We start from the raw sequence: 42512 nt of genomic DNA, 5'->3' as shown, positions 1-42512 counted from the left end.
TGGAGCTGAAGAACACCATCAACACGATGGTCGACCAGCTCTCGGCCTTCGCCGACGAGGTCACCCGGGTCGCCCGCGAGGTGGGCACCGAGGGACGCCTCGGCGGCCAGGCCGACGTCAAGGGCGTCAAGGGCACCTGGCGTGACCTCACCGACTCGGTGAACTTCATGGCGGGCAACCTGACCTCCCAGGTGCGCAACGTCGCCCAGGTGGCCACCGCGGTGGCCAAGGGCGACCTCTCGCAGAAGATCACCGTCGACGCGCGCGGGGAGATCCTGGAGCTGAAGAACACCATCAACACGATGGTCGACCAGCTCTCGGCCTTCGCCGACGAGGTCACCCGGGTCGCCCGCGAGGTGGGCACCGAGGGAAGCCTGGGCGGCCAGGCGCACGTGCGGGGCGTGTCGGGCACCTGGAAGGACCTCACCGACAACGTCAACGTGATGGCGTCGAAGCTGACGAGCCAGGTCCGCTCCATCGCCCAGGTCGCCACGGCGGTCGCGCGCGGCGACCTGTCACAGAAGATCACCGTGGAGGCCAAGGGCGAGGTCGCGGCCCTCGCGGACGTCATCAACACGATGGTGGACACGCTGTCCGCGTTCGCCGACGAGGTCACGCGCGTCGCCCGGGAGGTCGGCACCGAGGGACGCCTCGGCGGCCAGGCACAGGTGCCGAACGTGGCGGGAACCTGGAAGGACCTCACCGACAACGTCAACTCGATGGCCAACAACCTCACCGGCCAGGTCCGCAACATCGCCCTCGTCACGACGGCGGTGGCCAGGGGCGACCTGTCGAAGAAGATCGACGTCGACGCGCGCGGGGAGATCCTGGAGCTGAAGACGACCATCAACACGATGGTCGACCAGCTCTCCGCGTTCGCGGACGAGGTCACGCGCGTCGCCCGCGAGGTCGGCACCGAGGGACGTCTCGGCGGTCAGGCCGAGGTGGAGGGCGTCTCCGGCACCTGGAAGCGGCTGACCGAGAACGTCAACGAGCTGGCCGGCAACCTGACCCGGCAGGTCCGCGCGATCGCCGAGGTGGCCAGCGCGGTCGCCGAGGGCGACCTGACCCGGTCGATCACCGTGGAGGCCTCCGGCGAGGTCGCCGAGCTCAAGGACAACATCAACTCCATGGTGTTGTCCCTGCGCGAGACGACCATGGCCAATCAGGAGCAGGACTGGCTCAAGACCAACCTGGCGCGGATCGCCGGCCTGATGCAGGGCCACCGCGACCTGCCCGTCGTCGCGGAACTGATCATGGACGAGCTGGTGCCGCTGGTCTCCGCCCAGTACGGCGCCTTCTACCTCGCCGAGGACCGTGCACCGGGCCCCGAGCTGCGGCTCGTCGGCTCCTACGGCCGCCCCGAGGACGACACGCGGCCCGACCGCATCCCCTTCGGCCGCTCCCTGGTCGGCCAGGCCGCCCGCAGCCGCCGCACGATCTCGGTCGACCAGCTGCCGCCGGACTACGTGACCATTTCCTCCGGGCTCGGCCGGACGGTGCCGACCGCTCTGCTCCTGCTGCCGATCCTCTTCGAGGACCAGGTCCTCGGCGTCATCGAGCTGGCGTCCATCACGTCCTTCACCCCGATCCACCGGGATTTGCTGGAACAGCTCCGGGAAACCATCGGCGTCAACGTCAACACGATCGTGGCCAACGCCCGCACCGACGAGCTGCTCGGCGAGTCGCAGCGTCTGACGGCCGAACTCCAGGTGCGCTCGGCGGAGTTGCAGTCGCAGCAGGAGGAGCTGCAGCACTCCAACGCCGAACTGGAGGAGAAGGCCTCGCTGCTGGCGGCGCAGAACCGCGACATCGAGGCGAAGAACCTCCAGATCGAGCAGGCCCGGCAGGAACTGGAGGCGCGGGCGCAGCAGCTGGCGCTGGCCTCGAAGTACAAGTCGGAGTTCCTGGCGAACATGAGCCACGAACTGCGCACCCCGCTCAACAGCCTTCTCATCCTCGCCCAGTTGCTCGCCCAGAACCCCTCGCGCAACCTCACCCAGAAGCAGGTCGAGTACGCGGGCATCATCCACTCCGCTGGCTCCGACCTGCTCCAGCTGATCAACGACATCCTCGATCTGTCGAAGGTCGAGGCCGGGAAGATGGACGTGGCCCCGGAGCGGGTGTCGCTGCGCCAGCTCATCGAGTACGTCGAGGCCACCTTCCGGCCGATGACGACCCAGAAGGGCCTGGAGTTCACGGTGACCACCGCGCCGGGCGCGCCCGGCGACCTGCTGACCGACGACTCCCGCCTGCGTCAGGTGCTGCGCAACCTGCTGTCGAACGCGGTGAAGTTCACCGAGCAGGGCGGCGTCGAGCTGCTCATCCAGCCGGCCGCGGACGAGGAGGTGCCCGGGGGCGTCGTCAAGGGCGGCGCCGTCGTGGCGTTCCGCGTGAAGGACACCGGGATCGGGATCCAGGAGCAGCAACTGGAGTCCATCTTCGGCGCCTTCCAGCAGGCGGACGGCACCACCAGCCGCAAGTACGGCGGCACCGGCCTCGGCCTGTCCATCACTCGGGAGATCGCCCATCTGCTCGGCGGCGCGGTCACCGTGGACAGCACGCCCGGCCGGGGCAGCGTCTTCACGCTCTTCCTGCCGGTGGCCCGGCCTGACTTCGAGGCGCTGGCAGGCCGGTTCGCGGAGAAGCCGGCGGAGCTGCCCGCGGCGCGGAGCACCGTCGACGCCCCCGAGCTCGCCGCGCGTCCCGGCCCGGCCGGAAGGGGCCCGCGCCGGCGCCGGCTGCTCGTCGTGGAGGAGCGGCCCCGGGGTCTGCTGACCCTCGTCGCCGAGAGCGTCGTCGCCGACGTGGCCCGGCACGGCGCGGACGAAGCGGTGCCGCGGCCCGACGTGGACCTGATCACCGCCGTCAGCGCCCAGGAGGCGGCCGGAGCGCTGGCCGCCGAACCGTGCCACTGCGTCGTCCTCGACCTGGACATGCCCGCCGGCGCGGCCACCCGTTTCCTGGAGGCGCTCCAGGGCGACTCGGCCCTCGCCGACGTACCGGTGCTGGTGCACAGCAGCAACCGCCCCGACGTGGCACGGGCGCAGGCCCTGCGCTCGCGCGGCGACGACGGGACCCTGGAGTTCCTCTCCAGCCTGGACGAATTGCGCGAGCGCATCGCGCTGCACCTGTCCGCCGAGGAGCCCGGCGACGTCCTGACCCTGGTCAGGGCGGAGGAGCCGCAGAACCTCCCCTCGCACGTCGTCGACCGCTCCTTCGCCGGGCGCACCGTGCTCGTCGTCGACGACGACGCGCGCAACCTCTTCGCGCTCAGCGGCATCCTGGAGCTGCACGGCTTCCGGGTGCTGCACGCGGAGGACGGCCGCAAGGGCATCGAGACGCTCGTCGACAACCCGGACGTCGCCCTGGTGCTGATGGACGTCATGATGCCGGAGATGGACGGATACACCGCCACGGCCGAGATCCGCGGGATGCCCCGGTACGCGGACCTGCCCATCATCGCCGTCACCGCCAAGGCGATGCCCGGGGACCGGGAGAAGTCCCTGGCGTCGGGGGCGAGCGACTACGTCACCAAGCCCGTCGACACCCATGACCTGATCACCTGCGTACGACGCTGGCTGACCCCCTGAGCACGCCGCAGCCCGCCCCCCACCCCGCGCGGGCGGGCCCGGCCCGACCGTCCGCGCCCCAGGGGGCCTCCCGCCGAGGAGCATGCACATCGTGAGCACGCCCGACCAGCCTTCCGACCGGCCCGCCGCCCCGCCCCACGAAACGCCGGGCGCGAAGCCGCCGTCCCGCACGGCCGCCTCCGGCGCGGGAGACTGCTCGGCCTCCCCCGTCGGCAGGCTCGCCGCCACGGTCGAGCGGTTGCGGCGGGAGGTGCGGGCGGCGCAGGCCGAGGCCGAGGGGCGGGCCCTGGTAGAGCTCGCCAAGGGCATCCTGGTCGAGCGGCTCGGATGTGGCCCGGCGCAGGCCGCCCGGCAGCTCGCGGAGCTCACCGCGCAGGCCCGGGTCACCCCGCTGGAGTTCGCCGTCGAGGTCATCAACGAGGCCGCCAGCGACCGGATGTCGGAGGTCACGGACGCCTTCCTCGCGGCCGCGGGCGGCACCGGGCCGGTGGAGCGCGACGCGGCCGCCGTGCGACTGCGCGCCGCCGAGAGCGGGGCGCTCGCCGCGTCCGACGCGCAGGCCGTCGCCGACTCGCTGCTGGAGCACGCGCTGCGCCCGCTGGGCGCGGTGGCCGTGGCAGTGTGGACCGCGGGCTCCGACGGCTCCCTGACCCTGGCGGGCAGCGCCGGTTTCTCCCAGGGCGAGGCCTCCCGCTGGCGCTACGTACCGCCGGACGTCGCCACGGTGGCGCGTCGCGGGCTCGTCGAACGCAGCGGCCAGTGGTTCACGTCGCTGGCCGGGACGGGGCTGCCGACGATCGGACGGCATCCGTACCCCGACGGCGGCCGGGTGGCCGTGCCCGCCGGCACCGGAGGGCGCATCCACGGCGTCCTGGAGATCGCCTGGCCGGGGCCGCTGGAGCCGCAACCGCCGCAGGTCGTCCGCCAGGTCGAGGCCCTCGCGGAGCTGTGCGCCCACACCCTGGAGACGTACCCGCCACACCCCGACGCGGTCCAGGAGCCGCGGATCCTGCCGGACGCCGCGGAACTCAGCGACCTCGCCGACGGCCTGCACGACCCCGCCCTGGTCCTCGTGCCGCAGGTCGACGACTCCGGGCAGCTGGTCGACTTCCGCATCCAGCACGTCAACACCCGCTTCCTCGACCCGGCGGGCCGGCCCCGCGCGGTGGTGTGCGGCGCGCTGCTGCTGGAGGCGTACCCGATGACGGCCGGGGACAGCGAGCTGTTCCAGCGCATCGAGCGGGTCCACGCCACCGGTGAGCCGTTCCGGGCACGGCGGATGCAACTGACCGCGCTGGTCGACCAGGTGCCCCTGTCGGCCGTGGCGGACATCAGCATCAGCCGGCACGCGGGCAGCGTGCTGCTGATCTGGCGCATCGAGGACGAGACGGCACGGCTGGCGAGCCTGCTCCAGCACGCCCAGCGGCTCGGCCGTGTCGGCGGCTTCGAGGAGAACCTGCTGACCGGGCAGATCACCTGGAACAGCCAGATGTTCGACCTGTACGGCCGCTCCACCACGACCCCGCCGGTGCCGCTGGAGGACCTCCCCGCCCACGCCCACCCCGACGACGCGGTGGCCATCGGACGCTTCCTGCGCACGCTGCTGCACCACCGGCGGCCCGCCACCGCGGCCTTCCGCCTGCAGCGGCCCGACGGGGTCAACCGCCACATCCGGGTCGTCGCCGAGCCGGTCCTCGACACCGACGGCCGGCTGTTCGTCGTTCGCGGGGCCTGCCAGGACATCTCGGCCCAGCACTGGACGGAGGTGGCGCTCGCGGCCACCCGCGACCAGCTCGCCCACACCGAGCAGCAGGCCGCCGAACGCAACCGGCTCACGCTCCAGTTGCAGCACGCCATCATGCCCCCGGAGCAGGCCCCGCTGCAGATGCCCGGCCTGGAGGTCGCGGTGCGCTACCGCCCGGCGGAGACCGAGCAACTGGTGGGCGGCGACTGGTACGACGCCGTGGTGCTGCCCTCGCGGCGCGTGCTGCTGTGCGTGGGAGACGTCGCCGGTCACGGCATAGAGGCGGCGACGAGCATGGTCGTCCTGCGCAACGCGCTGCGCGGCCTGGCGGTCACCGGCGCCGGACCGGGACAGCTGCTGTCGTGGCTCAACATCGTCGCGCACCACCTCACCGGCTCGGTCACCGCGACCGCCGTGTGCGCCCTGTACGACCCCGAGCGGCGTACCCTGCGCTGGGCCAGGGCGGGTCATCTGCCGCCCGTGCTGGTGCGCGACACGGAGGCCACGCCGCTGCCGCTGGTCAAGGGCATCCTGCTGGGTGCCGTGCCGGAGGCGGCGTACGAGGAGGCCGAGGTGCAGCTCGCGGCCGAGGACACGCTGCTGATGTACACCGACGGCCTCGTCGAACGCCGGGACCGCTCCGTGGAGGAGTCGCTGACCCATCTGCTGACGGCGGCCCGTGCGGCGCCGCGGACCCTGGACCAGCAACTCGACCGGCTGCTGACGTACAGCAGGTCGGACACGGACGACGACACCTGCCTGGTGGGCGTCCGGGTCGACTAGCCGGGGGCGCGGGAGTTCAGAAGTCGCCGCGGCACTCCCGCAGGAGCTTCTTGGTGCGCTGCGCCGACGCGGCGTGCGCGCTCATGTGGTCCAGCACCTCCAGATGCGCGGAGACCTCGCCGCGGGAGTCGAGATACAGCGCGCCGCTCAAGTACTCGGTGAAGACCATGTCCGGCAGTTCCGGTTCGCCGAAGCGGAACAGCGAGAAGGGGGCGTACGTCCCCGGGTGCGGGCCACCGGCGAACTCGGCGATCTGGAGGGTGACCCGGTCGCTCTCGGCCGCCTCCAGCAGCCGGTCCAGCTGGTCGCCCATGACCTCAGGGCGGGTGCTCACCGGGCGGCGCAGCACCGTCTCGTCCATGACCACCCACAGGTGCGGGGGGTCGGGCCGGCGCAGCAGTGCCTGCCGGGCCATGCGCAGGGAGACATGCCGTTCGATCGTCTCCTCGCCGCCGGACTGGCCGATCGTCCCGGCCTCCAGCACGGCACGGGCGTAGTCCTCGGTCTGGAGCAGTCCGGGCACGAAGTGCGGTTCGTAGGAGCGGATCAGCCGGGCGGCGCCCTCCAGGCTGACGAACAGGCTGAACCAGTCGGGAAGCACATCGCTGAACCGCTGCCACCAGCCGGGCCGGTTCGCCTCCTCGGCCAGCGTGACGAACGCCGTCACCTCGTCCTCGGGGATGCCGTAGGCCGGCAGCAGGACCTGGAGGTACGGAATCCGGAGCGCGACCTCGGCCGTCTCCATCCGCCGTACCGTCGCCGGGGCCACCCGCAGGACGCGAGCGGCCTCCTCGCGTCTGAGCCCGGCTGCCTCGCGCAACTCCTGCAGCCGTCTGCCGAGCACCACCTGGCCCACGGTGGGCGCGGCCCGCCGCTCACTCACGCCACGCCTCCCCTACGCGCCGAAAGCATGTGCGCAGTCTGTCATGTTCCGCTTACGGCCACACGGGCGCGGCGGTGCGGCATGTGCCACTCCGCCGACCCCACGGCATGACGTCCGGGGTAATCGACCCGTTCGTCGGCGCGCGGCATCGTGGTCGTACCGGGGGCCGGACCGGCGCACTCCGGCCCGGCCCCCGGGTCCCGGCCCAACTCGACCTCGACGGAGGGTGATCCGCCATGTCCGCAACCCAGCTCGCCGCTCTCGCCCGCACCACCGAGCCGCAGACCGCCCTGAGCCGCTTCCTCGCCGTGGACGCGGTGGTGACCGGGGCGAACGGCGTCGCCTACCTCGTCGCCTCCGGGCCGCTCGGGCGGCTCCTCGGCGTGGACCCCGGGTTGCTGGTGGTCCTCGGCGCGGTGCTCGTGGCGTACGCGGGCGGCGTCGCGCTGCTCGCCTCCCGGCCGCGTCCGGCGGCGCTGCCCGTGCGGGCGGTGATCGAGACCAATCTCGCCTGGGCGGTGCTCAGTGTCCTCGCCCTGGCCCTGTGGCTCACGCCGAGCACGGCGGGCGCGGTGTGGGGCGTGTTCCAGGCCGTCGTGGTGGCCGGGTTCGCGGCGCTGCAGCATGCCGCGCTGAGGGTACGTCAGAGCAGGAGCGAGTGAAGGTACTTGACCGTCGCCGGGTCGGCCGGGAGCAGCGTCTCGATGGCCAGCTCGGCGACCGTCACGTCCATGGGCGTGTTGAACGTGGAGATGGACGAGACGAACGACAGGATCCGGCCCTGATGCTCGATCTGCATCGGCAGCGCGAAGTAGGGCACGGGATCGGCCGGTTCCGTGCCGGGCGCCGCCTCGGGGGCCGGGTACGCGCTCACCTCCTCGTACAGCTCGCGCAGCGCCGCCGAGCGGTGGAGCGCGATCTGCCGGTCCATCTGGGCGAGCAGATGCCCGCGCCACTCGGGGAAGTTGCGGATGCGCGGTGCCAGGCCCCGCGGGTGCAGCGTCAGCCGCATCGCGTTCGGCGGCAGGGCGAGCAGGGACTCCGGCAGGCCCTCCAGCAGCATGGTGACGCCCCGGTTGGCGGCCAGCACGTTGTACGTCGCGTCCACCACCAGCGCCGGGTAGGGCTCGTAGCCCTGGATCAGCCGTTCCACGCCCTCGCGCACGGCGTCCAGCGCCGGGTCGTCCAGGGGCGTCTCCGGATAGCGCGGGGCGTAACCGGCCGCCAGCAGCAGCGCGTTGCGCTCCCGCACGGGCACGTCCAGGTGTTCCGCCAGCTTCAGCACCATCTCCTCGCTGGGGCAGGAGCGGCCTGTCTCGACGAAGCTGATGTGCCGCGCCGAGGAGCCCGCGCGCAGCGCCAGCTCCAGCTGGCTGACCCGCCGCCGCTCCCGCCAGGCCCGCAGCAGCGGGCCGACGCCCTGGCCGGCGGGGACGGCTGCGGGCGTGCCGGGCGCGGACGGGAGAAGGGTCATACGTACGACGGTAGTCGAGGAGGCGCCGCGGCGCGCCCCTGGCCCCGTGCGTCCGCTCCCGCCCGTCGCCGCTCACGGGCACCGGGCTGACCAGGCCCGCAGCCGTCCGGCTGTGGCACGCTGAAGAGGTACGCGACGTCCACGGAGGGAGTCCGCTCATGCCCGTCGAAGCGCTGTCGCGGAAGGAGATCGAGGACCGGCTGGAGCACCTGCCCGGCTGGTCGCTCGACGGCGACCGGCTCACCCGCTCCTACCGGCTCGCCTCGCACTTCGCCGCGACGGCCCTGGTCGTGCACATCGCCCAGGTCCAGGACGCACTCGACCACCACTCCGATCTGACCCTCGGCTACCACTCCGTCGCCCTCACCGTGACCACGCACAGCGCCGGAGGCAAGGTCACCGCGCTGGACTTCGGGCTCGCCGAGCGGGTGGAGGCCCTCGCCCCGGCGCACGGCGCGGCCTGAGCGCACGGTGCTGGACTACACCGAGGAGGCGGAGTGCTACGACGTCTCCCGCGGCGGCGAGCCCAGGGCGGCCGCCGCCGCGGAGGGCGTACTGAGCCTCCTGCCGCGGGGGACGCGCAGCCTGCTGGACGTGGCATGCGGCACCGGCATCGTGACCCGGCGGCTCGCGACGGTCCGGGCCGGGCTGCGGGTGACGGGCGCCGACCTGACGTACGCCATGGCCCGGCACGCCGCCGACCGCCTGCCCGGCGCCGTCGTTCTCGCCGACTGCCGCCGACTGCCCTTTCGGGACGGGGAGTTCGACGCCGTCACCAGCGTGTGGCTGCTGCACCTGCTGCGGCGCCCCGAGCATGTCAGGACCGCCGTCGCCGAGTGCGCCCGGGTGCTGCGCCCCGGCGGCGTCTATGTCACGACGGTCGACAAGGCGGCGGCCCACAACGTGGGCAGTGACATCGACGCCGTCCTCGCCTCCCGCCCTCGCAGCCCCTTCCTCGACACGTCACGCGCCGTCGAGGCGTACGCCGCCGAGCACGGTCTGCTGCCCGCCGGGCTGACCCGCTTCCCGGGCCGCGGACAGGGCCGCAGTCCCCGCCGCACCATCGCCGACCTGCACCGTGGCTGGTTCGTCACGCTCCCGCCCGGCCACCCCCTCGCCGAGGATTTCGCCGCCCGCCTCGCCGCGCTGCCCGACCAGGACCGCCCCCGCCCGGACCCGTGGTTCACCCTCCGCGCGTTCCGGAAGGCCGGCTGAGCGGCCGGAGCTCAGCGCCGCGCGCCGGGATCTACACGCCGTGACTCTCCGGTTCGCCGATGCCCTCCGACCACTCGATGCCGAGGGACTCGGCGAGTGTGCGGACGGCCTCCTCGGTGCGGCCGTACGCGGTGAGTGCGAGGTCGTGCATGCCGGTGTCGTGGCGGACGATGACGTCCGGGCCGCCGAAGTACTCGCTTCGGGCGCCCAGTTCACGCCACGGCAGCAGGCCCAGCGGGCTCAGGTGCGCCCGCAGTCGCGTCACCGTCTCCGGGGCGATCTCGCTCTCCCCGGCGGTCCATCCGAAGTGCTCGGGCAGCCGGTTGACGGCGAGCTGGAGGAAGAACTCCGAGACCGAGTGGCTCTGCGGCATCCACCCCTCCTTGCCGTCGTCGTCCTCGGCGGCGACCAGCACCGGCGGGTCGGCGAGGGCGCTGCGGGCCGCCGGATAGCCCCACTCGTTGGCGTACTGGTACTCCGCCATGAACACACAGACCCGCAGGTCCTCCTCCGGCCCGACGAAGGGGTTGTCCGGCGGCAGCGCGCCGCGGACGCCGTGGCCGGCGGGATCGGGGCGGATCGTCGGCGGCCACTCCAGGTGGGTCCAGTACAGGCGCGGCTGGTCGGCGAAGGAATTGAAGGGCAGGTCCCACCACTCGGCCAGCGCGGCCGGTATCGCGAGCGTGGGGTCGACGGGCCCGGAGGCCTCGTCCGCGTCGTCCGTCCGCACCCGTTCCCGGTCGCCGCTGGGCTCGTACCCCCACTCCTCCTGGAAGGAGCGCAGCAACTCCCAGCGGGCGGCGGTGTCCGCACCGCGCGCGTGCGCCAGGCGCTCGGGGAAACGTGCGTAATCGATCTCTGTCACGCGGCGATCCTACGGAGGCCGAGCACCGCCGGCACAGGCCTTCGCCCGGTCCACCCACCCCGCGGTGTTCCGCGCACGCGGACGCCCTTCTTCCGCCCCTCTCGTTTGCCGCTTCGGCAACGCCTCTTGCCCTTTGTCCGGGCGCCGCCGCACGCTGGCGGCATCCGGAGGAGAGGCTGACCCCATGGCGCACGACCACCACACCGACCACCAGCACGAGCACCCGCGCGGTCACCACCGCGACCACGCCGAGGTCGACTGGACCGAGATGGCCCCGCTGCTGGAGGAGGGCGCGGAACTGTTCGCACCCTTGTACGAGCGGGCTCTCGCCTGGCTGGCGAAGCAGCAGACCGACCCCGGCCTGGTGGTCGACGTGGGCAGCGGTCCCGGAGTCGTCTCCTGCCAGCTCGCCGAGACCTTCCCGGGAGCCCGGATCGTCGCCGTCGACGGCTCCGAGCCGCTGCTCGCCCGGGCCCGCGACCGCGCCGCACGCCTCGGCGTCGCCGACCGGTTCGGGACCCTGGCCGGTGAGCTGCCGGGCGTACTCGACGAGCTCGACTACCCCGCCGACCTGCTGTGGGCCAGCCGCAGCCTGCACCACCTCGGCGACCAGCGGGCCGCCCTCGCCGCCTTCGCGGGGCGGCTGGCACCCGGCGGCACGCTGGCGATCGTGGAGGGCGGCCTGCCGACGCGGTTCCTGCCGCGCGACATCGGGATGGGCCGGCCGGGGCTCCAGGCCCGGCTGAACGCGATCGAGGAGGAGTGGTTCAACGAGATGCGCGCGTCGCTGACCGGCACGGTCGAGGAGACGGAGGACTGGCCGGCGCTGCTGACCGCCGCCGGCCTGACCCACGCCCGCAGCCGCAGCTTCCTGCTCGACCTGCCCGCACCGGCTCCCGAGCGGGCCCGCGCGTATGTCGCCGCAACCCTCGCCCGCACCCGGGAGGCGGTCGCCGAGCGCCTCGACGCCACCGACCTCGCCACCCTCGACCGCCTCGTCGACCCCGACGACAAGGCGAGCGTCCACCACCGTCCGGACTTCTTCCTGCTGACGGCGCAGACGGTGCATTCGGCGAGCAGGCCTCTGTAGCGCCTTCGGCCCCCGACCCGCCCGTGGTGCCCTCCCATGAGGTCCGCGGGCTTTGACCTGGAGCGTGCTCCAGGTGATCGCCGAGGAACTCGGACGGCTCGAAGGGCTGCTCACGATCCCCGGGGACGCCGCCCACCACGAGGACGTGCGGGCCGCGGTGGAGGCGACGCTGAAGGAGTTCGGGCGGCTCGAGGTTGCCGGGCGTCGCGGCAGCCCGAGGGGTCGACATCGACACCGTCGTCGGACGGCCCGTCGGACAGCCCAACTGACGCCACGCACGCGAAGCGCCCCGGGACCGCCGAGGTTCCCGGGGCGCTTCGCGTGCGGCCTTCGAAAGGTGGCCCGAGGGTCAGCCCACGTCGAACGTGGCCGGGTCCGGGCCCAGCCGGCGGTCCTCGTTCAGCGCGCTGATCGCCGCCAGGTCCTCGGTGTCCAGTCTGAAGTCGAAGACGTCGATGTTCTCCGCGATCCGGGAGGGCGTCACGGACTTCGGGATCACCACGTTGCCCAGCTGGAGGTGCCAGCGCAGCACGACCTGGGCGGGCGTGCGGTTGTGCTTCTGGGCGATGGCCACGATCGCCGGGACCTCCAGCAGGCCCCTGCCCGAGCCCAGCGGGGACCAGGCCTCGGTGGCGATGCCCTGCTCCGCGTGGAACTCCCGGGCGGCGTGCTGCTGGAGATGCGGGTGCAGCTCGATCTGGTTGACGGCCGGGACGACCGACGTCTCGCCGATCAGCCGCTCCAGGTGCTCCGGCAGGAAGTTGGAGACGCCGATGGCCTTGATCCGGCCGTCGGAGTGCAGCTTCTCGAACGCCTTGTACGTGTCGACGAACAGGCCCTTCGCCGGGAGGGGCCAGTGGATCAGGTACAGATCCACGTAGTCCAGGCCGAGCTTGTCGAGGGAGACGTCGAAGGCGCGCAGGGTGGAGTCGTACCCCTGGTCGCCGTTCCAGAGCTTGGTGGTGACGAAAAGCTCTTCGCGAGGGAGGCCGGAGGCGCCGATGGCCTTGCCGGTGCCCTCTTCGTTGCCGTAGATCGCCGCTGTGTCGATGCTGCGGTACCCGGCCTCCAGCGCCGTGGCGACCGCGCGCTCCGCCTCGTCGTCCGGCACCTGCCAGACGCCGAAGCCCAGCTGGGGCATCTCGACGCCGTTGTTGAGGATGATCGGGGGGACCTTGCTGCTCACGAGCTCTGATCCTTCGGTTGTCGTCAGGTGGTACTCATATCGTCAACGATCACAGGCCCGGATGCATTCCTGACGCGGAAATGACCGGAAGCCGCCTCACGTGCCGTACAGGGCCTCGACCTCCTTGGCGTACGCCTTCTCGATCGCCCTCCGCTTCAGCTTCAGCGACGGTGTGAGCAGCCCGTGCTCCTCGGTGAAGGGCTGCGCCAGGATCCGGAAGGTGCGGATCGACTCCGCCTGCGAGACGAGCGTGTTCGCGGCGACCACGGCCCGGCGCACCTCCATCTCCAGATCCGGGTCGCGCACCAGCTCGGCCGGGGTGAGCCGGGGCTTGTTGCGCATCTGGAGCCAGTGCTCGACGGCCTCCTGGTCCAGCGTGACCAGGGCGGCGACGAAGGGGCGGTCGTTGCCCACGAGGATGCACTGGGCGACCAGGGGGTGGTCCCGGACACGTTCCTCCAACAGGCCCGGCGCCACGCTCTTGCCGCCGGACGTCACGAGGATCTCCTTCTTGCGGCCGGTGATCGTGAGGAAGCCGTCCTCGTCGAGGGAGCCGAGATCGCCGGTGGCCAGCCAGCCGTCGTGCAGGGTCTCGTCGGTGGCCTTGGGATTGTTGAGGTAGCCCTGGAACAGCGTGGGGCCGCGCAGCCAGACCTCGCCGTCGTCCGCGATGTGCACGGTGACACCCGGGACGGGCTGCCCGACCGTGCCGTAGCGGGTGCGCTCGGGCGGGTTGGCGGTGGCGGCCGCCGTGGACTCGGTCAGGCCGTACCCCTCGTAGATCTGCACTCCCGCGCCCGCGAAGAACAGTCCGAGCCGCCGGTCCATCGCCGAGCCACCGGACATGGCGTGCCGCACCCGGCCGCCCATCGCCTCGCGCACCTTGGCGTAGACGAGCTTGTCGAACAGCTGGTGCTGCATGCGCAGTCCCGCGGACGGGCCGGGCCCGATGCCCCACGCCTTGGCCTCGACCGCGTCCGCGTAGCGCACGGCGACGTCCACGGCCTTCCCGAAGGGGCCCGCCTTGCCCTCCCGCTCGGCCTTGCGGCGGGCGGCGTTGAAGACCTTCTCGAAGATGTACGGCACGGCCAGGATGAACGTCGGGCGGAAGGCGGCCAGGTCGGGCAGCAGGGCGGCCGCGTTGAGCTGCGGCTGGTGGCCGAAACGGACCCTGCCGCGGATCGCCGCCACCTCCACCATTCGGCCGAACACGTGAGCGAGCGGCAGGAAGAGCAGGGTGGCCGCCTCGTCGCCGCGTCTGGAGTGGAACACCGGCTCCCAGCGCTCGATGACGGTGTCCGCCTCGTACATGAAGTTGCCGTGCGAGATGACACAGCCCTTCGGGCGGCCCGTGGTGCCGGAGGTGTAGATGATGGTGGCGACCGAGTCCGGGGTGACCGCCTTGCGGTGCCGGTGCACCACCTCGTCGTCCAGGTGGGCGCCCGCGTCGTACAGCTCGTGGACCGCGCCCGCGTCGAGCTGCCACAGCCGGCGCAGCCTCGGCAGCCGGTCGATGACGGTGGCGATGGTCATCGCGTGGTCCTCGTGCTCCACGATCGCGGCCGTCACCTCCGCGTCGTACAGCATCCAGTAGCACTGCTCGGCCGACGACGTCGGGTAGACCGGCACCACCTGGGCCCCGATCGTCCACAGTGCGAAGTCGAACAGCGTCCACTCGTAGCGGGTGCGGGACATGATGGCGACCCGGTCGCCGAACCGTATGCCGTCGGCGAGCAGGCCCTTGGCGAGGGCCAGCACCTCGTCGCGGAACTCGCCGGACGTCACGTCCCGCCAGCGCCCCGCGTCGTCCTTGCGGCCGAGCGCGATGTGGAGCGGGTCGTCCTGGGCGTGCTCGAAGACGACGTCGGCCAGGCCGCCCACCGGGGGCGCCAGCGCCAACGGAGGATTGGTGAACTCCCGCAAACCCGTTCCCCGCTCTCTGTGACGGCTCCCTGTGACGCCCGCACAGGCGGTGAAAGCTACCCCACGGCCCGTTCGGAAGGGAGGGGTGCGAAAGCGGAGAGGCGCTCGGATATGTGCTGGTCAGCAGGGAACAATCCGCGCAGATGGGGACAGGTCGGACGGATTCCTGACGGTGGAGTAAGTTTCGGCGGCGCAATCTCCACGGAATCTGTACGACCCACTCACCGTGCCGGGCGTCAGCGGCGGTGCAGCCGCTCGCCCGCCGCCAGGACCGCCGCCGCCAGGGCGTCCGCCGGGCCCTGGGAGGCGGCGCGGCGGCGGCCGTGGACCAGCACGAAGTCGACCTGGCCGAGTTCGGGCAGGCCGAAACGGTCGGGGACGCGGACCAGGCCCGGCGGGACGAATCCCCGGGAGTGGGCCATCACGCCGAGGCCCGCGCGGGCGGCGGCGATCAGCCCGTTGAGACTGCCGCTGGTGCAGGCGACGCGCCACGCGCGGCCCTGTCGCTGCAAGGACTCCAGGGCGAGGGCGCGGGTGATGCCCGGCGGGGGATAGACGATCAGCGGGACCGGGCGGTCCGGGTCGAGACGCAGGCGTTCCGCGCCGATCCACACCAGACGGTCGCGCCACACCAGCTCACCGCGCGGGTCCTCGGGGCGCCGCTTGGCCAGGACCAGGTCCAGCTTCCCGGCCTCGAGCTGCTCGTGCAGGGTGCCGGAGAGCTCCACCGTCAGCTCAAGGTCGACCTCGGGGTGATCGTGCCGGAAGCCCTCCAGGATCTCCGGGAGCCGGGTGAGCACGAAGTCCTCCGAGGCCCCGAAGCGCAGCCGGCCGCGCAGCCGGGTACCCGTGAAGAACGCCGTGGCCTGCTCGTGCACCTCCAGGATCCGGCGCGCGAAACCGAGCATGGCCTCACCGTCCTCCGTCAGCTCCACGGAGTGCGTGTCCCGGCTGAACAGCTGGCGTCCGGTGGCGTCCTCCAGCCGCCGGACGTGCTGGCTGACCGTGGACTGGCGCAGCCCGAGCCGCCGCCCGGCCTGGGTGAAGCTCAGTGCCTGGGCGACGGCCAGGAACGTGCGCAGGTGGGAGGGGTCGTACACGGGACCAGGATAGCGGGGTCATCGAGATTCGTGATGACAGTCAGAGTGGTATGCCGGATTCACGATCGGCAGGTGAGGGAGCACGATGGAGCGGGGACCCGTGACCCCCTACAGGCCCTGAGACAAGAAGTCAGTGGAGCACCGTGAAACACCTGCGTTGGCCGTCCTGGATGCCGATCGACCCGTACATCCTGCTGTTGCTCGGGACGGTGGGCCTCGCGGCACTCCTCCCGGCCCGGGGTACGGCCGCCGACGTGGCCTCCGGCGCCTCCACCGCGGCGATCGCCTTCCTCTTCTTCCTCTACGGCGCCCGCCTGTCCACCCGCGAGGCACTGGACGGGTTGAAGCACTGGCGGCTCCATGTCACCGTCCTGGCCTGCACCTTCGTCGTCTTCCCGCTGCTCGGGCTGGCCGCGCGCGGTCTGGTCCCGGTGTTCCTGACCCACTCCCTGTGGACCGGCCTGCTCTTCCTCACCCTGGTCCCGTCGACCATCCAGTCGTCGATCGCGTTCACCTCGATCGCCCGCGGCAACGTGCCCGCCGCGATCTGCGCCGGCTCCTTCTCCTCGCTCGCGGGCATCGTGATCACCCCGCTGCTCGCGGCGTCGCTGCTGGGCGGTGGAACGGGCGGGTTCCAGGCCGACGCGATCATCAAGATCGTGCTCCAGCTGCTGGTGCCGTTCCTCGCCGGGCAGCTGCTGCGGCGCTGGATCGGCGACTTCGTCGCCCGCCACAAGAAGGGCCTCGGCCACGTCGACCGCGGCTCGATCCTCCTCGTCGTGTACACGGCGTTCAGCGAGGGCATGGTCCACGGCGTCTGGCACCAGGTCAGCCCCGCCCGGCTGGCCGGGCTGCTCGGGGTGGAGGCGGTGCTTCTCGCCGTGATGCTCGCCCTGACCTGGTACGGCTCCAAGGCCCTCGGCTTCGGCCGGGCGGATCGCATCGCCATCCAGTTCGCCGGCTCGAAGAAGTCGCTGGCGTCCGGGCTGCCCATGGCGAGCGTGCTGTTCGGCGCGCAGGCCGCGCTGGCAGTGCTGCCGCTGATGCTCTTCCACCAGATGCAGCTGATGGTGTGCGCGGTGATCGCCAAGCGCCGCTCCCACGACCCGCGCGAGGAACTCACTGTGCCGGCTTCAGCCTCAGCGTCACGAACCGTGGTCGGTACAGGGTCACGTTCCCGCTGATCGCCGCCGCCGCGCCTGTCGTCTCCAGCCAGTTGACGTCGTAGCTGAGGATCAGACGCCCGTCGCCGCCGATCTCGGGATGCGCCTGCGGGTTGTACGCGGCGACCCCGCCGGACGGCAGCGGCGGGCTGAAGCCGCGCGTCGGCCCGTGCCAGGGCCCGGTGGGGGAGCAGGCCCAGTACGCCGTGACCGTGCCGAGGCCGGCCGCCCCCGCCGCCATGGTGAACAGCACGTAGGCGTCCCCGTCCCGCACCACCGAGAACGCGCTGCCCACCCCGGTGCGCCGCCCGTCGCCGAGGACCGGGGCCGGGCGGGTCCCGGTGACCCAGTCGGAGCCGTTCCAGTACTCCCAGGCGGCCGGGTCCGCGAGCCCGCCGTCCGGCACCCGCGCCACGTACGCCGACGACACGGGGCGGGACACGGCCTGCCCGTCGTCGCCGCCGAAGACGTAGCTCCAGCCGTCCCGCGCCACCAGCGTCGTGCCGAACAGCACCCGCCGGGACGGGTCCGGCACCGCCTGCTGGTCGAAGACCTTGGTGACGGACTCGAGCCGCAGCCCGGGCAGGGAGAGCGTGGCGACCTCGGTGGCGAGCGGCACCCCGTAGATCCACGGAGCCTGGCCGGCCGCCCGCGTCCACAGCAGCACCCGTACGACCCGCTCCGCCGCGCCGGGGGAGCGCGGCTCGACCCGGGCGGCGACGGGCCAGCGCCACTGCCCGCCTGCCGGTTCGGGGAAGAGGGGCGCGGGGAGCGTCGTGCGCAGCCGGCCCCCGGACATCACCACCGCCGAGTTGCGCACCATCGGCGTCGTGGTGTCGCGCCAGGCGTACGACTCGCCGGACGGATTGGGCGGGGGGTGCACGGGACCGAGGAAGGTGTCGGAGAACAGCCACAGCACCCGGCCGTCCGGCAGCCTCAGCGAGTGGGTGCCGTCACCGCCGGTCCAGTCGTCGGTGCGGCCGGCGTCGTCGCCGTACCGGGCGAACTCGCCGGTGAGCGTGCCGGCGGCCGACCAGGAGGCGACCGTACGGCCCGTGCACGCGCCGCCGCCCTCCCGGTCGCCGTCCGGGAGGGCCGTGAGCAGCACGGCCGCAACCAGGGCCAGCAGCACTGCGGCCCAGGTTCCCGTGCGCTGTCGTGCTCGTCGTTCGTCGGGCACGCTCCGCGACGTTAGCGGGCGGCGCTCACCTGGTCCATGGGGAGCCACAGGATGTTGCCGAAGAAGGGGCCGGTGTGGGTGCGGCGGAGCCGGTCGATCTCCTCGTCGGACAGGTCCGTGTTCCAGACGCGGACCTCGTCGAGCGCGCCGGTGAAGAACGCCCGGCTGTCCATGCGCTGGCCGATGTGCACCCCGAAGGGCGAGTTGCGGCTCACCGAGCCGGGCACGTCCTCGGTGCTGATCGCGGTGCCGTCGATGAACAGGGTCAGCTGCCCTCCGCCGCGGCGCAGCGCGAGGTGGTGCCAGTTGCCGTCGTTGTAGGCGCCGGCCGTCGCGACGGCGGCCGTGCCGACGGTACGGACGCCCTCCCGGGTGGTGATCAGGCCGCGCACCCGCTTGCTCTCCGGCTCGGCGCGCAGCCAGACCTGGGGCTGGCTGGTGCCCGCCCCGCCCATCCACAGCAGTGGCTGCTCACCGGTGGTGGCCGTGTAGCGGAACCACAGGGAGGCGGTGAAGTCGCCGTCGCCGAGCGGGAGTTCCTCGCGGTAGGGCAGCCGCACGGCGTCGTCGGTGCCGTCGAAGGCGAGGGCGTTGTTCAGCACGCCGGTGGTGGTCGAGGCGCCGCCGAGGACGCTCGCCTCGGGGGCGAGCAGGGCGCGGTCGGTGGTCGTCGGATCGGCGCCGCGGCGGGGCGTGAGCCACTCCTCGTTGAAGCGGGCGAAGCGGATCTCGTCGCGGGCGTCGACCGTGCCGGCCTCGTACATCAGGCCGGCGGTGGTGCCGGAGATGTGCACCAGGTCGGAGTAGCCGGCCCAGTCGCGGGAGACGACCGTGCCGCGGTCCACGCTGTCCCAGGTCTCGCCGTCGTCGTAGGAGGAGCGGATCATCATCGTCCGGCGGCGGTCGGGGTCGCCCGGGCAGGCCAGCAGGAGGCGGTCGCCGAGGCGCAGTGTGGCGCCCTGGACCTGGGGGGCGTAGAGGTCGGGGACGGCCTCGAAGGGGCCCTTGAAGGTCTGGCCGCCGTCGCTGCTGATCGCCTGGGAGCGGTGGCCGAGTTCGGTGCCCTCCTGTTCCCGGGCGCTGACCAGGACCTTGCCGTCGGAGCGCTCGGTCATGGAGATCTCGGAGGGCTTCTGGCCGAAGGTGCCGTCGGTGGAGAGCGGCCAGGAGTCGGTGGCGCCGATCCGCCAGGTGGTGCCGCCGTCGTCGCTGAGGACGAGGGCGGCGTGGTTCGCGGTGACCCGGTTGCCGTCCCATGTCTCGGTGTTGACGCCGAAGACCAGCCGGCCGGCGTGGGCGCCCTGGGTGAGCTGGATGCCGTGCACGGGGCCGGTGGCGTACCAGGAGTTCCAGTGCGAGGGCAGGATCTGCGGGCTGAGGTCGCGCGGGGTGGACCAGGTGGCGCCGTCGTCGTCGCTGTGCTGCAGATGGGGGACGCGGTCGCAGGGGATGTCGCAGTGCTCGCTGTCGGGACGGCCCGTGTTGTACGTCTCCGCGAGCAGGATCCGGCCGGTCTCCCGGTCGACGACCGGGGTCGGGTTGCCGTGCGTGTCACCGCCGCCGTCGTTGACGACCTGCAACGGGCCCCAGGTGCGGCCGCCGTCGGTGGAACGCTTCAGCACGATGTCGATGTCTGTCGCGTCCCCGCAGTTGAGGACCCGCCCCTCGGCGAAGGCGAGCAGGGTGCCCTTCGTGGTCTGGACGACCGCCGGAATCCGGAAGCATGCGTAGCCCGGGTCCTGCGAGGCCTTGAAGAGGACCTGCTCGTCGAAGAGCGGTGCGGCCGAGGTGGGTTGGGCCTGGGCGGGGCCCGGGAGGGCGGCGGCAGCCGTCAGGACGGCGCCCGCGGTGAGGGTGACTCTCAGACGTGCGCGGAGTCGAGACGGCATGAATGGCCCTTCATTTGTCTGAACATCTGGACATCCCACGTCCAACCTATGCGCCACAGACGGTAGTTGGCGGCAGCGACACACCGCAAGAAGCGTGCCGGGGCAACGGGGGTGACGCTCAGGTGGCCTGACGGACCATCAGGAACGCATGACGAACTCGCCGTGAGTACGGCGCGACGAGTTTGCCGCGGGCGCCGCGCGTCGAATCGAGCCTCCCGAGTTCGTTGGAGTTCCCAACGATAAATCAGGTCGTGGGGAAATCCAATGAATTCCGCACTAAGCTGGATTCATGGCCGAAGCACCACTCTCCGCGATCCGCTCGCTGCCCAGCTGGATTCTGGGCCGGGCCGCCGCTCGCGGGCGCGCCCTGGTGGCGGAGGCGCTGGCCGCGGAGGGTATGAGGATGTGGCACCACGTGGTGCTGGTCGCCGTGCGCGACCTCGGCCCGATCGCCCAGGCCGACCTCGGCCGGAGTGTCGGGCTCGACCCCAAGGACGTCGTCGGCGTCCTCAACGACCTGCAGTCGGCCGGCCACGTCGTGCGCGCGCCCGACCCGAAGGACCGGCGCAAGAACGCCGTGTCCGTCACCGCGGAGGGCGCCCGGCTGCTGCGGCGCTGCGAGCAGGCCGCCTGCGAGGCGAACGAGGCCCTGCTGGCCCCGCTCACCGCGGCCGAACGCCATCAGTTCATGAGCCTGCTCGGCAGGATCTCCGGTACGGAGTGACGCCCGCCGGGGACTGAGGCGGGCTGAGGCGGGACCCCTGCGGCGCAGGGGGCGCTCCCCGCCGGTCGGGGCCCCGCCGCCGTGTCGCGGGGGGCCGTCAGCCCTGGGCGGCCGCGGTCCGCAGAGCGATGCGGTCCTCGCCCGCGTACACGTTCATGGAACTGCCCCGCAGAAAGCCCACCAGGGTCAGCCCGGTCTCCTGGGCCAGGTCCACCGCCAGCGACGAGGGCGCCGAGACCGCCGCCAGCACCGGGATGCCCGCCATCACGGCCTTCTGCGCCAGCTCGAAGGAGGCCCGGCCCGAGACCAGCAGGATCGTGCGGGACAGCGGCAGGTCGCCGCTCTGCAGGGCGCGGCCGACCAGCTTGTCGACCGCGTTGTGCCGGCCCACGTCCTCCCGCACGTCCAGCAGCCGGCCCTCCTCGTCGAACAGCGCCGCCGCGTGCAGACCCCCGGTCCGGTCGAAGACCCGCTGCACCGCGCGCAGCCGGTCGGGGAGGTCCGCGAGCAGCTCGGGCTCGACGCGGACCGGGGGAGTGTCGGCGATGGGCCAGCGGGCCGTGGTCCGTACCGCGTCCAGGCTGGCCTTGCCGCACAGCCCGCAGGACGAGGTCGTGTAGACGTTGCGTTCGAGCGTGATGTCCGGGATCACCACCCCGGGCGCCGTCTGCACGTCGACCACGTTGTACGTGTTCGAGCCTCCCCCACTCTCGAATTCGCTCGAGCGGGAGGTGCCCCCACCGGTGGCGCCCGCGCAGTACACGATGTTCCGCAGCTCGTCCCGCTCGCCCAGCACGCCCTCGCTCACGAGGAACCCGGCCGCGAGCGCGAAGTCGTCGCCGGGAGTGCGCATGGTGATCGCGAGCGGTTTGCCGTTCAGCCGGATCTCCAGCGGTTCCTCGGCGACGAGTGTGTCCGGGCGGGTGGAGACCGCGCCGTCCCGGATGCGGATCACCTTGCGTCGTTCCGTGACTCGTCCCATGTCCTGATCAGCCCCGGTTCTGTACGTGCTGGTAGCCGAAACGGCCCTTGATGCAGAGGTTGCCGTGGGTCACCGGGTTGTCGTGCGGCGAGGTGACCTTGACGATCTCATTGTCCTGCACATGGAGCGTGAGGTTGCAGCCCACTCCGCAGTAGGCGCAGACCGTCGTCGTCTCCGTCTGCTGCGACTCGTCCCACGTACCCGCCGCGCGCATGTCGAACTCCGACTTGAACGACAGCGCTCCCGTCGGGCAGACCTCGATGCAGTTGCCGCAGTACACACACGCCGAATCGGTGAGCGGGCCGTCGTGCTCGACCGCGATCCGGGCGTCGAATCCGCGGCCCACGACGGAGATCGCGAAGGTGTTCTGCCACTGGTCGCCACAGGCGTCGACGCACTTGTAGCAGAGGATGCACTTGTCGTAGTCACGGACGTAGAGGTCGTTGTCGATCCTCGGTTCCTCGTCCAGGCGGGCGGCCTGCGGGCCGAAGCGGTCCGGCTTCGCCTCGTACTCCTTCAGCCACCCCGCCACCTCGGGAGTGGTCGACAGGTCGACCGACGAGGCGAGGAGTTCGAGGACGACCTTGCGGCTGTGCCGGGCGCGCTCGGTGTCCGTGCGGACGGTCATGCCCGGTTCCGCCTTGCGCGAGCAGGCCGGGACGAGGGTCCGGGAGCCCTCGACCTCGACCATGCAGACCCGGCAGGCGTTCTTGGGCGTGAGCGTGTCGCCCTGACAGAGGGTCGGGATGTCCTTCCCGGCCGCCCGGCAGGCGTCCAGGACGGTCGAGCCCTCCGGGACCCGGGCCTCCTGCCCGTCGATGGTGAACTCGACCAGCCGGCGCGGCACACCCAGTGGTATCGCGGTCATTCGTACGCCCCCAGACGGTCGATGGCGGATTCCACGGCGTTCCAGGCGGTCTGTCCCAGACCGCAGATCGAGGCGTCCCGCATCGCGCGGCCGACCTCTCTGAGCAGGGCGATGTCGCCCGCGGCGGCGGCACCGGTGCGCTCCACGATCCGGTGCAGCGCCTCCTCCTGCCGCACGGTCCCGACCCGGCACGGCACGCACTGCCCGCACGACTCGTCGCGGAAGAACTCGGCGATGCGCAGCAGCAGCCGGGGCAGCGGGACCGTGTCGTCGAAGGCCATCACGACACCCGAGCCGAGCGTCGTCCCGGCCTCGCGGGTGCCTTCGAAGGTGAGCGGGATGTCCGTCTCGTCGGGCCGTACGAAGCCGCCGGCCGCACCGCCGAGCAAGACGGCGCGCAGCCCGTCCCGCACGCCCGCCAGCTCCAGCAGCTCGCCCAGCGTGGCACCGAACGGCAGCTCGTAGATCCCGGGCCGCGCCACGCTCCCCGACACGCAGAACAGCTTCGGGCCGGTCGAGGCCCGCGTGCCGATCGCCGCGTACGCCGGGGCGCCCATCGTCAGGATCGGCAGGACGTTGACCAGTGTCTCGACGTTGTTCTCCACGGTGGGCTTGCCGAACAGGCCCTTCTCCACGGGGAAGGGCGGCTTGGAGCGCGGCTCGCCCCGGTAGCCCTCGATGGAGTTGAACAGGGCCGTCTCCTCGCCGCAGATGTACGCGCCCGCGCCCCGCCGGATCTCGATGTCGAAGGCGTAGCCCTGCCCCAGGACGTCCTCGCCCAGCAGGCCACGCGCGCGTGCCTGGGCGAGGGCGTGCTCCAGTCGCCGCAGGGCACGGGGGTACTCGCCGCGCAGGTAGAGGTAGCCGCGGTGCGCTCCGGTGGCGTACCCCGCGATGGTCATCGCCTCCACCAGTGCGAACGGGTCGCCCTCCATGAGCACCCGGTCCTTGAACGTGCCCGGCTCGGACTCGTCGGCGTTGCACACGACGTAGTGCGGATGGTCGGGCTGGGACGCCGTGGCCTGCCATTTGCGGCCGGTGGGGAAGGCGGCGCCACCGCGCCCGACCAGGCCCGAGTCGGTGACCTCGCGGATCACCCCGGCCGGGCCGAGCTCGAAGGCGCGGCGCAGGGCGGTGTAGCCGCCGTGCGCCCGGTAGTCGTCGAGCGACGTGGGGTCCACGACGCCGATCCGCCGCAGCAGCACCAGATCCGGTGAGCCCGCCTGCGGCACGGCCAGTGCGGCCGGTGGCTCCTGCGGCGCCGAGTCGGGCGCGGTCGCGGCGAGCACGGCCGCGTCCACCGTCGCCGGTGCCGACACCGCCGTACGGACCGGGTCCCCCGCCCTGACGGCGAGCGCTGCCGGGGCGCGTTCGCACAGGCCCAGGCAGGGGGAGCGCTCGACGTGGACGCCGGGACCGAGGCGGCCCTCGATCCCGGCGCACAGCTCCTGCGCTCCGGCGGCCGCGCAGGCGAGGTCCGTGCAGACGTGCAGCACGGTCGCCGGACGCGGCTTCACCGAGAACATCGCGTAGAAGGTGGCCACCCCGTACGCCTCCGCCGGTGGCACGGTCAGCCGCCGGCACAGGTAGTCCAGGGCGCCGTCGCTGATCCAGCCGATCCGGTCGTTGATCGCGTGCAGCCCCGGCAACAGCAGGTCGCGGCGGTCCCGGGCCTCCCGCCCGCCACGCGCCCACCTGAGGTCGGCATCGGAGCGGTCGGCACCCTCCCAGGAGGACTCGGGAGGACCCAGGAGGGCGTCGACGGCCGCCCGCTCGTCGTCCGTCGGTTTGCTGTCGCCGAAGTGCAGGTCCACTTACGTCACCTCACGATGGTCGCGACGGGAAGCTTCTCGATCCGGATCGCCGACGCCTTGAACTCCGCCGTCCCCGCGATCGGGCAGTTCGCCTCGATCGTCAGCTGGTTGGTGTCCACCTCGTCGGGAAAGTGCATGGTCATGAAGGCGAGGCCGGGCCGCAGCGCCGGGTCGATCCACACGGGCGCGACCACGGAGCCACGCCGGGAGGACACCTGGACCTCCTCGCCCACGACGACCCCGTAGCGCTCGGCGTCCTCCGGGCACAGCTCGACGTACTCGCCGCGCCGCAGCGGGGAGGCGAAACTGCCGCTCTGCACACCGGTGTTGTACGAGTCGAGCCGGCGGCCGGTGGTGAGCCGGATCGGGTACCGGTCGTCGGTGAGGTCGACGGGCGGGTCGTGCTGGACCAGCCCGAAGGGCGCGAGCCGGCCGCGCCCGGCCGGGTCCGGGTCCCACAACCGGCCGTGCAGATAGCTGGGTTCGATGCCGTCGGTGCTCGGGCACGGCCACTGGATGCCCTGGTGCTCCGCCAGGCGGTCGTACGTCATCCCGTAGTGGTCCGGCGAGACCGAGCGCAGCTCGTTCCAGACGGCCTCGGCGTCGGCGTACTTCCAGTCGTGGCCCAGGCGCGCGGCCAGGTCGCAGAGGATGTCGATGTCCTCGCGGGCCTCGCCGGGCGGGGTCACGGCCCGGCGCACCCGCTGGACGCGGCGTTCGCTGTTGGTCGTCGTGCCGTCGGTCTCGGCCCAGCCCGCGGTCGCGGGCAGCACGACGTCCGCCAGCTCGGCGGTCTTCGTCAGGAAGATGTCCTGCACGACCAGGAAGTCCAGCGCCTGCAGGCGGCGTACCGCCTGTCCGCTGTCCGCCTCGGACTGCGCCGGGTTCTCACCGATGCAGTAGACGGCCTTGAGGGTGCCCTCCTCCATCGCCTCGAACATCTCCGTGAGGTTCAGTCCGTAGTGCGGCTGGATGACGGTGTCCCAGGCGGACTCGAACTTCAGCCGGGTGTCGGCGTCGAGGATGTCCTGGAAGCCGGGCAGGCGGTTGGGGATCGCGCCCATGTCGCCGCCGCCCTGCACGTTGTTCTGGCCGCGCAGTGGCTGGAGCCCGGAGCCGTAGCGGCCGACGTGGCCGGTCAGCAGGGACAGGTTGATGAGCGCGCGGACGTTGTCGGTGCCGTTGTGATGCTCGGTGATGCCGAGGGTCCAGCACAGCTGGGCGCGCTCGGCGCGGGCGTAGGCGTGCGCCAGCTCGCGGATCGCCTGCGCCGGTACGCCCGTCACCTTCTCGGCGAGCGAGAGCGTCCACGGCTCGACGAGGGCCTTGTACTCCTCGAAGCCGGTGGTCGCCCGCTCGATGAACGCCTTGTTGGCGAGCCCGGCGTGGATGATCTCGCGGCCGATCGCGTGCGCCATCGGGATGTCGGTGCCGACGTTCAGCCCGAGCCAGCTCTCCGCCCACTCGGCGGTGGAGGTACGGCGCGGGTCGACGGCGTGCATGCGCGCCCCGTTGCGGATGCCCCGCAGGACGTGCTGGAAGAAGATCGGGTGCGCGAAGCGGGCGTTGGAGCCCCACATCACGATGACGTCGGTGTGCTCGATCTCCTCGTACGACGACGTCCCCCCGCCCGAGCCGAAGGCGGCGGACAGGCCCGCGACGCTGGGGGCGTGGCAGGTGCGGTTGCAGGAGTCGACGTTGTTGGTGCCCATGACGACCCGGGCGAACTTCTGGGCGACGTAGTTCATCTCGTTCGTCGCGCGGGCGCAGGAGAACATCCCGAACGCGCCCTGTGCCGCCCGCAGTCCGCGTGCGGCACGGTCGAGGGCCTCGTCCCAGGTGGCCGGGCGGAAGGGGGCGTCGCGCGAGTCCCTGACGAGGGGGTGCGTGAGCCGGGTGTAGGTCTTCGGGGACTGGCGTTTCCTCATGCGGCGCTCCTCAGCGCGAGCAGGTCCGAGATGGCGTGCACCGTGCGCAGGGTCGGCACGTCGACGCCGGTGATCTCCGCCAGCTCGACGACCGCGGCGAGCAGCACGTCGAGTTCGAGCGGTTTGCCGCGCTCCAGGTCCTGGAGCGTGGAGGTGCGGTGGTCGCCCACCTTCTCGGCGCCCGCGAGGCGGCGTTCGATGGAGACGCCGACCTCGCAGCCGAGGGCCTCGGCGACGGCGAGCGTCTCGGTCATCATGATCTCGATGACCCGCCGGGTGCCGCCGTGCAGGCACATCTGGCGCATGGTCGCCCGGGCGAGCGCGCTGATCGGGTTGAAGGAGATGTTGCCGAGCAGCTTCAGCCAGATGTCGTTGCGCAGGTCCGGTTCGACCGGGCACTTCAGGCCGCCGGCCCGCATGGCGTCGCCGAAGGCGGAGCACCGTGCGGACACGCTGCGGTCGGGCTCGCCGATGGAGAACCGGGTGCCTTCCAGATGCCGTACGACGCCCGGTGCCTCCAGTTCGGTGGCCGCGTAGACCACGCAGCCGATGGCGCGTTCGGGCGCGAGCACCGCGCTGACCGAGCCGCCGGGGTCCACGCTCTCGATGCGGTGGCCGTCGTGGGGGCCGCCGTGGCGGTGGAAGTACCACCAGGGGATGCCGTTCTGGGCGGCGATCACCGCCGTGGTGCCGTGCAGCAGTGGCTCGATCAGCGGCCCGCACGCCGCGTACGAGTTGGCCTTCAGGCCCAGGAAGACATAGTCGACCGGGCCGACTTCGGCCGGGTCGTCGGTGGCGTGGGCGTGCGCGGTGAAGTCACCGCGCGGGCTGAGCACCCGCACTCCGTGCCGCCTCATGGCCGCGAGATGCGGTCCACGGGCGATGAGATGCACATCGGCGCCCGCGCGGTGGAGCGCGGCACCGACGTAGGCGCCGATTGCTCCGGCGCCGAGGACTGCGACTTTCACAAGAACACTCCGTTCGGTTTGAGGGATACCGCGGAGGTGGCCGGGGACGGCTTGTGTCGACGAAATATTGTCTACAGTATGGAGGTTGGGTCGACAAGGGTCCGCGCGATGACCGTTCGGCGCAGGTTGGATACCGCTCACCGCATACGGTCGACCCGCCGTCTTCTCAACTCCCTTGATCCTTCCTACCGTCCGGGATCCATGAGTCCCCCCGTCGCACCCCCGGGATGGAGCCGCTGGCTGGTGCCGCCCGCCGCGCTCTCCGTCCATCTCTCGATCGGGCAGGCCTACGCCTGGAGCGTGTTCAAGCCGCCCCTCGAATCCGCGCTCGGCCTCAGCGGCACCCAGAGCGCGCTGCCCTTCCAGCTCGGCATCGTCATGCTCGGACTGTCGGCCGCGTTCGGCGGCACGCTCGTGGAGCGCAACGGGCCGCGCTGGGCGATGACCGTGGCGCTGGTCTGCTTCTCCTCGGGCTTTCTGCTGTCCGCGCTCGGCGCCGCCACGGAGCAGTACTGGCTGATCGTCCTCGGCTACGGCTTCGTCGGCGGGATCGGCCTCGGTATCGGCTACATCTCACCGGTCTCCACGCTGATCAAGTGGTTCCCGGACCGGCCCGGCATGGCCACCGGCATCGCCATCATGGGCTTCGGCGGCGGCGCGCTGATCGCCTCCCCGTGGTCCGCGCAGATGCTGGAGTCCTTCGGCTCCGACAGCTCCGGGATCGCGCTCGCCTTCCTGGTGCACGGGCTGACGTACGCCGTGTTCATGCTGCTCGGCGTGGCGCTCGTGCGGGTGCCGCGGGGCGAGCGGCCGGTGGCGTCCGGTCCGGCCGTGACCGAGGGCGTGCAGGTGTCGGCGAAGAACGCCGTGCGCACCCCGCAGTTCTGGTGCCTTTGGGTCGTGCTCTGCATGAACGTGACCGCAGGCATCGGCATCCTGGAGAAGGCCGCGCCGATGATCACGGACTTCTTCGCGGACACCGCCACCCCGGTCTCGGTGACCGCGGCCGCCGGCTTCGTCGCGCTGCTCTCAGCGGCGAACATGGCCGGCCGCATCGCCTGGTCGTCGACGTCCGACCTGATCGGGCGCAAGAACATCTACCGCGTCTACCTGGGCGTCGGCGCGCTGATGTACCTGTTGATCGCGCTGTTCGGCGACTCGTCCAAGCCGCTGTTCATCCTGTGCGCGCTGGTGATCCTCTCCTTCTACGGCGGTGGCTTCGCGACGATTCCGGCGTATCTGAAGGACCTCTTCGGCACGTACCAGGTCGGCGCGATCCACGGGCGGCTGCTCACCGCCTGGTCCACGGCCGGTGTGCTCGGGCCGCTGATCGTCAACTGGATCGCCGACCGGCAGGAGGAGGCCGGCAGGCACGGCGCGTCCCTGTACGGACTGTCGTTCACGATCATGATCGGGCTGCTGGTCGTCGGCTTCGTCGCCAACGAACTCGTCCGCCCCGTCCACTCCCGCCACCACATCCCCGCACCCCGTCAGGAGGCCGTCGATGCCGGACGACAACAGCCAGAGTCCGCCTGACCGGCGCCCGCTGATCGCGTTCGCCTGGCTGTGGGTGGGCGCACCGCTCGCGTACGGTTTGTACGAACTCGTACGGAAGGCGACACAATTGTTCACAGGATGAAGGTGCCTGAATTTTTTGAGCGAACCGTTTGGTCGGACGTTCGACAGCCTGCGGGAAACCGACAAGCCGCGGGTCCCATTCCTGTGCCTTTGCCTGCCCCCTTACTCGTGAGTCGCTGACCAGACTGGTGGGTCCCGCATCCCGCAGCAACGAGGGGACCACCCATGAACGGCTCGCGCATCGCCGCCGTCGGCCACTACCAGCCCGCCAAGGTGCTCACCAACGAGGACCTGGCGGGCATGGTCGACACCAGCGACGAGTGGATCAGAAGCCGGGTCGGCATCCGCACCCGGCACATCGCCGGGCCCGACGAGCCGGTGGACGAGCTCGCCGCGCAAGCCGCCGCCAAGGCGCTCGCGGCGGCCGGGCTGGCACCGGCCGACATCGACCTCGTCCTCGTCGCCACCTCGACGGCCGTCGACCGCTCCCCGAACATGGCCGCCCGGGTCGCGGCCCGGCTCGGCATCCCGAGGCCCGCCGCGATGGACGTCAACGTGGTGTGCGCCGGCTTCACCCACGCCCTCGCCACCGCCGACCACACGGTGCGGGCGGGTGCCGCGAGCCGGGCGCTGGTGATCGGCGCCGACAAGATGTCCGACGTCACCGACTGGACCGACCGCAGCACCTGCGTGCTCGTCGGCGACGGGGCGGGTGCCGCCGTCGTGGAGGCCTCGGACGAACCGGGCGTGGGGCCGGTGCTCTGGGGGTCGGTGCCGGACATGGGGCACGCGGTGCGGATCGAGGGGGAGCCCGCGCGGTTCGCGCAGGAGGGGCAGAGCGTCTACCGGTGGGCGACCACCCAACTGCCGCCGCTGGCCCGGCAGGCCTGCGCGCGCGCCGGGTACGCGCCGGCGGACCTCGCCGCGGTGGTGCTGCACCAGGCCAACCTGCGGATCATCGAGCCGCTCGCCGAGAAGCTGGGCGCCGTCAACGCCGTCATCGCGCGCGACGTCTCCGAGTCCGGGAACACCTCGGCGGCCAGCATTCCGCTCGCGCTCTCCAAGCTGGTGGAGCAGGGGGCGATTTCGACCGGCGACCCGGTGCTGCTGTTCGGGTTCGGGGGGAACCTGTCGTACGCCGGGCAGGTCGTGCGGTGTCCCTGAGCGCCGGTGCGGGCCGGAGTGTGACGAGGCCAACTGCCGCTCCCGCTGGCCATTGTGCGCCGTAGACTGTAGACAAAAGGCAATTGATACTCTCTTTCCCAGGGCTTTACGGCTCCGGGGGTTGCTCCGGGGTTGACGTCTGCTGTGCACGGCCCAGCCAGGAGGGGACCGATGTTGTCGACAGGACTGCCGCAGGGTGCGGTGCCCAAGCTCGAACGTCCCGGCCCGCTGCGCGACCGCGTCTACGAGGCGCTGCTCGAACTCATCACCACCCGTGCCCTCCAGCCCGGCCAGCACCTGGTCGAGAGCGAACTCGCGGGGCACCTCGGCGTCTCCCGGCAGCCGGTGCGTGAGGCGCTGCAGCGGCTGAACACCGAGGGGTGGGTCGATCTGCGCCCGGCGCAGGGCGCGTTCGTGCACGAGCCGACCGAGGAGGAGGCCGACCAGCTCCTGACGGTCCGTACGCTGTTGGAGGCCGAGGCCGCCCGGCTCGCCGCCGTCAACGCGGGCAAGGCCGGCGTGGCCGTCCTCGAAGAGCTGTGCGCGGAGGGCGAGCGCGCGGTCGCCGCCGACGACGTGGACGGCGCGGTCGCGCTCAACGCCCGCTTCCACGCGAAGATCATGGAGCTGGCGGGTAACGCCGTCCTCGCCGAACTGGCCGCGCAGGTCGACCGCCGGGTCCGCTGGTACTACACGCCGGTCGCCCGGCAGCGCGGCAAGCAGTCCTGGATCGAGCACCGCGAGCTGATCGCCGCGATCACGGCGCGTGACGAGCAGCGGGCGACGACCGTCATGCGCGCGCACACCGAGCACACGCGCAAGTCGTACCACGAGCGCCCGCGCGGCTAGCCGGCTCGTACCGGTGCGCCCCCAAATCGGCCTACTCGGCTGTGTATCGGAGTGCGGTCCTCGACGGGGCCGCACCCGTCGGCATGTCATGCCCCCTCATCACTGCGCGTGAGTCCGGCCATGCACTCGCGGGCCCATCCTCGTCCCCATCTTTGTCCTGTGAGTGGAGAAAGTCCGCAGCAATTCGTGCGCACCTTCTTCCCAGTCCCGGCGGCCACTGCTACGTTCCCCCTCGAAAGCCGGACAGCGATGGCCGATTCGAGGCGGGGAGGGGCTCGTGAGACGCATGACCGCACGACCCGCGAACGCCCACCAGGCCAGGCTGCTGAAGCTGTTGCGTGACGGCGGGCCCAACTCCCGGGCGCAGCTGGGCGATCAGGTCGACCTCTCGCGGTCCAAGCTGGCCGTCGAGGTCGACCGGCTGCTGGAGACGGGCCTGATCGTCGCCGACGGACTCGCCGCCTCGCGCGGCGGCCGTCGCTCGCACAACATCCGGCTCGCACCCAACCTGCGCTTCCTCGGCGTCGACATCGGCGCGACCTCCATCGACGTCGCGGTCACCAACGCGGAGCTGGAGATCCTGGGTCACATCACCCAGCCGATGGAGGTGCGGGAGGGACCCGTCGCGGTCTTCGAGCAGGTCCTCGCCATGGCGGCCAAGCTGCGGGCCTCCGGGCTCGCGGAGGGCTTCGACGGCGCCGGCATCGGCGTCCCGGGCCCGGTCCGCTTCCCCGAGGGCGTGCCCGTGGCACCGCCGATCATGCCGGGCTGGGACGGCTTCCCGGTGCGGGAGGCGCTCAGCCAGGAACTCGGCTGCCCGGTCATGGTCGACAACGACGTGAACCTGATGGCGATGGGGGAGATGCACGCGGGCGTCGCACGCTCCGTGGGCGACTTCCTCTGCGTCAAGATCGGCACCGGCATCGGCTGCGGCATCGTCGTCGGCGGTGCCGTGCACCGTGGTACCACGGGCTCCGCGGGCGACATCGGGCACATCCAGGCCGTGCCCGACGGACGTCCGTGCGCCTGCGGCAACCGCGGCTGCCTGGAGGCCCACTTCAGCGGCGCGGCACTCGCCCGTGACGCGCTGGAGGCGGCCCAGCAGGGAGACTCGGCCGAACTCGCGGCACTGCTGGAGACGAACGGCATGCTCAGCGCCGTCGACGTCGCCACCGCGGCCGCCGCGGGCGACCCCACCGCCCTCGAACTGATCCGTGAGGGCGGCAACCGCACCGGCCAGGTCATCGCCGGCCTGGTCAGCTTCTTCAACCCCGGCCTGGTGGTGATCGGTGGCGGGGTGACCGGCCTCGGCCACACCCTGCTCGCCGCGATCCGCACCCAGGTCTACCGTCAGTCACTGCCGCTGGCGACCGGCAATCTTCCCATCGTCCTCGGCGAGCTGGGCCCCACCGCCGGTGTCATCGGCGCGGCCCGGCTGATCAGCGACCACCTCTTCTCACCCGCGTAAGCACCTCCGACGCGCGCACCATCCGTACAGCGCCCTGCTTCGCCCTGCCCTGCTCCGCCCTGCCCTGAAACCGGCCCGCACGCCCGCCAAGGGGAACCCACATGGCCCCAGAACCACCCCTGCTCAGCATGTCCGGCATCACCAAGTCGTTCCCCGGCGTCCGCGCCCTGGACGGCGTCGATCTCGACGTCCAGGCCGGTGAAGTGCACTGTCTGCTCGGCCAGAACGGCGCAGGCAAGTCCACCCTGATAAAGGTGCTGGCCGGCGCCCATCAACCCGACACCGGCACCATCCGCTGGCGCGGCGAGGACGTGACCCTGCGTTCGCCCATCGCCGCCATGCGCCTGGGCATCGCCACCATCTACCAGGAACTCGACCTGGTGGAGCACCTGTCGGTCGCCGAGAACGTCCACCTCGGCCACGAACCCACGGCCGCCGGTTTCGTCGTACGGCGCAAGGCGGCCAAGGCGTCAACGGCCGCGCTCCTCAAGCGACTCGGGCACGGTGAGATCGATCCGGCGCGGCTCGTCGGTGAGCTGTCGGCCGCCCAGCAGCAGATCGTCTCCATGGCCCGCGCGCTCTCCCACGACGTACGTCTGATCGTGATGGACGAGCCGTCCGCCGCCCTCGACCCCGACGAGGTGGACAACCTCTTCCGGATCGTCGGCGACCTCACCGCCGACGGCGTCGCCGTCGTCTACATCTCGCACCGCCTGGAGGAGATCCGCCGGATCGGCGACCGGGTGACCGTGCTGAAGGACGGCCGGGCCGTGGCGGGCGGGCTGCCCGCGAAGTCGACGCCGACGCGTGAGGTCGTGGCGCTGATGACCGGCCGCAACGTCGAGTACGTCTTCCCCGAGCGGCCGGCCTCGCCGAGGCAGGGGGACGCGCTGCTGGAGGTGCGGGGGCTGGCGCGCACCGGTGAGTTCGAGTCCTTCGACCTGACCGTGCGCCCCGGCGAGATCGTCGGCCTCGCGGGACTCGTCGGCTCCGGCCGCTCCGAGATCCTGGAGACCATCTACGGCGCCCGCAAGCCCACCGCCGGTCAAGTCCTCGTATCGGGGAAGCCGTTGAAGCCCGGCAGCGTGCGCGCCGCCGTCCGCGCCGGACTCGGGCTCGCCCCCGAGGAGCGCAAGGCGCAGGCGCTCCTGATGCTGGAGTCGGTCACCCGCAACGTCTCGGTCTCCTCCATGTCCCGCTTCTCGCGCGGCGGCTGGATCGACCGCGGTGCGGAGCTGGGCGCGGCACGCGCGGCGACCCGCGAGCTGTCGCTGCGCCCCGACAACCCCTCGGTGCCGGTCCGCACCCTGTCCGGCGGCAACCAGCAAAAGGCCGTCCTGGCCCGCTGGCTGCTGCGCGGCTGCCGCGTCCTGCTGCTCGACGAGCCGACCCGCGGCGTCGACGTGGGCGCCCGCGCCGAGCTCTACGCGGTCGTCCGACGCCTCGCCGACGAGGGCCTCGCGGTGCTGCTGGTCTCCAGCGAGGTGCCCGAGGTGCTCGGCCTCGCCGACCGTGTGCTGGTGCTGCGGGAGGGGCGCGTCGTACACACCGCTCCCGCCCGTGAGCTGGACGAACACCGCGTACTCGACCTCGTGATGGAAGGAAGCCCGGCGACATGACGCAGCCCGTCTCCCCGCCGCGGGACAGCGCCGACAAGGTGCCGTCGGCCGTTCAACCCCCTGCCTGGCGCGGCATGCTGTTCCGTGCCGACGTCCGCACCCTGTCGCTGCTCGGCGTGCTCGCCGCGCTCGTCGTCATCGGAGGCATCACCAAGCCGGACGAGTTCCTCGACACCCGCAACCTGCAACTGGTCCTCACCCAGGCCTCCGTGATCGGTGTCGTCACCGTCGGGATGACCTTCGTCATCACCTCCGGCGGCATCGACCTCTCCGTCGGCGCGATCGTCGCCCTCGCCTCCGTGTGGGCGACCACCGTCGCCACCCAGGAGTACGGCTTCGCCGGCATCCTCTTCACCTCGGTGCTGGTCGGCGTGGGCTGCGGACTGGTCAACGGACTGCTCATCGCCTACGGCGGGATGGTCCCGTTCATCGCGACCTTGGCCATGCTGGCCTCGGCGCGCGGACTGGCGCTGCAGATCACGGACGGCAGCACGCAGATCGTCACGGTGGACGGCATCCTCGACCTCGGTGAGCGCGACGCCTACGTACTCGGCGTCCCGCCGCTCGTCCTCGTCTTCGCGGTCGTCACGATCATCGGCTGGCTGGTGCTGAACCGCACCACCTTCGGCCGCCGCACGGTCGCCGTCGGCGGCAACGCGGAGGCGGCGCGGCTGGCCGGCATCGATGTCCGCCGGCAGCGGCTGTATCTCTACCTGCTCTCCGGACTGTGCTGCGGCATCGCCGCGTTCCTGCTGATCATCCTGTCCGGATCCGGCCAGAACACCAACGGCAACCTCTACGAACTCGACGCCATCGCGGCCGCGATCATCGGCGGCACGCTGCTCAGCGGAGGCCGCGGCACCATCGTCGGCTCCGTGCTCGGCGTCCTGATCTTCACCACGATCACCAACATCTTCGCCCTGAACAACCTGCAGAGCGACGTCCAGCAGATCGCCAAGGGCGCGATCATCGTCGCCGCCGTGCTGGTCCAGCGCCGTACCGCGAGCACGACCTGAGGAAAGGGTTCACCGCCATGTCTCAACTCACCTCTCGCAGAGGACTGCTCTTCGGGACCGCCGCCGTCTCGGCCGGTGCCCTCCTCGCCGGGTGCACCAGCAACGAGCCCAAGGAGGAGGAGGAGCGGGCCGCCGACAGCCAGCCGGCCGCCGACGACAAGCCGGGCAAGCAGGTCACCATCGGCTTCGCCGGACCGCAGGCCGACCACGGCTGGCTCAACGCGATCAACGAGAACGCCAAGAGCCGCGCCGAGAAGTACGAGGACGTGACGCTGGAGATCACCGAGGGCTCCAACGACACCGCCGCGCAGATCGGCCAGATCGAGACCCTCATCAACAAGAAGGTCGACGTCCTGGTCATCCTGCCCGCCGACGGCAAGGCGCTCACCCAGGTCGGGCTCAAGGCGATGCGGGCCGGGATCCCGGTGATCAACCTGGACCGGATCTTCAACACCCCCCAGGCGTACCGCTGCTGGATCGGCGGCGACAACTACGGCATGGGCCTCAACGCCGGTCACTACATCGGCGAGAAGCTCAAGGACAAGTCCGACGCCCGGGTCATCGAGCTGGCCGGACTGGACAACCTGGAGCTGACCAAGCAGCGCTCCCAGGGCTTCGACGACGCGCTGAAGAACTACCCGAACATCCGCAAGGTGGCCCGCCAGGCCGCCGAGTTCACCGTCGAGTCGGGGCAGGCCAAGATGGCCCAGCTGCTCCAGGCCCAGTCCAAGTTCGACGCCCTGTGGAACCACGACGACGACCAGGGCGTGGGCGCGCTGCGCGCCATCGAGCAGGCCGGGCGCGACGACTTCCTGATGGTCGGCGGCGCCGGCGCGCTCTCCGCGTTCCAGGCCATCGAGGCGGACGACGGCGTGCTGAAGGCGACGGTGCTCTACCCGCCCAGCATGGCCGCCTCGGCCATCGACCTGGCCCGCGCCCTCGGCCAGGGCAAGGGCATCGGCGGCCTCGCCGAGTTCGAGATCCCGGCGTCGCTGACGCTCTACTCGGCCGTCGTCGACAAGACCAACATCGAGCAGTACATGTCCACCGGCTTCAAGTGAGGCGCCTCGCTCGACGGGCCCGGCCCTCGTGAAGGGGCCGGGCCCCCACCCCCCACCGCGCCACGACGACGAGGAGGACATCCGTATGGCACAGCCGCAAGCGCCCGAAGGGACCGGGGCGGACCAGCCCCCGCTGCGTATCGGCATGGTCGGCTACGCCTTCATGGGCGCCGCCCACTCCCAGGGCTGGCGCACCGCGGGCCGCGTCTTCGACCTGCCCCGGCAGCCGGAGCTCACCGTCATCTGCGGGCGGGACGAGACGGCCGTGCGTGCGGCGGCCGCCCGGCACGGCTGGGCGGCGACCGAGACCGACTGGCGGGCGCTGATCGCCCGGGACGACGTCGACCTGGTCGACATCTGCACTCCCGGCGACAGCCACGCCGAGATCGCGATCGCCGCGCTGGCCGCGGGCAAGCACGTCCTGTGCGAGAAGCCCCTCGCGAACACCGTCGAGGAGGCCGAGGCGATGGCCACCGCCGCCGAATCGGCCCACGAGCGGGGTCAGCTGGCGATGGTCGGCTTCAACTACCGCCGGGTGCCCGCCACCGCGCTGGCCCGGCAGATGGTCGCCGAGGGCCGCCTCGGCACCCTGCGGCACGTCAGGGTGTCGTACCTCCAGGACTGGCTGGTCGACCCGCAGGCCCCGCTGACCTGGCGGCTGCGCAAGGAACTGGCCGGCTCCGGCTCGCTCGGCGACCTCGGGGCGCACATCGTCGACCTGGCGCAGTACCTGGCCGGTGAGCAGCTGGCCGGCGTGTCGGCGCTCACGGAGACCTTCGTACGGGAACGGCCGCTCGCCGGGGCCGTCCGGGGCCTGGGCGCGGCATCGGCCGACGGGACCGGGCAGGTCACCGTGGACGACGCCGCCCTGTTCACCGCCCGGTTCGCCTCCGGCGCCCTCGCCTCCTTCGAGGCCACCCGGTACGCCACCGGTCGCAAGAACGCCCTGCGCATCGAGCTCAACGGCGAACACGGCTCGCTGGCCTTCGACCTGGAGCGGCTCAACGAGCTCTGGTACCACGACGGCACCGAGCCGGACACCCGGGCCGGATTCCGCCGCATCCTCGTCACCGAACCCGACCACCCCTACCTGGACGCCTGGTGGCCGCCGGGTCACGGCCTCGGTTACGAGCACACCTTCGTCCACCAGGCCCGGGACCTGGTCCACGCGGTCGCCGAGGGCCGGCTCCCCGAACCCTCCTTCGCCGACGGGCTGCAGGTGCAGCGCGTGCTCGCGGCGGTGGAGGAGAGCGCCGAGAAGAACTCCGTCTACACCCCGATCGCGGTCTAGGAGGCGTTGGTCATGCCGCGCACGTTCACGCTCTTCACCGGCCAGTGGGCCGACCTGCCCCTCGAAGAGGTCTGCCGCCTGGCCCGTGACTTCGGTTACGACGGCCTCGAACTGGCTTGCTGGGGCGACCACTTCGAGGTCGACAAGGCCCTGAGCGACCCTTCCTACATCGAGTCGAGGCATCAGCTGCTCGACAAGTACGGCCTGAAGTGCTGGGCCGTCTCCAACCACCTGGTCGGCCAGGCGGTCTGCGACGCCATCATCGACGAGCGGCACCAGGCCATCCTGCCGGCCCGGATCTGGGGCGACGGCGAAGCGGAAGGCGTACGGCAGCGCGCCGCCGCCGAGATCGCCGACACCGCGCGGGCCGCGGCCGCGTTCGGCGTCGACACGGTCATCGGCTTCACCGGCTCGGCCATCTGGCACCTGGTCGCGATGTTCCCGCCGGCCCCCGAGGCGATGATCGAGCGGGGCTACGAGGACTTCGCCGCGCGCTGGAACCCGATCCTGGACGTCTTCGACGCCGAGGGCGTGCGGTTCGCGCACGAGGTGCACCCGAGCGAGATCGCCTACGACTACTGGACCACCCAGCGCGCCCTGGAGGCGGTCGGTCACCGGCCCGCCTTCGGGCTGAACTTCGACCCCTCGCACTTCGTGTGGCAGGACCTCGACCCGGTCGGCTTCCTGTGGGACTTCCGCGACCGGATCTACCACGTGGACTGCAAGGAGGCCCGCAAACGCCTCGACGGCCGCAACGGGCGTCTCGGCTCCCACCTGCCCTGGGGCGACCCGCGGCGCGGCTGGGACTTCGTCTCCGCCGGGCACGGCGACGTGCCCTGGGAGGACGTCTTCCGCATGCTGCGCTCCATCGACTACCAGGGCCCCGTCTCCGTCGAGTGGGAGGACGCCGGCATGGACCGGCTCCAGGGCGCTCCCGAGGCCCTGGCCCGCCTGAAGGCCTTCGACTACGAGCCGCCCAGCGCGTCCTTCGACGCCGCGTTCAACAGCTGAACCACGGGCCCGGCCGCAGGTCGGGGAAGGGGGCCGGTACATCCGCCGGTCCCCCCTCCGATCTGCCCGGATCCCGCTTTGTCCTGCGATGGGAGAAAGTTCAACCGGTTCTGCCGCAAGGGGTGTTCGCCCCGGAAGAACGCGGTTACCGTCCCTGAAGCGTTCAGGTCACACACACCTCCGGGGTGACGGCGCACCCCGGCGCCCGCACCGCACGTCTTCGCACCCATCCCGTACGGCCCACCCCGTTCCCGGAGGGACTTCGTGCACAGCACCAGACTCAGTAGTACCCGCACCCCGAGGCGTCCCAGGCTTCGTACCGCCCTCGCCCTCTTCACCGGCCTGCTGCTGGCCGTGGGCACCCCGGCGACCGTCGCCGGCGCCCACCCCGGCCACCCCGAACACGACGAACCGGCAGCCGAGGGGCAGTTCCAGCAGGTGCCGCTCGCCAAGGGCGAGCCCGAGATGGGCGAGCCGATGTCGCTCGCCGTGCTCCCGGACCGCAGCGTCCTGCACACCTCGCGCGACGGCACGCTGCGCCTCACCGACCAGGGCGGCGTCACCAAGGTCGCCGGCAAGATCCCCGTCTACAGCCACGACGAGGAAGGTCTGCAGGGCGTCGGCATCGACCCGGACTTCGAGAACAACCGGGCGATCTACCTCTATTACGCCCCGCCCCTCGACACCCCCGCGGGCGACGCCCCGGAGACCGGCACCGCAGAGGACTTCGCGAAGTTCGACGGCGTCAACCGCCTCGCCCGCTTCGTGCTGAACCCCAACGGCACGCTGGACATGGCCAGCGAGAAGAAGGTCCTGGACGTCGCGGCCTCCCGCGGCACCTGCTGCCACGTCGGCGGCGACATCGACTTCGACGCGGCCGGCAACCTCTACCTGTCGACCGGCGACGACACCAACCCCTTCTCCTCCGACGGCTACACGCCGATCGACGACCGCGAGGGCCGCAACCCCGCCTTCGACGCCCGCCGCAGCTCCGGCAACACCAACGACCTGCGCGGCAAGATCCTGCGCATCAAGGTCGCCGAGGACGGCTCGTACACCGTCCCGGAGGGCAACCTCTTCGCCCCGGGCACCGAGAAGACCCGTCCCGAGATCTACGCGATGGGCTTCCGCAACCCGTTCCGGATGAGCGTCGACGACAAGACCGGCATCGTCTACGTGGGCGACTACGGCCCCGACGCGGGCGCCGCCGACCCGAACCGGGGCCCGGCGGGACAGGTCGAGTTCGCCAAGGTCACCAAGGCCGCCAACTTCGGCTGGCCGTTCTGCACCGGCAACAACGACGCCTACGTCGACTACGACTTCGCCTCCGGCACCTCCGGCGAGAAGTTCGACTGCGCCGCCCCGAAGAACACCTCGCCGCACAACACGGGCCTGGTCGACCTGCCGCCCGCGCAGGCCGCCTGGATCCCGTACGACGGCGGTTCCGTGCCCGAGTTCGGCAGTGGCTCCGAGTCCCCGATGGGCGGCCCGGTCTACCGCTACGATGCCGACCTCGACTCCAGCGTCAAGTTCCCCGAGGCGTACGACGGCGACTTCTTCGCCGGTGAGTTCGGCCGCCGCTGGATCAAGCGGATCGAGCAGACCGAAGACGGTTCGGTCGCGAAGATCAACGACTTCCCGTGGACCGGCACCCAGATCATGGACATGGAGTTCGGCCCCGACGGCGCGCTCTACGTCCTCGACTACGGCGTCTCCTGGTTCCAGGGCGACGAGAACTCCGCGCTGTACCGGATCGAGCACGCCGAGGACGGCTTCTCCCCGATCGCCGAGGTGAGCGCCGACAAGACGTCCGGCGCGGCCGGCCTGAAGGTCACCTTCACCGGCTCCGCGAAGGACGCCGACTCCGCCGAGCTCACCTACAGCTGGGACTTCGGCGACGGCACCACGGGCGAGGGCCTCAGGCCCACCCACCGGTACAAGAAGGTCGGCACCTACACCGCCACCTTCACGGCCAAGGACGCCGAGGGCAACACCGGCAACGCCAGCGTCCGCATCGTGGTCGGCAACACCGAGCCCAAGGTGCGCATCGACGTCCCGGGCAACGGCACCCTGGCCGCCTTCGGCGAGCCCGTCCCGTTCAAGGTGACCGTCACCGACCCCGAGGAGACGATCGACTGCTCCAAGGTCAAGGTCGCCTACAGCCTCGGCCACGACTCCCACGCCCACGAGCTGACCAGCGAGACGGGCTGCGAGGGCACCCTGAAGCCGCCCGCCGGTGACGGCGGTCACGACCCCAACGCCAACATCTACGGCGTCGTCGGCGCCAGCTACACCGACGGTGGGGCGAACGGCCAGGAGGCGCTGACCGGTACCGCGCGCGCCGTGCTCCAGCCGCTGCACCGCCAGGCCGAGCACTTCGCCGCCCAGTCGGGCGTGCAGACCTACGACAAGGCGGGCGCCAACGGCGGCAAGACCGTCGGCGACATCAACGACGGCGACTGGATCTCCTTCAGCCCCTACCGGTTCGACGGGCAGAAGAAGATGACCGTGCGGGCCTCCTCCGGCGGCGCGGGCGGCTTCGTCGAGCTGCGCACCGGCTCGCCCGACGGCCCGCTGCACGGCTCGGCGTACATCCCGCCGACCGGCAGCTGGGACACCTTCCAGAACGTCGACGTGCCGCTGCGCGCGCTGCCCAAGGGCACCACGGAGATCTACCTGGTCTTCAAGGGCGGCGAGGGCGCGCTGTACGACGTGGACGACTTCGAGTTCTCCAAGGAGCCGTTCAAGGGCGGCAAGAAGGTCCTGGTCTTCTCCAAGACCGCCGGCTTCCGGCACGACTCCATCCCGGCCGGCATCGCCGCCCTGAAGGAGCTCGGCGCCCCGGCCGGCATCACGGTCGACGCGACCGAGGAGGCCGGGCAGTTCACCACGGCCAACCTCGCCAAGTACGACGCCGTGGCCTTCCTGTCCACCACCGGTGACGTCCTGAACGCCGCCCAGCAGACGGCGTTCGAGAACTACGTCAGGAACGGCGGCGGCTACATGGGCATCCACGCCGCCGCCGACACCGAGTACGAGTGGGAGTTCTACGGCGGCCTCGTCGGCGCCTACTTCGACTCCCACCCGGCCATCCAGAAGGCCACCGTCCGCGTCGAGGACCACGACCACCCGTCCACCGGGCACCTGGGCGACGCCTGGGAGCGCACCGACGAGTGGTACAACTACCGCACCAACCCGCGTGAGCAGGCCAAGGTCCTCGCCACCCTGGACGAGACGACCTACCAGGGCGGCACCATGAAGGGCGACCACCCGATCGCCTGGTGCCAGAGCTACGGCGGCGGCCGCTCCTTCTACACCGGCGGCGGCCACACCAAGGAGTCGTACGCCGACGAGGCCTTCCGCGCCCATCTGCTCGGCGGTCTCCAGTACGCCACCGGTCAGGTCAAGGCCGACTGCAAGCCGAGCACGGACTACCGGAAGGTCTTCAACGGCCAGACCCTGGACGGCTGGAAGCAGGCCGGCCCCGGCAAGTTCAACGTCAAGGACGGCACCCTGGAGTCCGAGGGCGGCATGGGTCTGCTCTGGTACCAGGCCAAGGAGCTGAAGTCGTACTCCCTCAAGCTCGACTGGAAGATGCAGGGTGACGACAACTCCGGGATCTTCGTGGGCTTCCCGGCCTCCGACGACCCCTGGTCCGCGGTGAACAAGGGCTACGAGATCCAGATCGACGCCACGGACGCGCCCGACCGCACCACGGGCTCCGTCTACTCGTTCAAGTCGGCGAACATCAAGGCCCGTGACCAGGTCCTGCGTCCGCCCGGCCAGTGGAACTCCTACGAGATAAAGGTCCAGGGCGAACGCCTCCAGGTGTTCCTCAACGGAGTCAAGATCAACGACTTCACCAACAAGGACCCCCAGCGGAGCCTGACCGACGGTCACATCGGCCTCCAGAACCACGGCGCCGACGACCAGGTCTCCTTCCGCAACATCCAGTTGAAGGAACTGCCCACCACGGGCGGCTGAGCGGGCGGGGGGGGGGGGGGGGCCCGCGCCCCCCCCCCCCCCGTGTTGCCCCCCCCCGGGGGGGGCCCCCAACGACGGGGGCCCACGGAGCCGGCCCCA

Annotated in this window: 31 protein-coding genes; 18 read left to right on the top strand and 13 right to left on the bottom strand. The window is 71.6% G+C overall.

Annotation, left to right across the window (positions count from 1 at the left end; translation table 11 throughout):
* The coding region (locus tag ACFV6X_RS04355; protein ID WP_385377404.1) for a HAMP domain-containing protein at positions 1-3593 on the top strand (3593 nt) is incomplete at its 5' end.
* 82 nt (positions 3594-3675) lie between these two features.
* Positions 3676-6120 carry a SpoIIE family protein phosphatase gene (locus ACFV6X_RS04350; protein WP_385377401.1) on the top strand — a complete coding sequence of 815 codons (2445 nt, stop codon included), beginning with the start codon at positions 3676-3678 and terminating at the stop codon, positions 6118-6120.
* A gap of 16 nt (positions 6121-6136) precedes the next feature.
* Here the strand turns inward: ACFV6X_RS04350 and ACFV6X_RS04345 are convergent, their stop codons facing one another.
* Positions 6137-7003 carry a helix-turn-helix domain-containing protein gene (locus tag ACFV6X_RS04345; protein WP_385377398.1) on the bottom strand — a complete coding sequence of 289 codons (867 nt, stop codon included), beginning with the start codon at positions 7001-7003 and terminating at the stop codon, positions 6137-6139.
* 236 nt (positions 7004-7239) lie between these two features.
* On the opposite strand from ACFV6X_RS04345, the gene ACFV6X_RS04340 reads away from it, so the two are divergent.
* Positions 7240-7665 carry a hypothetical protein gene (locus tag ACFV6X_RS04340; RefSeq protein ID WP_385377396.1) on the top strand — a complete coding sequence of 142 codons (426 nt, stop codon included), beginning with the start codon at positions 7240-7242 and terminating at the stop codon, positions 7663-7665.
* Here ACFV6X_RS04340 and ACFV6X_RS04335 read toward each other — a convergent pair.
* Positions 7647-8477 carry a helix-turn-helix domain-containing protein gene (locus ACFV6X_RS04335; RefSeq protein ID WP_385377393.1) on the bottom strand — a complete coding sequence of 277 codons (831 nt, stop codon included), beginning with the start codon at positions 8475-8477 and terminating at the stop codon, positions 7647-7649. The genes ACFV6X_RS04340 and ACFV6X_RS04335 overlap by 19 nt on opposite strands.
* A gap of 158 nt (positions 8478-8635) precedes the next feature.
* On the opposite strand from ACFV6X_RS04335, the gene ACFV6X_RS04330 reads away from it, so the two are divergent.
* Together ACFV6X_RS04330 and ACFV6X_RS04325 are read left to right on the top strand one after the other, a co-directional pair.
* The gene (locus ACFV6X_RS04330; RefSeq protein ID WP_385377390.1) at positions 8636-8941 is read left to right on the top strand and encodes a 4a-hydroxytetrahydrobiopterin dehydratase; all 306 of its coding nucleotides are present in this window, start codon (positions 8636-8638) and stop codon (positions 8939-8941) included.
* Between the two features lie 7 nt (positions 8942-8948).
* The gene (locus tag ACFV6X_RS04325) at positions 8949-9692 is read left to right on the top strand and encodes a class I SAM-dependent methyltransferase (protein ID WP_385377387.1); all 744 of its coding nucleotides are present in this window, start codon (positions 8949-8951) and stop codon (positions 9690-9692) included.
* Between the two features lie 31 nt (positions 9693-9723).
* Here the strand turns inward: ACFV6X_RS04325 and ACFV6X_RS04320 are convergent, their stop codons facing one another.
* Complete coding sequence (locus ACFV6X_RS04320) at positions 9724-10557, bottom strand: hypothetical protein (RefSeq protein ID WP_385377384.1); 834 nt, start codon at positions 10555-10557, stop codon at positions 9724-9726.
* A 184-nt stretch (positions 10558-10741) separates the two neighbouring features.
* Between ACFV6X_RS04320 and ACFV6X_RS04315 the strand changes: the two genes are divergently transcribed.
* Positions 10742-11647 (top strand): class I SAM-dependent methyltransferase, encoded by a 906-nt coding sequence (locus ACFV6X_RS04315; protein ID WP_385377381.1) that lies wholly within the window; start codon positions 10742-10744, stop codon positions 11645-11647.
* Between the two features lie 349 nt (positions 11648-11996).
* Here ACFV6X_RS04315 and ACFV6X_RS04310 read toward each other — a convergent pair whose 3' ends face one another.
* The 3 genes from ACFV6X_RS04310 to ACFV6X_RS04300 all read right to left on the bottom strand — a co-directional run bounded on the left by ACFV6X_RS04310 (position 11997) and on the right by ACFV6X_RS04300 (position 15856).
* Positions 11997-12833 (bottom strand): aldo/keto reductase, encoded by an 837-nt coding sequence (locus tag ACFV6X_RS04310; protein WP_385377378.1) that lies wholly within the window; start codon positions 12831-12833, stop codon positions 11997-11999.
* A gap of 96 nt (positions 12834-12929) precedes the next feature.
* Complete coding sequence (locus ACFV6X_RS04305) at positions 12930-14756, bottom strand: AMP-dependent synthetase/ligase (RefSeq protein WP_385377376.1); 1827 nt, start codon at positions 14754-14756, stop codon at positions 12930-12932.
* A 236-nt stretch (positions 14757-14992) separates the two neighbouring features.
* The gene (locus ACFV6X_RS04300) at positions 14993-15856 is read right to left on the bottom strand and encodes a LysR substrate-binding domain-containing protein (RefSeq protein ID WP_385377373.1); all 864 of its coding nucleotides are present in this window, start codon (positions 15854-15856) and stop codon (positions 14993-14995) included.
* Positions 15857-16026: 170 nt separating this feature from the next.
* On the opposite strand from ACFV6X_RS04300, the gene ACFV6X_RS04295 reads away from it, so the two are divergent.
* The gene (locus ACFV6X_RS04295) at positions 16027-17040 is read left to right on the top strand and encodes a bile acid:sodium symporter family protein (RefSeq protein ID WP_385377521.1); all 1014 of its coding nucleotides are present in this window, start codon (positions 16027-16029) and stop codon (positions 17038-17040) included.
* On the opposite strand, the gene ACFV6X_RS04290 is transcribed toward ACFV6X_RS04295, so the two are convergent.
* The gene (locus ACFV6X_RS04290; RefSeq protein ID WP_385377370.1) at positions 16976-18199 is read right to left on the bottom strand and encodes a DUF4185 domain-containing protein; all 1224 of its coding nucleotides are present in this window, start codon (positions 18197-18199) and stop codon (positions 16976-16978) included. The genes ACFV6X_RS04295 and ACFV6X_RS04290 overlap by 65 nt on opposite strands.
* 11 nt (positions 18200-18210) lie before the next feature.
* Positions 18211-20088, bottom strand: a complete 1878-nt coding sequence (locus ACFV6X_RS04285) for an exo-alpha-sialidase (protein ID WP_385377367.1) — start codon at positions 20086-20088, stop codon at positions 18211-18213.
* Positions 20089-20377: 289 nt separating this feature from the next.
* On the opposite strand from ACFV6X_RS04285, the gene ACFV6X_RS04280 reads away from it, so the two are divergent.
* On the top strand, positions 20378-20812 hold the full coding sequence (locus ACFV6X_RS04280) for a MarR family winged helix-turn-helix transcriptional regulator (RefSeq protein WP_385377364.1): 435 nt from the start codon (positions 20378-20380) through the stop codon (positions 20810-20812).
* Positions 20813-20909: 97 nt separating this feature from the next.
* Here ACFV6X_RS04280 and fdhD read toward each other — a convergent pair whose 3' ends face one another.
* Genes fdhD through ACFV6X_RS04255 form a run of 5 tightly spaced genes read right to left on the bottom strand, consistent with a single transcriptional unit; the run spans position 20910 to position 27372 of the window.
* Positions 20910-21794, bottom strand: coding sequence for a formate dehydrogenase accessory sulfurtransferase FdhD (gene fdhD / locus ACFV6X_RS04275; RefSeq protein ID WP_385377361.1), 885 nt, complete (start codon positions 21792-21794; stop codon positions 20910-20912).
* 7 nt (positions 21795-21801) lie between these two features.
* Positions 21802-22662, bottom strand: coding sequence for a 2Fe-2S iron-sulfur cluster-binding protein (locus ACFV6X_RS04270; protein ID WP_385377358.1), 861 nt, complete (start codon positions 22660-22662; stop codon positions 21802-21804).
* On the bottom strand, positions 22659-24476 hold the full coding sequence (locus ACFV6X_RS04265) for an NADH-ubiquinone oxidoreductase-F iron-sulfur binding region domain-containing protein (RefSeq protein WP_385377355.1): 1818 nt from the start codon (positions 24474-24476) through the stop codon (positions 22659-22661). Before ACFV6X_RS04265 ends, ACFV6X_RS04270 begins: the two co-directional genes overlap by 4 nt.
* Positions 24477-24481: 5 nt before the next feature.
* A complete protein-coding gene (locus ACFV6X_RS04260; RefSeq protein ID WP_385377352.1) occupies positions 24482-26404 on the bottom strand; it encodes a molybdopterin oxidoreductase family protein in 1923 nt (640 codons plus the stop codon).
* Entirely contained in the window at positions 26401-27372 is a 972-nt protein-coding gene (locus ACFV6X_RS04255; protein WP_385377349.1) for a 2-dehydropantoate 2-reductase, read from the bottom strand. Before ACFV6X_RS04255 ends, ACFV6X_RS04260 begins: the two co-directional genes overlap by 4 nt.
* Before the next feature lie 201 nt (positions 27373-27573).
* On the opposite strand from ACFV6X_RS04255, the gene ACFV6X_RS04250 reads away from it, so the two are divergent.
* The 10 genes from ACFV6X_RS04250 (at position 27574) to ACFV6X_RS04205 (ending at position 42413) form a co-directional block, all read left to right on the top strand.
* Positions 27574-28908 carry an OFA family MFS transporter gene (locus ACFV6X_RS04250; RefSeq protein WP_385377346.1) on the top strand — a complete coding sequence of 445 codons (1335 nt, stop codon included), beginning with the start codon at positions 27574-27576 and terminating at the stop codon, positions 28906-28908.
* A 267-nt stretch (positions 28909-29175) separates the two neighbouring features.
* Positions 29176-30114, top strand: a complete 939-nt coding sequence (locus ACFV6X_RS04245) for a beta-ketoacyl-ACP synthase III (RefSeq protein ID WP_385377344.1) — start codon at positions 29176-29178, stop codon at positions 30112-30114.
* Between the two features lie 171 nt (positions 30115-30285).
* Entirely contained in the window at positions 30286-30963 is a 678-nt protein-coding gene (locus tag ACFV6X_RS04240) for a GntR family transcriptional regulator (protein ID WP_385377341.1), read from the top strand.
* A 286-nt stretch (positions 30964-31249) separates the two neighbouring features.
* A complete protein-coding gene (locus ACFV6X_RS04235; protein ID WP_385377339.1) occupies positions 31250-32431 on the top strand; it encodes an ROK family transcriptional regulator in 1182 nt (393 codons plus the stop codon).
* Positions 32432-32532: 101 nt separating this feature from the next.
* On the top strand, positions 32533-34050 hold the full coding sequence (locus ACFV6X_RS04230; RefSeq protein WP_385377336.1) for a sugar ABC transporter ATP-binding protein: 1518 nt from the start codon (positions 32533-32535) through the stop codon (positions 34048-34050).
* Positions 34047-35066 carry an ABC transporter permease gene (locus ACFV6X_RS04225; RefSeq protein WP_385377333.1) on the top strand — a complete coding sequence of 340 codons (1020 nt, stop codon included), beginning with the start codon at positions 34047-34049 and terminating at the stop codon, positions 35064-35066. The genes ACFV6X_RS04230 and ACFV6X_RS04225 overlap by 4 nt, the downstream gene beginning before the upstream one ends.
* Positions 35067-35083: 17 nt before the next feature.
* Complete coding sequence (locus ACFV6X_RS04220; RefSeq protein ID WP_385377330.1) at positions 35084-36127, top strand: substrate-binding domain-containing protein; 1044 nt, start codon at positions 35084-35086, stop codon at positions 36125-36127.
* 85 nt (positions 36128-36212) lie between these two features.
* On the top strand, positions 36213-37418 hold the full coding sequence (locus ACFV6X_RS04215) for a Gfo/Idh/MocA family protein (protein WP_385377327.1): 1206 nt from the start codon (positions 36213-36215) through the stop codon (positions 37416-37418).
* Between the two features lie 12 nt (positions 37419-37430).
* Positions 37431-38429 (top strand): sugar phosphate isomerase/epimerase family protein, encoded by a 999-nt coding sequence (locus ACFV6X_RS04210; protein WP_385377325.1) that lies wholly within the window; start codon positions 37431-37433, stop codon positions 38427-38429.
* Positions 38430-38693: 264 nt separating this feature from the next.
* On the top strand, positions 38694-42413 hold the full coding sequence (locus tag ACFV6X_RS04205; RefSeq protein WP_385377322.1) for a ThuA domain-containing protein: 3720 nt from the start codon (positions 38694-38696) through the stop codon (positions 42411-42413).
* The last annotated feature ends 99 nt before the right edge of the window (positions 42414-42512 follow it).

The organism is Streptomyces sp. NPDC059861 (genome assembly GCF_042731435.1).
Taxonomy (GTDB): domain Bacteria; phylum Actinomycetota; class Actinomycetes; order Streptomycetales; family Streptomycetaceae; genus Streptomyces.
The sequence above is the reverse complement of the archived record's forward strand: the minus strand, read 5'-3'. Positions and strand labels throughout refer to the sequence as shown.

Coding starts and splice junctions, on each gene's coding strand:
- ACFV6X_RS04350 (WP_385377401.1), top strand. CDS start 3,676: ATGCACATCGTGAGCACGCCCGACCAGCCTTCCGACCGGCCCGCCGCC.
- ACFV6X_RS04340 (WP_385377396.1), top strand. CDS start 7,240: ATGTCCGCAACCCAGCTCGCCGCTCTCGCCCGCACCACCGAGCCGCAG.
- ACFV6X_RS04335 (WP_385377393.1), bottom strand. CDS start 8,477: ATGACCCTTCTCCCGTCCGCGCCCGGCACGCCCGCAGCCGTCCCCGCC.
- ACFV6X_RS04330 (WP_385377390.1), top strand. CDS start 8,636: ATGCCCGTCGAAGCGCTGTCGCGGAAGGAGATCGAGGACCGGCTGGAG.
- ACFV6X_RS04315 (WP_385377381.1), top strand. CDS start 10,742: ATGGCGCACGACCACCACACCGACCACCAGCACGAGCACCCGCGCGGT.
- ACFV6X_RS04295 (WP_385377521.1), top strand. CDS start 16,027: ATGCCGATCGACCCGTACATCCTGCTGTTGCTCGGGACGGTGGGCCTC.
- ACFV6X_RS04285 (WP_385377367.1), bottom strand. CDS start 20,088: ATGCCGTCTCGACTCCGCGCACGTCTGAGAGTCACCCTCACCGCGGGC.
- ACFV6X_RS04280 (WP_385377364.1), top strand. CDS start 20,378: ATGGCCGAAGCACCACTCTCCGCGATCCGCTCGCTGCCCAGCTGGATT.
- fdhD (WP_385377361.1), bottom strand. CDS start 21,794: ATGGGACGAGTCACGGAACGACGCAAGGTGATCCGCATCCGGGACGGC.
- ACFV6X_RS04270 (WP_385377358.1), bottom strand. CDS start 22,662: ATGACCGCGATACCACTGGGTGTGCCGCGCCGGCTGGTCGAGTTCACC.
- ACFV6X_RS04260 (WP_385377352.1), bottom strand. CDS start 26,404: ATGAGGAAACGCCAGTCCCCGAAGACCTACACCCGGCTCACGCACCCC.
- ACFV6X_RS04250 (WP_385377346.1), top strand. CDS start 27,574: ATGAGTCCCCCCGTCGCACCCCCGGGATGGAGCCGCTGGCTGGTGCCG.
- ACFV6X_RS04245 (WP_385377344.1), top strand. CDS start 29,176: ATGAACGGCTCGCGCATCGCCGCCGTCGGCCACTACCAGCCCGCCAAG.
- ACFV6X_RS04240 (WP_385377341.1), top strand. CDS start 30,286: ATGTTGTCGACAGGACTGCCGCAGGGTGCGGTGCCCAAGCTCGAACGT.
- ACFV6X_RS04235 (WP_385377339.1), top strand. CDS start 31,250: ATGACCGCACGACCCGCGAACGCCCACCAGGCCAGGCTGCTGAAGCTG.
- ACFV6X_RS04230 (WP_385377336.1), top strand. CDS start 32,533: ATGGCCCCAGAACCACCCCTGCTCAGCATGTCCGGCATCACCAAGTCG.
- ACFV6X_RS04225 (WP_385377333.1), top strand. CDS start 34,047: ATGACGCAGCCCGTCTCCCCGCCGCGGGACAGCGCCGACAAGGTGCCG.
- ACFV6X_RS04220 (WP_385377330.1), top strand. CDS start 35,084: ATGTCTCAACTCACCTCTCGCAGAGGACTGCTCTTCGGGACCGCCGCC.
- ACFV6X_RS04215 (WP_385377327.1), top strand. CDS start 36,213: ATGGCACAGCCGCAAGCGCCCGAAGGGACCGGGGCGGACCAGCCCCCG.
- ACFV6X_RS04210 (WP_385377325.1), top strand. CDS start 37,431: ATGCCGCGCACGTTCACGCTCTTCACCGGCCAGTGGGCCGACCTGCCC.